Source organism: Roseibium sp. M-1, assembly GCF_054515675.1.
On record NZ_CM137257.1, the window covers coordinates 5222819 to 5279092 of the forward strand.

General features: G+C 62.2%; 56 protein-coding genes (2 of these 56 only partly in view). 33 read left to right on the plus strand and 23 right to left on the minus strand.

Translation table 11 applies throughout. The features are described 5' to 3' along the window. The 6 genes in view from ACX3M4_RS23665 to hypE are tightly spaced (at most 12 nt apart) and all read left to right on the plus strand, a layout consistent with a single transcriptional unit that may run on beyond the window. Positions 1-308, plus strand: the 3' portion of a protein-coding gene (locus tag ACX3M4_RS23665; protein WP_459355425.1) for a hydrogenase maturation protease. Its footprint begins 154 nt before the window's first position; only the last 308 of its 462 coding nucleotides appear in the window; its start codon lies beyond the left edge, outside the window; the stop codon is at positions 306-308. Beyond that, positions 301-642: a hydrogenase maturation nickel metallochaperone HypA gene (gene hypA, locus ACX3M4_RS23670; RefSeq protein WP_459355426.1), complete on the plus strand. Its 342-nt coding sequence runs from the start codon at positions 301-303 to the stop codon at positions 640-642. The genes ACX3M4_RS23665 and hypA overlap by 8 nt, the downstream gene beginning before the upstream one ends. Next, entirely contained in the window at positions 642-1451 is an 810-nt protein-coding gene (gene hypB / locus ACX3M4_RS23675) for a hydrogenase nickel incorporation protein HypB (RefSeq protein ID WP_459355427.1), read from the plus strand. Before hypA ends, hypB begins: the two co-directional genes overlap by 1 nt. Positions 1452-1463: 12 nt before the next feature. Continuing rightward, on the plus strand, positions 1464-1727 hold the full coding sequence (locus ACX3M4_RS23680; RefSeq protein ID WP_459355428.1) for a HypC/HybG/HupF family hydrogenase formation chaperone: 264 nt from the start codon (positions 1464-1466) through the stop codon (positions 1725-1727). After that, positions 1724-2875, plus strand: a complete 1152-nt coding sequence (hypD, locus tag ACX3M4_RS23685) for a hydrogenase formation protein HypD (protein WP_459355429.1) — start codon at positions 1724-1726, stop codon at positions 2873-2875. Before ACX3M4_RS23680 ends, hypD begins: the two co-directional genes overlap by 4 nt. A gap of 5 nt (positions 2876-2880) precedes the next feature. Further along, positions 2881-3909, plus strand: a complete 1029-nt coding sequence (gene hypE / locus ACX3M4_RS23690) for a hydrogenase expression/formation protein HypE (protein WP_459359494.1) — start codon at positions 2881-2883, stop codon at positions 3907-3909. A 30-nt stretch (positions 3910-3939) separates the two neighbouring features. On the opposite strand, the gene ACX3M4_RS23695 is transcribed toward hypE, so the two are convergent. Then, positions 3940-4809 (minus strand): MurR/RpiR family transcriptional regulator, encoded by an 870-nt coding sequence (locus ACX3M4_RS23695; RefSeq protein ID WP_459355430.1) that lies wholly within the window; start codon positions 4807-4809, stop codon positions 3940-3942. Between the two features lie 174 nt (positions 4810-4983). On the opposite strand from ACX3M4_RS23695, the gene ACX3M4_RS23700 reads away from it, so the two are divergent. The 7 genes from ACX3M4_RS23700 (at position 4984) to ACX3M4_RS23730 (ending at position 13411) form a co-directional block, all read left to right on the plus strand. Beyond that, positions 4984-5754: an N-formylglutamate amidohydrolase gene (locus ACX3M4_RS23700; RefSeq protein WP_459355431.1), complete on the plus strand. Its 771-nt coding sequence runs from the start codon at positions 4984-4986 to the stop codon at positions 5752-5754. Further along, complete coding sequence (locus ACX3M4_RS23705; protein WP_459355432.1) at positions 5747-6343, plus strand: TRAP transporter small permease subunit; 597 nt, start codon at positions 5747-5749, stop codon at positions 6341-6343. Before ACX3M4_RS23700 ends, ACX3M4_RS23705 begins: the two co-directional genes overlap by 8 nt. Continuing rightward, positions 6343-7683, plus strand: coding sequence for a TRAP transporter large permease (locus ACX3M4_RS23710; RefSeq protein ID WP_459355433.1), 1341 nt, complete (start codon positions 6343-6345; stop codon positions 7681-7683). The genes ACX3M4_RS23705 and ACX3M4_RS23710 overlap by 1 nt, the downstream gene beginning before the upstream one ends. 125 nt (positions 7684-7808) lie before the next feature. Then, positions 7809-8858 carry a TRAP transporter substrate-binding protein gene (locus ACX3M4_RS23715; protein ID WP_459355434.1) on the plus strand — a complete coding sequence of 350 codons (1050 nt, stop codon included), beginning with the start codon at positions 7809-7811 and terminating at the stop codon, positions 8856-8858. A 123-nt stretch (positions 8859-8981) separates the two neighbouring features. Beyond that, entirely contained in the window at positions 8982-10349 is a 1368-nt protein-coding gene (locus ACX3M4_RS23720; protein WP_459355435.1) for a glutamine synthetase family protein, read from the plus strand. A 217-nt stretch (positions 10350-10566) separates the two neighbouring features. Continuing rightward, complete coding sequence (locus ACX3M4_RS23725) at positions 10567-11955, plus strand: aldehyde dehydrogenase family protein (protein ID WP_459355436.1); 1389 nt, start codon at positions 10567-10569, stop codon at positions 11953-11955. A 292-nt stretch (positions 11956-12247) separates the two neighbouring features. Continuing rightward, a complete protein-coding gene (locus tag ACX3M4_RS23730; RefSeq protein WP_459355437.1) occupies positions 12248-13411 on the plus strand; it encodes an iron-containing alcohol dehydrogenase in 1164 nt (387 codons plus the stop codon). 263 nt (positions 13412-13674) lie between these two features. On the opposite strand, the gene ACX3M4_RS23735 is transcribed toward ACX3M4_RS23730, so the two are convergent. After that, positions 13675-14187 carry a hypothetical protein gene (locus ACX3M4_RS23735; RefSeq protein ID WP_459355438.1) on the minus strand — a complete coding sequence of 171 codons (513 nt, stop codon included), beginning with the start codon at positions 14185-14187 and terminating at the stop codon, positions 13675-13677. Between the two features lie 228 nt (positions 14188-14415). Here ACX3M4_RS23735 and ACX3M4_RS23740 point away from each other — a divergent pair, with 228 nt between their 5' ends. Both ACX3M4_RS23740 and ACX3M4_RS23745 read left to right on the plus strand, forming a co-directional pair. Further along, complete coding sequence (locus ACX3M4_RS23740) at positions 14416-15294, plus strand: PhzF family phenazine biosynthesis protein (protein ID WP_459355439.1); 879 nt, start codon at positions 14416-14418, stop codon at positions 15292-15294. A gap of 74 nt (positions 15295-15368) precedes the next feature. Beyond that, positions 15369-16421 carry a hypothetical protein gene (locus ACX3M4_RS23745; RefSeq protein ID WP_459355440.1) on the plus strand — a complete coding sequence of 351 codons (1053 nt, stop codon included), beginning with the start codon at positions 15369-15371 and terminating at the stop codon, positions 16419-16421. A 505-nt stretch (positions 16422-16926) separates the two neighbouring features. On the opposite strand, the gene ACX3M4_RS23750 is transcribed toward ACX3M4_RS23745, so the two are convergent. From ACX3M4_RS23750 to ACX3M4_RS23765, 4 genes are read right to left on the minus strand one after another with little or no spacing between them, the layout of a single operon-like run. Next, positions 16927-17403, minus strand: coding sequence for a DUF6505 family protein (locus tag ACX3M4_RS23750; RefSeq protein WP_459355441.1), 477 nt, complete (start codon positions 17401-17403; stop codon positions 16927-16929). A gap of 5 nt (positions 17404-17408) precedes the next feature. Further along, positions 17409-18110, minus strand: coding sequence for a biotin/lipoate--protein ligase family protein (locus ACX3M4_RS23755; protein ID WP_459355442.1), 702 nt, complete (start codon positions 18108-18110; stop codon positions 17409-17411). After that, complete coding sequence (locus tag ACX3M4_RS23760; protein WP_459355443.1) at positions 18107-19210, minus strand: Mrp/NBP35 family ATP-binding protein; 1104 nt, start codon at positions 19208-19210, stop codon at positions 18107-18109. The genes ACX3M4_RS23755 and ACX3M4_RS23760 overlap by 4 nt, the downstream gene beginning before the upstream one ends. A 1-nt stretch (position 19211) precedes the next feature. Beyond that, positions 19212-19406 carry a DUF6494 family protein gene (locus tag ACX3M4_RS23765; RefSeq protein WP_459355444.1) on the minus strand — a complete coding sequence of 65 codons (195 nt, stop codon included), beginning with the start codon at positions 19404-19406 and terminating at the stop codon, positions 19212-19214. Between the two features lie 93 nt (positions 19407-19499). On the opposite strand from ACX3M4_RS23765, the gene ACX3M4_RS23770 reads away from it, so the two are divergent. Next, positions 19500-20285 (plus strand): hypothetical protein, encoded by a 786-nt coding sequence (locus ACX3M4_RS23770; RefSeq protein ID WP_459355445.1) that lies wholly within the window; start codon positions 19500-19502, stop codon positions 20283-20285. 313 nt (positions 20286-20598) lie between these two features. Here the strand turns inward: ACX3M4_RS23770 and ACX3M4_RS23775 are convergent, their stop codons facing one another. Continuing rightward, on the minus strand, positions 20599-22563 hold the full coding sequence (locus ACX3M4_RS23775) for a 4Fe-4S binding protein (protein ID WP_459355446.1): 1965 nt from the start codon (positions 22561-22563) through the stop codon (positions 20599-20601). 200 nt (positions 22564-22763) lie between these two features. Between ACX3M4_RS23775 and ACX3M4_RS23780 the strand changes: the two genes are divergently transcribed. The 9 genes from ACX3M4_RS23780 (at position 22764) to ACX3M4_RS23820 (ending at position 31625) form a co-directional block, all read left to right on the plus strand. After that, positions 22764-23333, plus strand: a complete 570-nt coding sequence (locus ACX3M4_RS23780; protein ID WP_459355447.1) for a DUF3305 domain-containing protein — start codon at positions 22764-22766, stop codon at positions 23331-23333. Continuing rightward, positions 23330-24004: a DUF3306 domain-containing protein gene (locus ACX3M4_RS23785; RefSeq protein WP_459355448.1), complete on the plus strand. Its 675-nt coding sequence runs from the start codon at positions 23330-23332 to the stop codon at positions 24002-24004. The genes ACX3M4_RS23780 and ACX3M4_RS23785 overlap by 4 nt, the downstream gene beginning before the upstream one ends. 59 nt (positions 24005-24063) lie before the next feature. Continuing rightward, positions 24064-24672 carry a TorD/DmsD family molecular chaperone gene (locus ACX3M4_RS23790; RefSeq protein WP_459355449.1) on the plus strand — a complete coding sequence of 203 codons (609 nt, stop codon included), beginning with the start codon at positions 24064-24066 and terminating at the stop codon, positions 24670-24672. Between the two features lie 56 nt (positions 24673-24728). Next, positions 24729-24929: a twin-arginine translocation pathway signal protein gene (locus tag ACX3M4_RS23795; protein WP_459355450.1), complete on the plus strand. Its 201-nt coding sequence runs from the start codon at positions 24729-24731 to the stop codon at positions 24927-24929. Positions 24930-25032: 103 nt separating this feature from the next. Then, a complete protein-coding gene (locus ACX3M4_RS23800) occupies positions 25033-27936 on the plus strand; it encodes a formate dehydrogenase subunit alpha (protein ID WP_459355451.1) in 2904 nt (967 codons plus the stop codon). A 12-nt stretch (positions 27937-27948) separates the two neighbouring features. Beyond that, on the plus strand, positions 27949-28542 hold the full coding sequence (gene fdh3B / locus ACX3M4_RS23805; protein WP_006937368.1) for a formate dehydrogenase FDH3 subunit beta: 594 nt from the start codon (positions 27949-27951) through the stop codon (positions 28540-28542). Between the two features lie 135 nt (positions 28543-28677). Beyond that, positions 28678-29904, plus strand: coding sequence for a formate dehydrogenase subunit gamma (locus tag ACX3M4_RS23810; RefSeq protein WP_459355452.1), 1227 nt, complete (start codon positions 28678-28680; stop codon positions 29902-29904). 246 nt (positions 29905-30150) lie between these two features. Then, entirely contained in the window at positions 30151-31500 is a 1350-nt protein-coding gene (locus tag ACX3M4_RS23815) for a c-type cytochrome (RefSeq protein ID WP_459355453.1), read from the plus strand. Next, positions 31497-31625 carry a hypothetical protein gene (locus ACX3M4_RS23820; protein ID WP_459355454.1) on the plus strand — a complete coding sequence of 43 codons (129 nt, stop codon included), beginning with the start codon at positions 31497-31499 and terminating at the stop codon, positions 31623-31625. Before ACX3M4_RS23815 ends, ACX3M4_RS23820 begins: the two co-directional genes overlap by 4 nt. Positions 31626-31990: 365 nt before the next feature. Here ACX3M4_RS23820 and ACX3M4_RS23825 read toward each other — a convergent pair whose 3' ends face one another. From ACX3M4_RS23825 to ACX3M4_RS23835, 3 genes are read right to left on the minus strand one after another with little or no spacing between them, the layout of a single operon-like run. Continuing rightward, entirely contained in the window at positions 31991-32827 is an 837-nt protein-coding gene (locus tag ACX3M4_RS23825; RefSeq protein WP_459355455.1) for an ABC transporter substrate-binding protein, read from the minus strand. Continuing rightward, on the minus strand, positions 32824-33639 hold the full coding sequence (locus tag ACX3M4_RS23830) for an ATP-binding cassette domain-containing protein (RefSeq protein WP_459355456.1): 816 nt from the start codon (positions 33637-33639) through the stop codon (positions 32824-32826). Before ACX3M4_RS23830 ends, ACX3M4_RS23825 begins: the two co-directional genes overlap by 4 nt. Next, positions 33632-34339 (minus strand): ABC transporter permease, encoded by a 708-nt coding sequence (locus ACX3M4_RS23835; RefSeq protein ID WP_459355457.1) that lies wholly within the window; start codon positions 34337-34339, stop codon positions 33632-33634. The genes ACX3M4_RS23830 and ACX3M4_RS23835 overlap by 8 nt, the downstream gene beginning before the upstream one ends. A 173-nt stretch (positions 34340-34512) precedes the next feature. Between ACX3M4_RS23835 and ACX3M4_RS23840 the strand changes: the two genes are divergently transcribed. Both ACX3M4_RS23840 and ACX3M4_RS23845 read left to right on the plus strand, forming a co-directional pair. Next, entirely contained in the window at positions 34513-35133 is a 621-nt protein-coding gene (locus ACX3M4_RS23840; RefSeq protein ID WP_459359495.1) for a YdeI/OmpD-associated family protein, read from the plus strand. A 78-nt stretch (positions 35134-35211) separates the two neighbouring features. Continuing rightward, positions 35212-36468, plus strand: coding sequence for a glycoside hydrolase family 3 protein (locus tag ACX3M4_RS23845; RefSeq protein ID WP_459355458.1), 1257 nt, complete (start codon positions 35212-35214; stop codon positions 36466-36468). Here the strand turns inward: ACX3M4_RS23845 and ACX3M4_RS23850 are convergent. The 7 genes from ACX3M4_RS23850 to hutI all read right to left on the minus strand — a co-directional run bounded on the left by ACX3M4_RS23850 (position 36462) and on the right by hutI (position 45330). Further along, complete coding sequence (locus ACX3M4_RS23850; protein ID WP_459355459.1) at positions 36462-38012, minus strand: TRAP transporter large permease; 1551 nt, start codon at positions 38010-38012, stop codon at positions 36462-36464. The two genes, ACX3M4_RS23845 and ACX3M4_RS23850, sit on opposite strands and share 7 nt — an antisense overlap. After that, positions 38009-38512 carry a TRAP transporter small permease subunit gene (locus tag ACX3M4_RS23855; protein ID WP_459355460.1) on the minus strand — a complete coding sequence of 168 codons (504 nt, stop codon included), beginning with the start codon at positions 38510-38512 and terminating at the stop codon, positions 38009-38011. The genes ACX3M4_RS23850 and ACX3M4_RS23855 overlap by 4 nt, the downstream gene beginning before the upstream one ends. 418 nt (positions 38513-38930) lie before the next feature. Further along, the gene (locus ACX3M4_RS23860) at positions 38931-40028 is read right to left on the minus strand and encodes a TRAP transporter substrate-binding protein (RefSeq protein ID WP_459355461.1); all 1098 of its coding nucleotides are present in this window, start codon (positions 40026-40028) and stop codon (positions 38931-38933) included. Positions 40029-40079: 51 nt separating this feature from the next. Continuing rightward, a complete protein-coding gene (hutU, locus tag ACX3M4_RS23865; protein WP_459355462.1) occupies positions 40080-41753 on the minus strand; it encodes a urocanate hydratase in 1674 nt (557 codons plus the stop codon). 28 nt (positions 41754-41781) lie between these two features. Further along, complete coding sequence (gene hutG / locus ACX3M4_RS23870; protein ID WP_459355463.1) at positions 41782-42579, minus strand: N-formylglutamate deformylase; 798 nt, start codon at positions 42577-42579, stop codon at positions 41782-41784. Further along, entirely contained in the window at positions 42566-44122 is a 1557-nt protein-coding gene (gene hutH / locus ACX3M4_RS23875; RefSeq protein ID WP_459355464.1) for a histidine ammonia-lyase, read from the minus strand. Before hutH ends, hutG begins: the two co-directional genes overlap by 14 nt. Continuing rightward, on the minus strand, positions 44119-45330 hold the full coding sequence (hutI, locus tag ACX3M4_RS23880; RefSeq protein ID WP_459359496.1) for an imidazolonepropionase: 1212 nt from the start codon (positions 45328-45330) through the stop codon (positions 44119-44121). The genes hutH and hutI overlap by 4 nt, the downstream gene beginning before the upstream one ends. 74 nt (positions 45331-45404) lie before the next feature. Between hutI and ACX3M4_RS23885 the strand changes: the two genes are divergently transcribed. Then, the gene (locus ACX3M4_RS23885; protein WP_459355465.1) at positions 45405-46784 is read left to right on the plus strand and encodes a formimidoylglutamate deiminase; all 1380 of its coding nucleotides are present in this window, start codon (positions 45405-45407) and stop codon (positions 46782-46784) included. 29 nt (positions 46785-46813) lie between these two features. Continuing rightward, entirely contained in the window at positions 46814-47512 is a 699-nt protein-coding gene (locus tag ACX3M4_RS23890; protein ID WP_459355466.1) for a GntR family transcriptional regulator, read from the plus strand. A gap of 60 nt (positions 47513-47572) precedes the next feature. Here ACX3M4_RS23890 and ACX3M4_RS23895 read toward each other — a convergent pair whose 3' ends face one another. The 4 genes from ACX3M4_RS23895 to ACX3M4_RS23910 all read right to left on the minus strand — a co-directional run bounded on the left by ACX3M4_RS23895 (position 47573) and on the right by ACX3M4_RS23910 (position 50419). Then, a complete protein-coding gene (locus ACX3M4_RS23895; RefSeq protein WP_459355467.1) occupies positions 47573-48415 on the minus strand; it encodes a lytic murein transglycosylase in 843 nt (280 codons plus the stop codon). Positions 48416-48665: 250 nt separating this feature from the next. After that, the gene (locus tag ACX3M4_RS23900; protein WP_459355468.1) at positions 48666-48806 is read right to left on the minus strand and encodes a hypothetical protein; all 141 of its coding nucleotides are present in this window, start codon (positions 48804-48806) and stop codon (positions 48666-48668) included. Positions 48807-48884: 78 nt separating this feature from the next. After that, complete coding sequence (locus ACX3M4_RS23905; protein WP_459355469.1) at positions 48885-49205, minus strand: hypothetical protein; 321 nt, start codon at positions 49203-49205, stop codon at positions 48885-48887. A 425-nt stretch (positions 49206-49630) separates the two neighbouring features. Next, positions 49631-50419 carry a GntR family transcriptional regulator gene (locus tag ACX3M4_RS23910; RefSeq protein ID WP_459355470.1) on the minus strand — a complete coding sequence of 263 codons (789 nt, stop codon included), beginning with the start codon at positions 50417-50419 and terminating at the stop codon, positions 49631-49633. On the opposite strand from ACX3M4_RS23910, the gene dctP reads away from it, so the two are divergent. From dctP to ACX3M4_RS23930, 4 genes are all read left to right on the plus strand, one after another. Next, complete coding sequence (dctP, locus tag ACX3M4_RS23915) at positions 50418-51404, plus strand: TRAP transporter substrate-binding protein DctP (protein WP_459355471.1); 987 nt, start codon at positions 50418-50420, stop codon at positions 51402-51404. The two genes, ACX3M4_RS23910 and dctP, sit on opposite strands and share 2 nt — an antisense overlap. Positions 51405-51479: 75 nt before the next feature. After that, entirely contained in the window at positions 51480-52028 is a 549-nt protein-coding gene (locus ACX3M4_RS23920; RefSeq protein WP_459355472.1) for a TRAP transporter small permease subunit, read from the plus strand. Continuing rightward, positions 52028-53344 carry a TRAP transporter large permease gene (locus ACX3M4_RS23925; RefSeq protein ID WP_459355473.1) on the plus strand — a complete coding sequence of 439 codons (1317 nt, stop codon included), beginning with the start codon at positions 52028-52030 and terminating at the stop codon, positions 53342-53344. The genes ACX3M4_RS23920 and ACX3M4_RS23925 overlap by 1 nt, the downstream gene beginning before the upstream one ends. 34 nt (positions 53345-53378) lie before the next feature. After that, a complete protein-coding gene (locus ACX3M4_RS23930) occupies positions 53379-54164 on the plus strand; it encodes a maleate cis-trans isomerase family protein (RefSeq protein WP_459355474.1) in 786 nt (261 codons plus the stop codon). Between the two features lie 397 nt (positions 54165-54561). Here ACX3M4_RS23930 and ACX3M4_RS23935 read toward each other — a convergent pair whose 3' ends face one another. After that, a complete protein-coding gene (locus tag ACX3M4_RS23935; protein ID WP_459355475.1) occupies positions 54562-56103 on the minus strand; it encodes a tripartite tricarboxylate transporter permease in 1542 nt (513 codons plus the stop codon). A gap of 12 nt (positions 56104-56115) precedes the next feature. Beyond that, positions 56116-56274, minus strand: partial view of a tripartite tricarboxylate transporter TctB family protein gene (locus tag ACX3M4_RS23940; protein ID WP_459355476.1) — the 3' portion only. The gene runs 273 nt beyond the window's last position; 159 of the gene's 432 nt are visible here — the last part of the coding sequence; its start codon lies beyond the right edge, outside the window; it ends in the stop codon at positions 56116-56118.

Genomic DNA, 56274 nt, shown 5'->3' on the forward strand with positions numbered 1-56274 from the left:
ATCTGGTGATCTTCGCCGATGCGGAAATCGGCGGGAGCGAAGCCTATTCTTTCCGGGAAATCCAGCCGGGTGCGCCTGAAGTGCTCGGCAGCCACAGCCTGGTTCCGGAAACAGTGCTGGCGTTGTGCGAGACGCTCTACGGTTTACGGCCGAAGGCCTATGTGCTCGGGATTTCCGGATACGACTATGGTGAAGTGAAGGAGGGTCTGTCTGACCTGGCTGCCACAAATCTCTCCAAAGCCGAAGGCTTCTTTCTAGAATGGTTAGCCGGCGTATCTTCCTTAGCGTCGGAGGTCGCCGATGCATGAGATGTCGCTCTGCGAGAGCATCCTCGATATCCTGAAAGACCAGGCGAAGAAGGACAGTTTCAGCCGGGTGACCCGCGTTCTCGTCGATATCGGCCCGCTCTCCTGCGTCGAGCCGGAAGCGCTGCAGTTCGGGTTCGACGTGGTGATGAAAGGCTCGCTTGCCGAAGGCGCCGTGCTGGAGATCGCGCGGCCGCCCGCAGAAGCCCTGTGTCTTACCTGTTTCAAAACCGTCCCACTGAAGGACCGGTTCGATTGTTGTCCCAAATGCGGCTCGCAAGCCCTGCAGGTCGTCAGCGGCGAAGAGCTGAAAATCCGGGAACTGGAGGTGGTGTGATGTGTACGGTTTGCGGTTGCTCCCACGATCATGAACACGGGCCGGAGCATGAGCATGGACATGAGCACGGTCACGTGCATTTCGGCGAAGGCGAGGCGGGTGTTTCCGTTGCCGGCATGAGCCAGGCGCGGCTGATCAGGATCGAGGCGGATATTCTCGGCAAGAACAATGACTATGCCGCGCAGAACCGGGAGGTTTTTGCAAAGAAGGGCGTCACTGCTCTGAACCTCGTTTCCAGTCCGGGCTCCGGCAAGACGGCACTGCTGGTCGAGACCCTGAAGCAGCTCCGTGGCAAGGTTCCGGCAGCCGTCGTCGAGGGCGACCAGCAGACCTCGAACGATGCCGACCGGATCCGGGAGACCGGTGCGCCGGCGTTCCAGATCAACACCGGCAAGGGCTGTCATCTCGACGCGCACATGGTTGGTCATGCGCTGGAAAAGCTGCCGCTCGACGAAGGCTCGGTGCTCTTCATTGAAAATGTCGGCAATCTCGTCTGCCCGGCCGGGTTCGATCTCGGCGAAGCCCACAAGGTGGTCATCCTGTCGGTGACGGAAGGCGAGGACAAGCCGCTGAAATATCCGGATATATTTGCGAAGTCCGATCTCATGATCCTCAACAAGACCGATCTTCTGCCCCATCTTGATTTCTGCGTCGGCGCAGCAATCAAAAACGCCCGGCGGATCAATCCGAAGATCCAGGTGCTGCAGGTGTCCGCCCGCACAGGCGACGGCATGGAGAGCTGGCTTTCCTGGCTGGACGGGGCGATGAAAATGCAGGCGGCGGGCGCACGCGGCCTCGCTGCCGAATAGGAGAATTCAGCCATGTGTCTTGCCATCCCCGCAAGGGTCGTTTCCGTCGACGGTGACGACATGGCGACCGTCGCCCTGGAGGGCATTCGCAAGCCGGTCTCGACCGCGTTGCTGGATGAGGTCGCCGTCGGTGATTATGTGCTCGTCCATGTCGGCTATGCGCTGCACAAGCTGAGCGAAGAAGAGGCCGAACGGACCCTGCAGCTGATGGCCGAAGCCGGTGTGCTCGCCGAAGAGCTGGAGGAGATGGCCGGCACAGAGGGGGCGGGCGCATGAAGTATATCCGCGAATTCCGGGACGGCCGGCTGGCGCAGAAGCTAGCAACGGCCATTCGCCGCGAAGCCGATCCGAAGCGCCGCTATCACTTGATGGAATTCTGCGGCGGCCATACGCATGCGATCTTCCGCTATGGCGTCCAGGACATGGTGCCGGAGAACGTCGACTACGTGCACGGCCCCGGCTGTCCGGTCTGCGTCCTGCCGGTGCGGCGGCTGGACGATGCGGTCGAACTGGCACTGAAGCAGAACGTCATCCTCACCACCTATGGCGACATGATGCGGGTGCCGGGCACAAAGCAGAAAAGCCTCATCCGCGCGAAGGCCGAGGGCGCGGACATCCGCATGGTCTATTCCACCCAGGATGCGTTGAAGATCGCGCGGGGAAACCCGGACCGGCAGGTCGTCTTCTTCGCCATCGGCTTCGAGACCACGACACCGCCGACAGCAGTCGCAATCCTGCAGGCCAAGGCGGAGGGCCTGAAAAATTTCTCCGTCTTCTGCAATCACGTGCTGACGCCGCCGGCAATCGCCCATATCGTCAACGCACCTGCCGAACCGGGAGAAAAACCGGTCAAGATCGATGGCTTCCTGGGCCCCTCGCATGTCAGCTCGGTGATCGGCTGGGAACCTTATGAGCCCGCGGCAAGAGATTTCAGGAAACCTGTCGTCATTGCCGGCTTCGAACCCCTCGACGTGATGCAGTCGACCCTGATGCTGATCCGCCAGATCAACGAGGGCCGGCACGAGGTGGAGAACCAGTACACCCGCGTCGTGACCCGGGAAGGCAATCGCAAGGCTCAACGCCTCGTCGACGAGGTGCTGGAACTGCGCCGGACCTTCGAGTGGCGAGGGCTGGGATATGTGCCCGACAGCGCCCTGAAGATCCGCGCGACATTTTCCGAGTTCGATGCGGAGGAGCGCTTTGCGCTGACGCCGAAGGAATCGCGTGAGGTGAAGTCCTGCGAGTGCCCGGCCATCCTGCGCGGCGTCAAGAAGCCGACCGAGTGCAAGCTCTTCGGCACGGTCTGCACGCCGGAAAACCCGATGGGAGCCTGCATGGTCTCCTCGGAAGGAGCGTGCGCCGCCTACTGGACCTATGGCCGCAAGCGCGAAACGGTCGCCGCCGCCAAGGGAGCTGCCGCGTGACCAGCATGGATCCGCAAGCCAAATTCAGGACCGGCGCGGTCGACATGACCCATGGTGGTGGTGGCCGTGCCATGGCGGAGCTGATCGAGGACCTGTTTCACCGGCATCTGAAGAACCCGATTCTCGATCAGGGCCATGACGCCGCCGTGCTCGACGTGCCGCCGGGCCGGCTGGTGATGTCGACCGATGCCCATGTGATCTCTCCGCTGTTCTTTCCGGGCGGCGATATCGGCTCGCTTGCCGTCCATGGCACCCTGAACGACGTGGCGATGGCCGGTGCAAGGCCGGTCTCGCTCACGGCCAGTTTCATTCTGGAGGAGGGCTTTCCGCTCGCCGATCTGGAGCGGATCGTGATGTCCATGGCCCGCGCCGCGAGGGAGGCCGGTGTGCCGGTGGTCTCAGGCGACACCAAGGTGGTGGAAAAGGGCAAGGGCGATGGCGTCTTCATCACCACCAACGGCATCGGTGTGCTGCCGGAAGGCGTTGCGATTTCGCCCAAGGCCGCCAGACCGGGTCAGGCGGTGCTGCTCTCCGGGACTATCGGCGATCATGGTGTCGCCATCCTGTCGAAGCGGGAGAACCTGGAGTTCGAAACGGAAATCCGCTCAGACAGCGCTGCCCTGCACGGACTTGTCGCGGAGATGATCGATACCGTCCCGGGCATTGCGGTCCTGCGCGATCCGACGAGGGGTGGGCTGGCAACGGCGCTGAATGAGATTGCGCATGCCTCCGGTGTCGGTGTGATGCTGCAAGAGAGCGCGGTCCCCGTCAGCCCGGATGTGGAAGGGGCCTGCGAGCTGCTGGGGCTCGACCCGCTTTATGTCGCCAACGAAGGCAAGCTGATCTGCATCTGCGAGGCTTCGGATGCGGACAGGCTGCTGGAGGTGATGCGCGCGCATCCGCTTGGGAAACAGGCGGCTAAAATCGGCGAGATCGTCGAGGATGAAGACCGCATGGTCGTCATGCGGACAGGCTTCGGCGGCATGCGGGTGGTTGACTGGCTCTCGGGCGAGCAACTGCCGCGGATCTGCTGAAAGGACCGAACAGAACCTGCGCGATCAGTTTCAGATATCCGGTCCCATCGCCCGGCCTTCGGTGGTCGGGTCGATGTCGTTGCGGAGTTTTTCCAGCGCCCGCATGCGCTCCTGGGCCCGTTGCTGGTTCTCGCGGGTGACGCCGGCAATCAGCACTTCGGCGATAGCCATCAGGGCAAGTGAACTGTCCCAGGGCGAGGGCACGGCAACACGGGCCGGCAGGACAAAGCTGGCGATGCGGCCGACGGGCGACATCCAGCTGTCGGTGACGAGCGCCACCGTCGCGCCCTGGCGGGCGGCGGCTTCCGCGAACTGGATGATCTCCGCCTGGTAGCGGCGGATATCGAAGACGACGACGACGTCTTTGGAGCCGATGCCGATCAACTGGTCAAGCCAGTTGCCCTGCTGCCCGGCGACGTGATTGACGTTGGGCCGGACGATCCTCAGATGCGCCGCCATGTAACGGGCAAGACCATCGGTGAAGCGGCCGCCGATGAGGTGCACGGTCTTGCGTTCGTCCGAGAGCAGTTTGATCAGGCCGGTGAGCTCGCCCTTCGGCAGATGGGCAAACGTCTCGCGGACATTCTCCAGCAGCTGGCTGACATGCGGGTCGCCGACCGGGTCGCCCTCCATGTTGGCGCTGCGCGCCAGGGGCGAGTTCAACTGGCTTTCAAGCTCGCTGCGCAGTTTCCTCTGGAACTCCGCAAATCCGGGAAACCCGAGCCGTCCGATGAAGCGCAGGATGGTCGGCGAACTGACGCCGGCAGCTTCTGCAAACTGAGCAACGGTGCCAAGCCCCTGCATTGGGTAATTGGCCATCAGGGCATGGGCCGCTTTCTTTTCCGTCGCGGTGAATTCGTCCAGTCGGTCGCGGATGTCTTCCAGAAGAGGGCGTTCCATGGGCGTCGGCCTGTTTCCATTCGATGCCGCCGAATTTCATTTGACAGCGGTGGCATTCTGCGTATCAAATATTACAGAACTTAGTTAAGTCGGCAATCCTGTAATAAACATTACAAGAAACAGGGCCGATCTTTCAGGGAGTTGGGAATGGGAGCAGGTCCCCAGGCTGGAGGAATGACCCGGGCCGTCGCCGTAGAGAATGCGGAAGGCGCTGGTCCTTTCGTCTTTGTCTGCGACCACGCCTCGAATTTTCTTCCGCCCCCCTATGATACGTCCCTCGGCATCACCGAGGCGGACAAGAGCGCCCATATCGCGTGGGACCCGGGTGCGCTTGGCGTTGCCAGAGGGCTTTCCAAAAGCCTCGATGCGCCGCTTGTCTACACCACCGTTTCAAGGCTGATCATCGACTGCAACCGCGAGGAAGACCGCGCCGATCTGATCCCTTGCCTCAGCGAGGTGACCGAGATCGCCGGCAACCGCGACCTGAGCGCGGAGGAAAAGGCTTTCCGCATCGGTCTGGCCCACCGGCCGTTTCACGAAACGATCGACAGGCTGATCACGGAGCGCCTGGAAAAGGGCCTGCCGACAGCCGTGGTGTCGATCCATTCGTTCACACCGGTCTACAAGGGCCGGTCCCGGCCCTGGGAGATCGGCCTGATTTCGGACAGCGACCGGCGTCTGGCCGATCCGGTCCTTGCGGATCTGAAACGGCAGGGAGAACTGACCGTCGGCGACAACGAGCCCTATGCGCCGTCCGACGGCGTCTACTATACGATCCATCGTCACGGCGAGGACAGGCAGCTGCCCTGCCTGATGATCGAGATCCGCAACGACGAAGTGACGACGGCAGCCGAAGAAGACCGCTGGAGCGATCTGCTGGCGCCGATGCTGGCGCGGGCCGCGCAAGCGGCATCGAGCGCCCGTGCGGGAGGTGCCCGTGCTTAAGGTTGTCCGCGCCTATATCCATGTCGTCGACGGCTTCAACCGCGGTCTCGGCAAGATCATCATGTGGGGCGTCTTCGTCATGGCGGCGATCCTCTTGTGGTCGTCGATCTCCAAGTCGTTCTTCAATCCCTCTCTCTGGACGCTGGAAGTCGCCCAGTTCGCAATGGTCGCCTACTACATCCTCGGCGGGCCCTATTCGATCCAGATGGGGTCAAATGTGCGCATGGACCTTTTCTATGCGGAATGGAGCGCGAAGAAGAAGGCCTGGTTCGACGCCTTCACCGTGCTGCTGCTGATGTTCTATCTCGGCGTCCTGCTTTACGGGGCACTGAATTCCACCGCCTATTCCCTCGGCTATTTCGGCAAGGATTCCATCGGCTTCTGGTGGGATCTGCTGGTCACCTTCGTTACCGGCGGGCCGGAAGCCGCAAGCGAAAAACTCGGTTACATCGAGCGCAGTCCGACCGCCTGGCGGCCGTATCTGTGGCCGGTCAAGGTCATCATGATTTTTGGGTTCTTCCTGATGCTGCTGCAGGTCTTTTCAGAGTTTCTGAAAGATATCGCCCGGATCAAGGGAGTGACGCTCTGATGTCGTATGAGATGATCGCTCTCCTGATGTTCTCGTCGATGATGCTGATGCTCCTGACGGGGCAGCGCGTCTTCGGCGCCATCGGCGGTATTGCCGCGATCGCGGCGCTGTGCCTTTGGGGCACCGGCGGCGGCGACATTCCGTTCTCCGCCGCCATGAAACTCATGAAATGGTATCCGCTGCTGACGCTGCCGATGTTCATCTTCATGGGCTACATCCTGTCGGAGACCAAGATCGCCGACGATCTCTACCGGATGTTCCATGTCTGGATGGGGCCGGTGAATGGCGGCCTCGCTATCGGCACGATCCTGCTGATGGTGCTGATCTCGGCCATGAACGGCCTGTCGGTCGCCGGCATGGCCATCGGTGCCACCATCGCGCTGCCCGAACTCCTGAAGCGTAAATACGACAAGCGAATGGTGACCGGCGTGATCCAGGCCGGGTCGTCGCTCGGGATCCTCGTGCCGCCGTCGGTGGTGCTGGTCCTCTATGCCATGATCGCCCGCGCACCGGTCGGCCAGCTCTGGCTGGCGGGTATCGTCCCGGGCCTGATGATGGCCGGCATGTTCGTCGTCTACATCTATATCCGCTGCAAGGCGAACCCCGAGCTCGGCCCAGCCCTCAGCGCGGAAGAGCGCGCGGCGTCAGCGGATGAAAAGTACCATCTGCTGCTGGCGGGCATCCTGCCTCTTGTGATCTTCGCGGCCATGATGGTGCCCTTCGTCATGGGCTATACCAGCCTGGTCGAAGCCTCCGCCATCGGGGCGCTGACTGCGCTGCTCGCGGCCATCTTCCGCCGCCGGCTGACGATGGACATCCTGATCCTCTGCCTGAAGAACACGCTCGGCATCTCGTGCATGTTCATGTGGATCATCCTGGCGGCCCTCGGCTTCGGGGCGGTGTTCGACGGGTTGGGCGCGGTCAAGGCGATCGAGAACCTCTTCACCGAACAGCTCGGCCTGTCTCCCTGGATGATCCTGATCCTGATGCAGCTCTCGTTCCTGGTGATGGGCACGTTCCTCGACGACACCGCCATGCTGGTGATCGTGGCACCGCTCTATGTGCCGCTGGTGGCGACGCTCGACCTCGGCATGCCGGCGGGCGAGGTGCTGATCTGGTACGGCGTGCTTTATACGATCACCACCCAGATCGCCTATATGACGCCGCCCTTTGGCTACAACCTCTTTTTGATGCGGGCTATGGCGCCCAAGGAAGTCACCATGCGCGACATCTACGGCTCGATCACGCCGTTTGTCGGTGTGATGATCCTGGCGCTGGCGCTCGTGATGACTTTCCCGCAAATCGCGCTGTGGCTGCCGGACCTGGTGTACGGCAGATAGCGGAGGAAACGGGACAACAAGAACAACGTCCGGAGGAAACGGAGTTGGACTGCGGAACCACGAGAGCCGGAAAACGGCCCAACCGCTGACGCTGAAGCTGAAACTGAAACTTAGGGGAACTTGAGATGACCAACAGACGTGAGTTTCTGAAAAAAGCCGGTCTTGGCACTGCTGCCGCTGCCGGTGCAACCACCCTTGCGGCTCCGGCCGTGCATGGCCAGACGCAGATCAAGTGGCGCTTGCAGACTTATGCCGGTCCGGCGCTTGCCGAGCATGTGATCAAGCCGCATATCGATGCCTTCAACAAGGCCGCCAACGGCGAGATGGTGATCGAGCTCTACACCGCCGACCAGCTGGTGCCGACGGGCGAGCTTTTCCGTGCCATGCAGCAGGGCACCATCGATGCCGTGCAGTCCGACGACGACTCAATGGCGTCTCCGACGGAAGTCACCGTCTTCGGTGGCTACTTCCCGTTCGCCTCCCGCTATTCCCTCGACGTGCCGGTGCTGTTCAACCAGTATGGCCTGAAGGAAATCTGGGAAGAGGAATATGCCAAGGTCGGCGTGAAGCATATCTCCGCCGGTGCCTGGGATCCGTGCCACTTTGCCACCAAGGATCCGATCCGCTCGCTGAAAGACCTTGAAGGCAAGCGCGTCTTCACCTTCCCGACCGCCGGCCGCTTCATGGCCCAGTTCGGTGTCGTGCCGGTCACCCTGCCGTGGGAAGACATCGAAGTCGCCGTGCAGACCGGCGAACTCGACGGCATTGCCTGGTCGGGCATCACCGAGGATTACACCGTCGGCTGGGCGGATGTGACCAACTACTTCCTGACCAACAACATCTCCGGTGCCTGGGCAGGGTCCTTCTTTGCCAACCAGGAACGCTGGAACGAGCTGCCGGATCACCTGAAGGCTATGCTGCAGTTGGCCATGGACGCCTCCCATTACTATCGCCAGTGGTGGTACTGGGGCGGTGAGGCGAACCTGCGCGTCAATGGCACCAAGATGGAGCTGACCTCGATTCCGGATGCCGAATGGGCGACGGTGGAAGAAGCTGCGATGGCCTTCTGGGACGAGATTGCTGCTGAAAGCCCGACCAAGGCCAAGGTCGTCGAGATCTTCAAGAAATACAATCAGGACATGAAGAAGGCCGGCCGGCCTTACCGCTACTCCTGATAGAGGCCCGGCCGCGCCATCCTTAGGCAGGCGCGGCCATGACTACCGGTCCGGAGCGAACCCTCCGGACCGGGATTTTCGGACCAAGACAAACGATCCGCCTAACCTGGGAACACTCGCAAAATGCCTGGCAACCTGTCCTTCGATGCGCTGAAATCTCTCGTCTCTTCCGGAGAGATCGACACGGTGCTGACCTGCATTGTCGACATGCAGGGGCGTCTCATGGGAAAGCGTTTCCACGCCCAGCATTTTGTCGACAGCGCCTATCATGAGACCCATTGCTGCAACTACCTGCTGGCGACGGATCTCGAAATGTACACGGTCGAAGGCTATGCCTCGACCAGCTGGGCCGGCGGCTATGGCGACTATGTCATGAAGCCGGATCTGTCGTCGCTTCGCACCGTGCCGTGGCTGGAAGGCACCGCCATGGTGATGTGCGACGTGCTCGACCATCACACCCACAAGGACGTGCCGCATTCGCCGCGCGCCATGCTGAAGAAGCAGGTCGCAAGGCTGGCTGAACTCGGCCTGACGCCGATCATGGCGACCGAACTGGAGTTCTTCCTGTTCGAGAAGAGCTATGACGAGATGCGCAAGAGCGGTTTCCGCGACCTGGAGCCGATTTCCGGCTACAACGAGGATTACCACATCCTGCAGACCACCAAGGAAGAGGATGTCATGCGCCCGGTGCGCAACCACCTCTATGCCGCGGGCATTCCGGTGGAGAACACCAAGGGCGAGGCCGAGGCCGGCCAGGAAGAGCTCAACATCAAATATGCGCCGGCGATGGACACAGCCGAATATCATTCCATCGCCAAGCACGCGGTGAAGGAAATCGCCTGGGCGAAGGGCCGTTCCGCGTCGTTCCTGGCCAAGTGGCACCACACCCGCGTCGGCTCGTCCTCGCATGTGCACCAGTCGCTTTTCGACAAGGACGGCAACAACGTCTTCGTCGATCCCAAGGCCGAGCACGGCATGTCGGAGACGATGCGCCACTATGTGGCCGGGCTGATCAAATATGCGCCCGACTACACCTATTTCCTGGCGCCCTACATCAACAGCTACAAGCGCTTCCAGAAGGGCACCTTCGCGCCGACCAAGACCGTCTGGTCCATCGACAACCGCACCGCCGGTTTCCGGCTCTGCGGCGAGGGCACCAAAGGGCTCCGGATCGAGTGCCGCATCGGCGGTTCCGACCTCAACCCCTATCTGGCCCTTGCCGTGCAGATCGCGGCGGGCCTCAAGGGCATGGAAGAAAAGCTGGAGCTTGATCCGCCAACGACCGGCGACATCTACGATGCCCGCAAGGCCAAGGTGATTCCGCAGACCCTGCGCGATGCCCGCGAGACCATGCGCAAGTCGAAGTTCCTGCGCGATGCGTTTTCCGACCAGGTGATCGACCACTATGCCCGTGCTGCCGAATGGGAGCTGGAAGAGTTCGACAAGGTCGTCACCGATTACGAGATTGCCCGCGGCTTCGAGCGGGCGTAAGAGGCGATGAAGATGACAGCCAACACACCTCATCCTGAGGAGGACCTCTAGGTCCGTCTCGAAGGATGGCCGCTTGCTCCCGAGTTTGCCGCCCATCCTTCGAGACAGCGCTGCCGCGCTTCCTCAGGATGAGGTGTTGGTTTGAAACGCATTCAGAAACAACAGAGCCAACCACTTTCAAAAAAGCCGTCCGCAGAGGCGGTCTGAGAGGTTCAAAATGTCAGATGTGATCAAGCTGATTTCCCCGATCGACGGATCGGTCTATGCCGAACGCCCGGCGCTGGACGACGCAGGCGTTGACAAGGTGATGTCCACTGCCCGCACCGCGCAGCCGGGCTGGGCCGCGCTGCCGGTCGCCGAGCGCGTCGCCTATTGCCTGAAGGCGCTGGAAGCGCTGAAGGCGATGAATGCCGACGTCGTGCCGGAACTCGCCTGGCAGATGGGCCGGCCGGTCCGCTTCGGCGGCGAAATGGGCGGCACCATCGAACGCACGGAATACTGCGCCAAGATTGCCGCGGACGCCCTTGCCGATATCGAGCGCACCGACAAGGCGGGCTTCAAGCGGTACCTGCGCCGCGTGCCGCTCGGCATCGTCATGGTCATCGCGCCGTGGAACTACCCGTTCATGACGGCAATCAACACCATCATGCCGGCACTGATGGCCGGCAACGTGATCGTTCTGAAACATGCCGCCCAGACGCTGCTGGTCGGCGAGCGCCTTGCCAAGGCCTTCGAGATCGCAGGCCTGCCGAAGGGCGTCTTCCAGAATATCGTGCTGACCCACCAGGGCACTGAAAAGCTGCTCGGGTCTGGTCTCGTCGACCATGTCAACTTCACCGGTTCCGTTGCCGGTGGCCGCGCCATCGAAAAGGCTCTGGCAGGCACGTTTGCATCTCTCGGGCTGGAACTTGGCGGCAAGGACCCGGCCTATGTGCGCGCCGATGCAGACCTCAACTATGCGGTCGAGAACCTGGTTGACGGCGCTTTCTACAATGCCGGCCAGTGCTGCTGCGGCATCGAACGCGTCTATGTGCATGAAAGCCTCTTCGACCGCTTCGTCGATGGCTTCGTCGACCTGACGAGCCAGTACAAGCTCGGCAATCCGCTGGACGAGGCTACCACGCTCGGCCCGATGGCCCAGGCCCGTTTCGCAGCGTGGGTACGCGAGCAGACGCAGGAGGCTCTGCGCAAGGGTGCCAAGGCCCATATCGACACCTCGAAATTCGAGGCCGACAAGGACGGCACGCCGTACCTGGCGCCGCAGGTGCTGACCGACGTCAATCACCAGATGTCGGTGATGCGCGAGGAAAGCTTCGGCCCGGTCGTCGGCATCATGAAGGTGAAGGACGACGAGGAAGCGCTGCAGTTCATGAACGACAGCCCCTACGGCCTCACCGCCTCGATCTGGACCGAGGACGCGCAGGCCGCTGCCGAGATCGGCGACCGGATCGAAACCGGCACTGTCTTCATGAACCGCTGCGACTACCTCGACCCGGCCCTCGTCTGGACCGGCGTCAAGGACACCGGCAAGGGCGCGGCCCTTTCCGAAATCGGCTTCCACAACCTCACCCGGCCGAAGTCCTTCCACTTCCGCCTGGAGCATTGAGGCCGAACTGACGAATGATCGAGCAAGCCCAGCCCTCTGAACTCCAATCGGAAACCAGAGACCTGGACTTGCTCCCCTCTCCCCCCTTGCGGGGGAGATGTCTCCGCAAGGAGACAGAGGGGGGTGCCAGCCCCTCGGAAAATTCGGCACTGGAATAAGCGCAGAGCCTGGTCACCCCCCTCTGTCAGCTTCGCTGACATCTCCCCCGCAAGGGGCGATGCCGAAGTTAGACGCCTGCCTCAGCTAGTGTGGCGACCTTAAAGAACCCGAGTTTCAAGACAACGAGACACCCATGAGCTCACTTCCTTCCGTCAACTGGTCCTACCCGACCTCCGTCCGTTTCGGAGCCGGCCGCATCAAGGAACTGCCGAAGGCCGTTCGCACCGCCGGCATGGCCAATCCGCTGCTCGTCACCGATCCGGGCCTTGCCGGCCTGCCGATGGTGGCCGAAGCCATCGCGAGCCTGAAGGCAGATGGCCTCAACGCCGCCGTCTTCTCCGACGTCAAGCCGAACCCGGTCGACAGCAACATCACCGCGGGTGTCGCCGCCTACAAGGCCGGCGGCCATGACGGCGTCATCGCCTTCGGTGGCGGCTCGGGCCTCGATGCGGGCAAGCTGATTGCCTTCATGTCCGGCCAGACCCGGCCTATCTGGGATTTCGAGGATATCGGCGACTGGTTTACCCGCGCCGATCCCGCCGGCATCGCACCGATTGTTGCCGTGCCGACAACGGCAGGCACCGGCTCCGAAGTCGGCCGTGCAGGTGTCGTAACCAACGAAGCGACCCACACCAAGAAGGTGATCTTCCATCCGAAGATGCTGCCGGCCGTTGTCATCTGCGACCCGGAGCTGACCGTCGGCATGCCGCGCTTCATCACCGTCGGCACCGGCATGGATGCGCTGGCACACTGCCTGGAGGCATACTCCGCGCCGATGTATCACCCCATGTCCGAAGGCATCGCGCTGGAAGGCATGCGGCTGGTCTTTGAAAACCTGCCGAAGGTCGTCGCCGACGGGGCTGACCTCGAAGCCCGCGGCCACCTGATGAGCGCTGCCGCCATGGGCGCGGTCGCCTTCCAGAAGGGCCTCGGCGCCATCCACTCGCTGTCCCACCCGGTCGGCGCGCTCTACGACACCCACCACGGCATGACCAACGCTGTCTTCATGCCCTATGTGCTGCAGTTCAACAAACCAGCCATCGAGCAGAAGTTCGAGCGTCTCGCCGGCTTCCTCGGTATTTCCGGCGGCTACCAGGGCGTCCTCGACGCCATCCTGAAGCTGCGCGAGGACCTCGGCGTGCCGCACACGCTGGCCGGCCTCAATGTCGACGACAGCAAGCGCGACCTCATCGCCGAAATGGCCATCGTCGATCCGACGGCCGGCGGCAACCCGGTGGAACTCACCAGGGACGGCGCGCTGGAAATTTTCGACAAGGCGCAGAGCGGGACTGTCTGAGGCTTCCGGATTTGAATAAGGAAGGCGCGCCGGGACCCGGCGCGCCTTTTTTGTTCCCCATATTCAACTTCTCCCTCGTCCTCCCGGCCAAGCGAAGCGCGAGCCGGGACCGGGGAGGCACATGCCTTTGCGTGTTACGAGCTTAAGTCGCCTGTCCCAGGCACCCCGGTCCCGGATCTCCGCTACGCTGCGTCCGGGATGACGATGGATGGGGGAGGCCATCTGGCGGCTTTCACTCCCTCAAATAAACTAGTTTTATCTCCTCAAGCCGCCCGCCTCATGCCGATCCACTGCAGTACCGCCACCATGACGATTCCGTAGAGCACATGGCCGACAAGGGCGACCCAGGTGATGCCGGTGAAGTTCAGGAAGAGGGGCAGGCCGGCAATGGCGGTAATGCCGCCGATGGCAAAGACCCAGAGGCCGAAGCCGTAGACCGCCGACGGCAGGAACCAGTGGGTGTTGCCAAAAATGCGCTGCCAGATGGGCGCGAAGATGAAGAGCCAGCCGACGGGATAGCCGATCAGGCCGACCGCATAGAAATGCACGAAATAACCGGCGAAATCGCCGTTCGGCAGTCCGAGGCTGCCAAGCAGGCTCTTGGCAAGCCCGTGCGGGGAGAGGGTTGCGAAGCCGAGCGCAGGGCTGATGAGCTGACCCCAGAGGTCGAAGGCGTTGGTGGCAAAGAAGCCTGAGATGAACATCAGGCCAAGGGTATTGAAGGAAATCGCGGGCAGGGCGCCGTTGGTCCGGCTGCCGGAAGTAATCGTATTCATGACGGTGTCATTAGCCTCACAAGGATATTGTTGCAGCGAATACGTGGTCCCGCTGCCGATAACATGGAAGTAAATTGGCGGGCAGTCATCGTGACGAATTTGTGAGGGGAAAGTGACCGGTTCTTCGATGGCCTGCAAGCCTTCCCCTGGAAAACGCAAACCCATGGTTGCTCCACCTTCCGTTGCATGATCGGATGCCCGTCCCGGATTCATGACTACGAGACCAACATGGAAACACTTCCCGTCCGCCTCTATGCCGCCTTTGCCGCCGACGAGCGGGGCGGGAATATCGGCGGGGTGGTCTACGAGGACGCGCCGCTGTGGCCGGAAGCCCGGCAGCGGATCGCGGCCGATCTCGGAGCGCCGACGACGGGGTTTGTCAGGCAGATTTCAGAAAACAGGATCCAGACCCGGTTTCATTCCACCCGCTCCGAGATGGACATGTGCGGCCATGTGACCGTCGCGGTCTTTGCCGCCCTGCTCAAGGACGGGCGCATCGGCCCGGGGTCCTTCGTGCAGGAGACGTCAGCCGGCGAAATAGGCGTCGACGTCGCCGCGGACGGGGCCATTACCATGCATCAGCCGCTGCCGAAATTCGGGCTGAACGATGCGAGCGCAGGTGAGATTGCGCCGCTGCTCGGTATGGAAGCGAGCGCCGTGCTCGGCGTCACGGCCGCTTCGACAGGCCTCCGCCATGTTTTCGTGCAGCTTGCCGGGCTGGACGCGCTGGCCGGTATCCGGCCAGACGACGAGGGCCTGCGCCGCTTCAGCCACGAGCGGTCCATCGATACGATCGGCGTCTGGTGCCAGACGGCTTCCGCCCTCGGCAAGGCCAAGGTGCGCCTGCGCGATCTCTGCCACGGCGTCGGCGATCCGGAGGAGGCCGCCAGCGGCACCACCAACGGTGCGCTGGCCTCGGCACTGTTCCGGTCGGGAAAGCTCCAGGCCGGAGGTGGTGGACAGGCGGTGCTAGTGGCCGAGCAGGGCGTCGAGATGGGCCGGCCGAGCATCATCCGCACTGTGCTGGCAACGTCCGGCAAGGACGTCACCGGCGTTTCAGTCGGCGGCTATGCGTCGCTGCGGCTGGTGGGGGAGGTGGTGCTTTGAGGGACCGGGGAGACGTCCCGAACGACCTTTCGGTGGCATACCGTCTTAGAATGCTCGTCTGTCGGTATCCTGAATTGGCGTCCTTTCTTAAACGTCCTGAAACAGTCGCTCTGATTCAGCGGCAGGTGCAGAAAGACCGTCTCACGCTGAAGAATATAGAGGAAAAGCAGCGGCAAGGCAGGCTCGACAGGAGAGATGTCGCCAAGTTGAAGCAGTTGAGTTTCGCCGATGCTGAAGGAAAGCTGGGCCGTGAGATCCGCAAGGCAGAGCAGGAAATTAAGGCACGTCCACCTGTTGTCGTTGAAACGGGAAAAGCCAAAACAATAGAAAACGAAAGTCTGCGATTTTTTCTGGCATTTCATGCCGTGGCAGAACCAAACAGAGTCTCGTTTCCTACTTTCCCGAGCCGTTTTGGTTTCTATTCAAGTCTATCCGAATTTCTTGAAGCCCCTTCCGCCTGGCTGGCAGAGCTTCTCCCGCTCTTTTCGATTTCGAAACATCGGTACGTTTCTCTGTCAAGCAGCGTGCGGTTCGAAGAATACGAAACGGAAGATTACGTTCACCGGGTCGGTAGCGGTGAAACTGGTCTTAATGCCAGTCTGTTGTTGCATCCTGAACTTTACTACCAACTTGAGAAAACGGTCGCGGAGCTCTTTGAAACCCAATACCTGCAAGCGACTTTTGACCGAAACAGGAAGCATTTGATAGTCCTTTCCGCCGAATGCGATCCATTCGTTGCTCCTGAGAAGCGGAAAATCGAGCCTGATCGACTGATCCCCGATGCGTTCAGTCACGAGATCACATTCACGAGCCTCACCTTCGATCATTTTCATCTTGATGCTGAAGAAACAGGAAAAGACACAGGCACGTTTATTCAGTGGGAGCGCAAACTTTACCGGAAAGTTCATCAGTGGGGCGCAGTGGAGTCCAGGCCAGAGCCGTCGAGTAGGTCCGTCCCAGCGCGACATGCATTTGGATTGAGAAAACCCGAAGCCGCAAATGTGCCGGCACACCTTAAACCGGTTAGAGAGATCAGCCCGGCGGCAGATTTTCTGGCGAAGGCGGGCCTTATAGTAATCGCCCTATCGCTCCTCATGCTGCTGTACCTGAAGATTTTTGAAAACTAGGTTTTGTTTACGTTCAGGATTCCCTTTTGGGTATTGTTCTTATTCAAGCTGACAGCTGGATGGAGGACATCATGGATGTATCGTCAGAAACTAAGTGAAGCGATGTGGGAGCGGATAGCCCCGCATTTGCTTGCAAGGCGACGGACCCGGGGCGCGCCGGGCGCGACAACCAGCTGTTGTGGGCGCGATACTGGGCTGGCGCGAACAGGGGTGCGCTGGCGCGTTCTGCCCAAGGAGTTCGGTCGGCGGCTATGCGTCGCTGCGGCTCATGGGGGAGGTGGTGCTTTGAGGGATCGGGGAGGAGCACTGTCACGCAATGTCCTCGCCTCTCTTACGACCTCATCCTGAGGAGGACCCGCGGGTCCGTCTCGAAGGATTGGCGGCAAACTCCCGGACAAGTGGCATATCCTTCGAAACAGCGCGGACGCGCTTCCTCAGGATGAGGTCGTGGGGGATGAAACTTCCGCGCACAAATTGGCGCCCGTGTTCGGAAGCTATCCGCCCCTTAGTGCGTATCCCCATGCACCGCGACCATGTCGAGCTTCGCCTCCGGCGCTGCAATCGTGCGGAAGCTTTCCTTTACACCGTCTTCCGACAACTCCCGCTGGACAGCGATGAGGGTGTTTTCCGGATGCTCCTCGCAAAGGTCTGCCATATAGGCGAGTTCTTCCATCGCAACGCCGCGGGCGGCCTCGACGGAGGGTGCACCGTAGAGATCGACGAAATGCCGGGCCAGCCGGTCTTCGAGGGCGGCATATTCGCTTTCGCTGACGGGGGTGATGGCGACAAAGGTCACCCGGCCGAAGGTTTCCAGCCCCAGCCAGCCATTGGCAAAGGCCTGGCGGGCCTTGCCGGTGAGATCGTCTTCCGTCCAGTCGGAAAACTCGAAACCGCCGGAGAGGCACCATTCGCCGGTGCGGGCGGGAGAGAAGAAGACGTTGCGGTCGCTGTCGTCCAGGTGGATGGCGCGGGCGAGTTTCATCAAGGTCACCTTTCCAGACGGCTCGAAAGCGGGATCAGCACCGTGTCGTTGCCATCCCTGAGCAGCATACCAAAATTCTCGTCGACGCCGACAAAGGTGCCGCTCCGGCCGTCGATCTCGACGTGCTCGCCAAGGCTCGGCACCAGGGCGCGCCAGTCGGCGTGAACGGAGCGCGGGCCGTCGTCCAGCCAGCGGTTGATCCAGTAGAGCGCGTGCCGCGTCCAGCATTCCAGCAGTTGCTCGGGCCCGATCTCGCCACAGCCTTCCTCCGACAGCCAGGTCCGGTCCGGATCTCGCCCGGGAGCACTCGAGCTGTTCGCCATGTCGAGTTCGAGCCCCAGCACAAGCCAGTCGGGTTGCACGAGGGGATCGGTGGTCGCGGCCTTGACGTGCATGCGGCCGCAGACGGCGCCGTTGACGCGGATACGGCCGTCCCATTCCAGATGCACGGCAACTTCCGGCGGGGCGAGGGTGCCGAGGGCCGCCTGGAAGCCGAGGCCGCAGACGGGCAGGATCGCCATCGCTTCTTCCAGGGGCACTTCCGGTGCAAAGACGATGCCGGCCCTGAGGCGGCCGCCGCCGAAATTGTAGACGACAATACCCGGATCGCTGCCGGTAATGGCAAGGGCGAGCGCACGTTCGACCGGGTCAGCCCCGCCTGAAAGCGCCTCACCCCTGAAAAGGGGCGGGAATTGAAGCTCGCTCATGCCTTGCCCTCCGCGATCAGCCGCCCGGCAAGCTGCCGGAAGACGGTGGCTTCGGGGGCGTCCGGCGTTTTGACCGCGATCGGAGCGCCGCCGTCGCCGGCAAGGCGAATGTTGAGATGCAGAGGCACTTCCGCCAGCAGCGGCACGCCAAGTTTTTCCGCCTCGGCCGCGACACCGCCATGGCCGAAGACATGTTCCTCATGGCCGCAGTTGGAGCAGATATGGGTCGACATGTTCTCGATCATGCCGAGGAGCGGCACCTGCATCTGCTGGAACATGCTGATGCCCTTGCGTGCGTCGAGCAGGGCGACATCCTGCGGCGTCGACACGATGATGGCACCGTCCACCAGGAATTTCTGGCAGAGCGTCATCTGCACATCGCCGGTGCCGGGGGGCAGGTCGACGATCAGGACATCGAGCGCGCCCCATTGCACCTGGGTCATCATCTGCTGCAACGCGCCCATCAGCATCGGCCCGCGCCACGCAACGGCCTCGTCGCCGGAGGTCATCAGCCCGATGGACATCAGCGTGACGCCGTGATTGCGCAGGGGCAGGATCATCTGGCCGTCCGGCGAGGTCGGCCGGCCGGAAATGCCCAGCATCTTCGGTTGCGACGGGCCATAGACATCGGCATCCAGAAGGCCGACCTTGCGGCCTTCGGCGGCCAGGGCGCAGGCAAGGTTCGCCGCGACGGTGGACTTGCCGACGCCGCCCTTGCCGGAGGCGACCGCGAGCACGCTTGCGATGCCGGGCACCTTTTGCGGGCCGGCGGTGCCGGGCTGCGCCGGCCGGGGGCGGATCGGCTGCGGCTCGGAAGGCGGCGGTGCCGCAGCCTGCTGCGGTGCAGGCTGATCGGCATGCGAGGTCATGACAATCTGGACGCTCTCGCAGCCTTCCAGGCTTTTCAGCCTGGCCTCTGCCTCAAGCTTCAGGGCCTCCATCTCGGCGATGCGGCCCGGATCGATTTCGAGAACGAATCGGATATTGCCGTCCGCCACCTTCAGCGCCCGCACCATGCCGGAGGCGGCGAGGTCCTCGTCCGTCGCGGGGTCGCGCACGGATTTCAGCGTCTTCAGAACGGTTTCGCGCGTCAGCGGCACGTCAGTCCTGCCCCTCGATCTCGCCGGTCACCACATGCTCCAGCCCAAGTTCCTCGATGGTGACGACGGCTTTGACAGTGAAGGTTTTTCCCGCGGAAGGACCTGCCTCGCGCACGGCCTTTTCGATCGCCTGCTGCGAGGTCACACCGACCTGCTTCAGGAACTTTCGCATGGACATGTTGAAATCGTCGCTCATCTTCTTTTCCCGTTGTTGGCTGTGTTGCATTGACGGTACGGCCCTTCGGCACCTAACCTAGCGGCACTGGTCAGCACCGTGAGGGAGGAGCGCGTGGGCTGCCGCCTTATCCTTGCGCTTGCCGCCTGGCTGATTGCAGGCCTGCTTGCGCCCGATCCGGGGACTGCGCAATCGAAGTCCTTCCGCTTAAGCGCGCCCGACGCGGTTGCCGAGACCGGTTTCCTGAAATTTCTGCTGCCGCGCTTTTCGCTGAAGACCGGCATTCGCATCGAACTCGTCGGCGAAAGAGATGCGGCCGATGTCATTCTCCTGGCTGCAAAAGACGGGCTCTCGGCCGCAAATGACGGAGCGCCGGTTTTTTCCGGTCTCGACGAGACCTGGTTTCTGATCGTTCTCGCCAAGGACAACGACCACGCGGTTCGCTTTCGCAAATGGCTGACGGGCGATATCGGGCGGCGAACTGTCGATGACTTCGAAGAGAACGGCAAGCAGCTTTTCACTGCATCTCTCGCCAAGGAAAAGGATGTGGGGCCGGTCATTCTCTCGGGCGATGCCACGGAAGGCGAAAAGCTGGCTGTGCTCCATTGCGGCCGCTGCCACCGCGTGAACGAGGCAACGCGGCACTCGGGCATCGGCTCGACGCCCTCGTTTTCCGTGATGCGCAGCTTCACCGACTGGCAACGGCGTTTCGAAGCGTTCTTCTCGCTCAATCCCCATCCGTCCTTCACCATGATAGACGGCGTCACCGAACCCTTCGACATCACAAGGCCGCCGCCGATCGCGCCGCTGGAGCTAACGCTCGACGACCTGGAAGCCATCCTCGCCTTCGTTTCGCGCATCGAACCGGCGGATCTCGGGGCGCCGATCCAGTACCAGTGAGTTGTGGGTGTCTTTATAGATAACTCTGAACGAGGTCCGCCACTCCGCAAATTCAACGTGAACGAAGCTATCGGCTGGCTCCCCTCTCCCCCCTTGCGGGGGAGATGTCTCCGAGAGGAGACAGAGGGGGGTGTCGGCCTGTCGGCACCATTCGGCTTTTCCGGCGCTAGCGGAGAGCGGGCACCCCCCTCTGTCCGGTTCCCGGACATCTCCCCCGCAAGGGGGGAGAGGGGAGCAAGGGGCTTGGCTCGGGTTCCCGACGGGTCTGTCGCTGAGCTGGATTTCAGCACAAAGGGCGTGTTCGTTGCCTCGCTCAATGGTCGCGCCGCTTGCTGATGTAGTCGTCGGTGGTGCGCACGCGGGGGCGCTCTCCGCCGGCAAACGGGTTGTTTTCCGAATGGTAGACCGCGTTCACCCGGCAGTCGTCGCACATCTGGATAAGCTGGATCGCCTTGCCGTCCTGGAACATGGAATGCTTGCCGGCGAGCTTTTCCGTCAGCCGCATCACCGTGGAGCGCACGCCGAAGGGTTTGCCGCATTCAACGCAGTTGAAGGGTTCTTCTTCCTTCAGCACGAGGGGCCGAAGGGCATCGTCCGAAAGATTCAGGCGCGGGTCGAGGGTGAGGGCTTTTTCCGGGCAGATATTGATGCAGATACCGCATTGCAGGCAGGCGTCTTCCTGGAAACGGAGTTGCGGGCTGTCCGGGTTTTCCTTCAAGGCGCCGGAGGGACACAGCGACACGCAGGACAGGCATAGGGTGCAGGCATCCTCGTTCAGGGCGACAGCGCCATAGGGCGCTCCCGCAGGCAGGCCAATCAGGCGGTCCGGTTCGTTGAGCGCCTTTGCTGCAAGCCGTGTGATCTGGCGGCGGGAGCCGATCGGCAGGATTGGCTGAGACGCGGGTGCCGGCTCGGGATCGCGGTAGAGGATCTCCTCAAGCTTGTCCGGATCTGTAGGGTCGATCAGGGCCACACGGGAGCCTGCGGCAAGTGTGTTCGCCAGCTCGGCCTGGAAGGGCAGGCCTTCCTTTTCGGTTTCGGGCGAGAGAAGTACGGTGACATCGGCAAAGCCGCAGGCGAGCGCTGCCAGCATCTCCGTGTGGCCGAAGGCGGCGGGCGCCTCCAGCTCCATCGGGATCACGTCCGCCGGAAGACCCTTGCCGTAGCGGGCTGCAAGGCGGATCAGTTCGGCGCCGTGGCCAGCATTGTGCACCAGCAGCCGCGGCGGTTCGGCAGAAAGCTTGCGCCAGGTGCCAGCCAGTGTCTGTACGCGCTTGAAGATGTGGCCGACGGGCGGCGCGTCATAGGAGATCGCACCGGAGGGACAGGCGGCCGAACAACTGCCGCAACCTGCACAGACCATGGTGTCAACGGCAACATGATCGCCGTTCGGCGTTATTGCGCCCGTCGGGCAGAGATCGAGACAGCGGGTGCAGCCGGTTTTCCTGGCCCTTGAATGGGCACAAAGCCCTTCGTCGAGGCGGACATAAAGCGGTTTTTCGAAGGTGCCGATCAGCTGGGAGGCATCCAGCAGCACTTTGGTGAAAGCCGCGGCGTGACCGGGGTCGGCGCGCAGATACCCCTCACGCTTGCCATGTGCCGGGAAGAGAGGCGCGTCTTTTCTGAGATCGATCAAGACGTCGCAACCGGTGCGGGCGCCATTTTTAGGCGTTGTCCAGGAAAACGCGCCTCGACCGCCCGGAATGCGCTCCTGAAGGGCGTCGAACGAGAGCTGAAAACCGCCAAGTGCGCCCGTTGCGGTCCTGATCCGGCCGCGGACGATGTCGAAGCGGCGGTCGTCGCCTAGCGGCAGCTCGGCGGCCGGATCGAGCAGGACCGTGACGCTGAGGATTTCGCACAGATGGGCGGCGGCAGCGAGCGCAGCCTCGGGGTCTCCCATTATCAGACAGGTGCCTTCGGAGGTGACATCGACCACCTTTGCACCGGGGACCGGCAGCAGGGCGTCGGCGGCAAGGGCTGCCATCTTGGGGGCGGTGCTGCGGCTGTCGGCTGTCCAACCGGCCCGGTCGCGAAGATCGAGGAAAAGCGGATCTTCTGCGCCGAGTTCCGCGGCAAGATCCTCAAAGGTCTGCCGTTCCTGGCCGCAGGCAACAACCACGTTCCCCAGGCCGATCGCCTCGGCAGCGAGTGCGGCTTCACGTCCGCACAGCTCGGTATGGATCTTCGAGCAGCTGAGACCGGTGGCCTTCCCGATCTGCTCCGCGTCGATCACCTGGCTCTTTAGGCAGTCGCAAAGCAGCAGCTTCGGTTCTGTCATCGCTTGGCGTCCTCTCCCCGGAAAGTCCCCGGCCGATTCCTGTCAGCCTGTCGGACAATCCGACCCCATAACAAGGGGCGGGACCGGTGCGCGTCAAGTTCGACTTCAGCGGGGGTTGAAATTTCTCCGGCTTGCGACAGCATTTAGGTAGCAAGAAAAGATACCCGGAGGAAACCGGGAGGCTGGGAGGACGGTCGCCTGTGAATATCGAACGAACGCGAGCGATGCCGGTCGGTGTCGTCGTGCGCAGACTGCCCGGAGTGACCCGCTGGCAGAAATGGACGTTTCTTCCTGTCGCGCTCTTGCCTGGTGCCGGGGCGGCGGCGTGGAAGGTGCTGCGCGAGGAGGGTGATGCGGTCGAATATCATGCGGCAACGCTCAGCCTGGAACTGCATCACACCCAGACGGAAGCTTACCTGATCGCGCTCTCCGACAAGGTGCCATCGGTCTATGTGGTGATGCGCGCCGCGCCGGAACTGGCCCCAGGAATCCCGCTGGAACTCCTGCACATGACCGCTTCGGCACACGAGGGTCTGGACTATGCGGATTCCAGCGAGGTGATTGTCGAGAAGGTGCCGATGCCGCCGGGTCTGATCGCCTGGGTTCAAGACTTCATCGACATGAATCACGAAGAGGAGACCTTCTACAAACGGCAGCGCGATCCCACCCGGGTGGACATGGAGGAAGACGGCGTCGGCGATCCGCGTATCCGCCAGATGAGCGACGTCTACCGGGCGCCTGGCGTCCGCAAGAAGGACACCTTGCAATGAGTTCGGACGACGGCAAACCCGGAGACTTCTGGTCACGGCGCAAGGCCGCCGTACGCAAGGCCGAGGAAGAGGAGGCCAGGCGCGAACAGGCGGCCGTGGAGGCTGAAAAACAGGTGGCGCTCGAAGAAAAGAGCGACGAGGAGATCCTTCAGGAACTCGGCCTGCCCGATCCCGACACGCTCGGCAAGGATGATGACTTCACCGTCTTCCTGGCGAAGACCGTGCCGGAACGCCTGCGCCGGCGCGCGCTGCGCAAGCTCTGGGTTTCCAATCCGGTGCTGGCCAATCTCGACGGCCTGAACGACTATGAGGATGACTTCACGGACGCGGCGACGGCCGGGCAGGTTGTAAGGACCGCCTATGAAGTCGGGCGGGGTTTTCTGAAGAAGCTGTCCGACGAAGAGCCGGCCGGAAAGTCTGAGACCTCTGACGAGACGGCAGAAGATTTGCTTTCCGGTCAGAATGATTCTGCTGCATTGCAGCAAGAAAATTCTGCTGCGTTGCAAAACATTTATGACCAAAATGGAAAAACATCTATTCAATTGACGCAAAGTGACGATGAGGTGCAGAGTAGTGACATTGGAAGTATTGACTCTGACGAAACTGCACTAGTTGATCCTTTAGAAGAGCGCCTGCCGAAAAGGCGCCGGATGCGGTTCGACTACGAATAATACTAAAGTCTAAGTCCTGATTTACGCCGGACTGCATTCGTGGGGAGGAGCATTCTCGAATGTCCGCAGTGGCGAGGGAATACATCATCGATCCTGAGGACCAGGCCCGGTCCGAACTCTATGACTTTCTCGGCCTGGTGCTGGCCCGGCCCGCCGATGCGGCCCTGCTCGGCCAGATTGCAGCCCTGAAGGGAGACGGAACACCGCTCGGCGAAGCGCTTGCCATGCTGGCGAAAATCGCGGCAGTCACGACACCCCAGACGGCCGAGCGCGAGTTCAACGCGCTCTTCATCGGCCTCGGCCGCGGCGAACTGCTGCCCTATGCCAGCTATTACCTGACAGGATTCCTGAATGAAAAGCCTCTGGCAAAACTCCGCCAGGACATGGCGGAGCGCGGTATCGAGCGCGCCGGCGGCAAGCACGAGCCGGAAGACAACATTGCCTCGCTGATGGAAATGATGGCCGGCATGATCCTCGGCCGTTTCGGCAAGGTGACGTCCGTCGCCGGCCAGAAAGAATTCTTCAACGCCCATATCGACCCGTGGGCGGTTCACTTCTTCACCGATCTGGAAACGTCGGGAACCTCCGTGTTCTACGGCGCCGTCGGATCGCTGGGGCGCCGGTTCATGGAGATCGAGGCCGAAGGCTTCGCGATGCTTTCGAACTGACGTGACGTTTGCAATTGGGGCGGCCCGCCGCCCGCTTGGAGAGGAGGATTGCGACGATGAAAAAACCCGAAACGGCGCGCCCTGAAGAGGGGACAGGCCGCCGGGACTTCCTGAAGCTGGCGGCGATATCCGCCCCGGTTGCAGTGACTGCGGTGACCGCCGGTACGGTTGCGGACGCGGCCGAGCCCGACCTGGCATCCAACAAGATGCAGGACACGGCGCATACCCGCGCCTATTTCGACAGCGCCCGGTTCTGACTGGACCCTGTGATACCCCGGCCAAGGTTGCGTGACGCCCGAACGCCGGTTCACTGACATAACCCAGCCGCATCAGGCTCTGATGCAAGCAAGGTAGGGCAACATGCTTAGGAAAAAGACCAATGGGGTTGCGCGACGCCCCCAAGGTGCAAGTATCCTGAAAGACGCTGCACATAAATCGGTTGACCGCCGCACCTTCCTGAAAGGTTCCGGTCTTGCCGCAGGCGGCCTCGCCGCCATCACCGCGACCGGGGGATCGGTCACCAAAGCCCAGGCACAATCCGCAAGCGATAGCGTGAAGGCAGTCAAGTCGATCTGCACCCACTGTTCCGTGGGCTGCACCGTGATCGCCGAAGTCGCCAACGGGGTCTGGATCGGGCAGGAGCCGGGCTGGGACAGCCCGTTCAACCTCGGGGCCCATTGCGCCAAGGGAGCCTCCGTCCGCGAACACGCCCATGGCGAACGCCGCCTGAAATATCCGATGAAAAAGGAAGGCGGCGAGTGGAAGCGGATCAGCTGGGAAGAGGCCATCAACGAGATCGGCGACCAGATGCTGCAGATCCGCGAAGAAAGCGGCCCGGACAGCGTCTACTGGCTCGGATCGGCCAAGCACAGCAACGAACAGGCCTATCTCTTCCGCAAGTTCGCGGCCTATTGGGGGACGAACAACGTCGACCACCAGGCCCGTATCTGCCATTCGACGACGGTTGCCGGTGTGGCCAACACATGGGGCTACGGCGCCATGACCAACAGCTACAACGACATCCATAATTCCCAGGCGATTTTCATCATCGGCGGCAATCCGGCGGAAGCTCATCCCGTCTCGCTGCTGCATGTGCTGCGCGCCAAGGAACAGAACAACGCCCCGCTGATCGTCTGCGATCCGCGCTTCACCCGTACCGCTGCCCATGCCGACGAATATGTCCGTTTCCGTCCGGGCACGGACGTGGCGCTGATCTGGGGCATTCTCTGGCACATCTTCGACAACGGCTGGGAGGACAAGGAGTTCATCCGCACCCGTGTGTGGGGCATGGACCAGATCCGCGAGGAAGTTTCCAAGTGGACGCCGGACGAGGTGGAACGGGTGACCGGCACGCCGGAAAGCCAGCTGAAGCGTGTTGCGCGGACGCTTGCCAACAACCGTCCGGGCACCGTGATCTGGTGCATGGGCGGCACCCAGCACACCAACGGCAACAACAACACCCGCGCCTACTGCATCCTGCAGCTGGCCCTCGGCAACATGGGTACCGCCGGCGGCGGCACCAACATCTTCCGTGGCCATGACAACGTTCAGGGCGCAACCGACCTCGGCGTTCTCGCCGACACGCTGCCGGGCTATTACGGCCTGACGGCCGGCTCCTGGGCGCACTGGGCCCGGGTGTGGGAAGAGGACCTCGACTGGCTGAAAGGCCGCTTCGGCACCATCAAGGGCGCCGACGGCAAGGACAAGGACATGATGAACCTGACCGGCATTCCGGTCAGCCGCTGGATCGACGGTGTCCTGGAAGCCAAGGAAAACCTGGAACAGCCGGACAACACACGGGCCATGGTGCTGTGGGGCCATGCCCCGAACTCCCAGACCCGTCTGCCGGAAATGAAACAGGCGATGGAGAAGCTCGACCTTCTGGTCGTGGTCGATCCCTATCCGACGGTTTCCGCGATCCTGCACGACCGGACCGACGGCTGCTACCTGCTGCCGGCCTCGACCCAGTTCGAGACCCGCGGCTCGGTGACGGCGTCGAACCGTTCGCTGCAGTGGCGTGACGAGGTGGTGGCTCCGCTGTTCGAATCCAAGCCCGACCACACCATCATGGCCATGTTCGCCAAGAAGTTCGGTTTCGACGACCGCATCTTCCGCAACATCGCCATGGACGGCGACGAGCCGAATGTCGAGGACCTCACCCGCGAGTTCAATCGCGGCATGTGGACCGTCGGCTATACCGGCCAGTCGCCGGAGCGCATCAAGTCGCACATGGCCAACCAGCACACGTTCGACCGCACCACGCTGCGTGCCGTCGGCGGGCCGAACGACGGCGAGTTCTACGGCATGCCGTGGCCGTGCTGGGGCACTCCGGAAATGAAACATCCGGGGACGGCCAATCTCTACGACATGTCGATGCCTGTCGCCGAGGGTGGCCTCTGCTTCCGTGCCCGTTACGGGGTGGAACGGGACGGCCAGAACCTTCTGGCGGAAGGCGTTTCCAACCCGGGTGCCGAAATTCAGGACGGCTATCCCGAGTTCACCATGCAGATGCTGATGGATCTGGGCTGGGACGGCGACCTGAGTGCGGAAGAACGGCAGTCGATCGAGACTGTTGCCGGAGGCGCTGAAAATATCGGCACCGTCAACTGGAAGACCGACCTTTCGGGCGGCATCCAGAGGGTGGCGATCGCTCATGGCTGCGCGCCCTTCGGCAATGCGAAGGCCCGCGCCGTGGTCTGGACCTTCCCGGATCCGGTGCCACTCCACCGCGAGCCGCTCTACACCAACCGGCGGGACCTCGTGGCGGACTATCCGACCTACGCGGACAAGTCGTTCTGGCGCGTTCCGACCCTCTACGAGTCGATCCAGAAGAACGACTTCTCCAAGGACTTCCCGATCATCCTCACTTCCGGCCGCCTGGTCGAATATGAGGGCGGTGGGGATGAAACCCGGTCCAACCCCTGGCTGGCCGAACTCCAGCAGAACATGTTCGTCGAAATCAATCCGCGGGATGCCAACAATCTCGGGGTGCGGGACGGCGCTCAGGTCTGGCTGGAAGGCCCGGAAGGCGGCAAGGTCAAGGTCATGGCAATGGTGACGGAGCGTGTCGGCGAAGGCGTTGCCTTCATGCCGTTCCACTTCGGCGGTCATTTCCAGGGCGAAGACCTCAGGTCCAAGTATCCGAAAGGAGCCGACCCCTATGTGCTCGGGGAAAGCTCCAACACCGCGCAGACCTACGGGTATGACTCGGTGACCCAGATGCAGGAGACCAAGGCCACCCTCTGCAGGATCTCGGCAGCGTAAGGAGGATATGCAATGGCTAGATCAAAGTTCCTTTGTGACGCCGAACGCTGCATTGAGTGCAATGCCTGCGTGACGGCCTGCAAGAACGAGCATGAAGTGCCCTGGGGCATCAACCGCCGCCGGGTGGTGACCATCAATGATGGCAAACCCGGTGAACGGTCGATCTCCGTCGCCTGCATGCACTGCTCGGACGCACCCTGCATGGCGGTGTGCCCGGTCGACTGCTTCTACCAGACCGAAGAAGGCGTGGTGCTTCATTCGAAGGACCTGTGCATTGGCTGCGGCTACTGCTTCTACGCCTGTCCGTTCGGCGCACCGCAATTCCCGCAGGCGGGCAATTTCGGATCGCGCGGCAAGATGGACAAGTGCACCTTCTGCGCCGGCGGTCCGGAAGAAAACAACTCGACCGCGGAATTCGCGAAATACGGCCGCAACCGTATCGCGGAAGGCAAGTTGCCGCTCTGCGCCGAAATGTGCTCCACCAAGGCCCTCCTGGCGGGGGATGGCGACGTCGTGTCGGCCATCTACCGCGAGCGCGTGGTCGCCCGCGGCTTCGGCTCGGGCGCCTGGGGCTGGGGCACAGCCTACGGCCAGAAGGGCGGCTGACCTTTGAGGGACGAGAGGCGGCCTGGCCAACCGGGCCGCTCTCCCCGTCTCTGATGAGGGTCAGGCAACACAGGCGGAGCGGCCGAACGGCCGCTTCGCCCGTCTCCGGTTAAAACGACGAAGGGGTGCCCGGTCATGAAACGCGCGGCTTTGACTTTGCTTGTCCTGCTGGCCTTGCTGGGGCTGACACCAGGGCAAGGCTTCGCGCAGGACAGTGCCGCCGACCGCTCGGCGACAGGCGGCGCCCAGACGCTTGAAGACATCATGAAGCGCCAGCGCGGCGAGAAGGTCGACTACGACTTCCGCAGCAGCAACACTGGCGATCCGGACAGCGCGGCGGCGATTTCCTCGCAGCTCGGCACGCTTGGCGGCGTCTCCGATCCCGAACTCTGGCGTTCGCTCCGCTACGGTTCCGCCGATATCACCGTTTCCTCAGGCGGCAAGGCCGCGACCGTGCTGATGCAGGATGGCGGCATGCGCTGGCTGGCATGGCGCAGCGGCCCGCTCGCGACCTACGGGGCATGGCTGCTCGGCGCGACAATCCTTCTGCTCGCGCTCTTTTTCCTCATCCGAGGCCGCATCCGCATCGACGGCGAAAAGACCGGCCGGACAATCACCCGCTTCAAGGCCGTCGAGCGTTTCGGGCACTGGCTGCTGGCAGGCTCGTTCATCCTCCTGGGGATCACCGGTCTTCTGACCCTCTTCGGCCGTTTCGCGATCATTCCGCTCATTGGCAAGGATGCCTTCGCGCCGGTCGCCTACGCCTCGAAGTGGATCCACAACAACGTCGCCTGGGCCTTCATGCTGGGGCTCATCATGGTGTTCGTGATGTGGGTCGCCCACAACATTCCGAACAAGACCGATCTCAAATGGATCGCCGTCGGCGGCGGTCTTCTGAAGAAAGGCGTGCATCCGCCGGCAAGGAAATTCAACTTCGGCCAGAAGCTGGTCTTCTGGGGGGTGATCCTGCTCGGAGCGTCGATTTCCGTCTCCGGCCTGTCGCTGCTGTTCCCGTTCCAGATGCCGATGTTCGCCGGCACCTTCGAGATGCTCAACGCAACCGGCCTGCCGCAGCTTGCCGGTCTCGGAACGCTGCCGACGCATTTGGCACCGCATGAGGAAATGCAGTTTGCCCAGCTCTGGCATGCCATCGTCGCCTTCGTGATGATGGCGCTGATCCTGGCGCATATCTATATCGGCTCCATCGGCATGGAAGGCGCCTATGCCGCCATGGGCTCCGGCGAGGTCGAGCTGCAATGGGCGAAGGAGCACCACGGCCTCTGGGTGAAGGAAGTCCAGGAAGCCGAAGCGAAAGCCGCTCGCTCCGGAACCGGGAGCGAGACCGCGGTTCCGGCTGAATAGGCCAAGCCAGAGATGATCGGTTCGGTCAGCGGAAAAATGCTGTCGGTGCTAACCGGCAACCGGTTGTTCTGCGGTGCCAATTGCGGGGCGTTTGGTGAAGATCCAAGCGTTCTAGCGCAAAGGCTGTCATCCCCGCGAATGCGGGGGGGCAGGCCCCAGCATCGTCTGCCTTCTTCCAATACGCCTTCCCGGGAGTCCTGGGTCCCGGCTCGCGCTGCGCCTGGCCGGGATGACAGGTGGTGCGGATTGGCAAGCGCTTCGCGCCGCATCAGCTTTTTGATTGTCGCGCTGGTCGTCTCGGTCGTCCTTTCAGCACCTGCCTCCTCCGCCGATTTCCAGACCCTGAAAGGCCACGGCGGACCGGTGATGGGCATCGCCGTTTCGGCCGACACGGGGCAGGTGGCAACCGCCAGCTTCGACAATTCCGTCGGTCTCTGGACCGGCCGCTCGCCGCGCTGGCTGGAGGGGCACGAGGCGGCGGTGAAGACGGTCCTTTTCGTCGATGAAACACAAGCCGTCTCCGGAGGCGACGACAACGACCTGATCCTCTGGGATCTTGCCACGGGCGGTCACACGGTTCTTGAAGGCCATACCGCCAAGATCGCGGGGCTTGCCATCTCGCCGGACAGACGCCTCATCGCCAGCGCGAGTTGGGATGCGCGCGTCGGGTTGTGGCCGGTGGGCGGCAGTGACGCGGTCTACCTGGAAGGACACGCGGCCGGTGTCAACGATGTGGCCTTTTCGCGTGACGGCAAACGCCTTTATTCCGCCTCGGTGGACGGCTCGATCAAACTCTGGGACATTTCAACCCGAAGCGAGATCCGCCTCATCGACCGCAACGGCTTCGGCATCAACGTGATCGCTGTCGGCGGGGAGGGGAACCGGGAAAGCTGGATCGCCTATGGCAGCCAGGACGGGATCACACGGATCGTCGATATCGAGACCGGGGAGCGCCTGCACGAATTCGAATTCGAGCGGCGGCCCATCCTGGCGCTGACGATCAGCCCGGACGGCGCAAAACTCGCGACCGGCGACGGCCATGGCTTCATTACCGTCTTCGATACGGCGAGCTGGGCCATCGAGACAGATTTTCGTGCGGCTCTCAAGGGGCCGATCTGGGCGCTGGCCTTTTCGAAGGACGGCTCGGTGCTGCATGCGGGCGGCATCGAGAACATCGTCTATTCGTGGCCGCTGGCCGATCTTGCCAGCTACGACCCAATGGCGACCGAGACGCCGCAATTTCTCAAGAACCCGGAGGAGATGAGTAACGGCGAGCGCCAGTTTGCACGAAAATGCTCCATCTGCCACGCGCTCTCCGCAGATGGCGGCCGCAAGGCCGGGCCGACGCTCTTCGGTGTCTTCGGCCGGCGCGCCGGTACGCTTGCCGGCTATCCCTATTCGGAGACCCTGACCGGATCTGATATCATATGGTCGGAGGACACCATCGACCGGCTCTTTCTGGACGGTCCCGACCACTACATTCCCGGCTCCAAAATGCCGATGCAGCGGATCGTGGAACAAAAGGACCGGGATGACCTGGTCGACTATCTGAAATCGGCGACGGCCTCGGCCCCGCCGCAAGGAGGCCCCCAATGAAAGCGATGCTCATCGCCTTTGCCGCCATCATCGTCATCGCGATCGGCGCCAACAAGGCCCTCACCCACATGGGCTTCTCCAGCGCTGACCAGACGGTGAGTTCATCGGTGCGGTTGGGAGAGTAACGGCGCGATTGATTCTGACGAGAGCTGAGATTTACCCCCACCCCTAGCCCCTCCCCACAAGGGGGAGCACGCGTGGTATGGTTTCTCAATACACAAATGCTGCCGGCCGCGGACAGGCAACAAGTCTATCGGGGTGGCACTACCTGTTCCCTTCCCCCTTGTGGGGAAGGGTTAGGGATGGGGGTATACGGCGAAGCCGTATCCGTTTAGGGTAACTCGTAGCGTCACGCCAATGGCGTGAACCCGCCAACCGGAGCCGGGAAACAAAATCCCCCTTCTCGCGGGAGAAGGGGGAAGGATCGAGCGAGGCGACACAGATGCCCGTTGGTCCGCTCACTCGGAAATTTTATCCCAATCGGCGGGGCTCAGCTCGAGCCCTTGTCGGCGTTCGGGAAAAACAGCTGCTGGCCGTCGATCTTGTAGTCGGCGATGGCCTGCTGACCTTCCTTCGACAGGATCCAGTCGATGAACTCTTGGCCGAGATCCGCCTTCACATGTTCATGCACCTTCGGATTCACCAGGATGACACCGTACTGGTTGAAGAGGATCGGATCACCTTCCACTGCGATCCGGTAATCCCCCTTGTTGCCGAAGGAGATCCAGGTGGCGCGGTCGGTCATGACATAGGCGCCCATGCCGGTGCCGGTGTTGAGAGTCGCGCCCATGCCGGAGCCGGTCTCCCGGTACCAGTCGCCGGACCCCGCGGCAGGGTCGATGCCTGCGGCCTTCCACAGACGCTGCTCGGCCTTGTGAGTGCCGCTGTCGTCACCACGGGAGGCAAAGGGGGCCTTGGCGTCGGCAATCTTCTTGAGGGCATCGACGACATCCTTGGAACCGGCAACACCGGCCGGATCACCCGCCGGGCCGACAATGACAAAGTCGTTGTACATCACGTCAGAGCGCGACACGCCGAGACCGTCGGCGACGAATTTTTCCTCTGACGGTTTGGAGTGCACAAAAAGCACGTCCCCGTCGCCATTGGCCGCATTCTTGATGGCCTGGCCGGTGCCGACGGCAACCACGCGGACCTCGATACCGGTCTTGTCCTTGAAGGCCGGCAGCAGATGGTCGAAGAGGCCCGAATTCTGGGTCGAGGTGGTGGACTGGACGATGATGAACTTGTCTTCGGCCAAGCCCGGCTGTCCGGCGAGGACGGCAGCGACAAAGGTGGCGGCGAGCGCCAGGAAAGCTCTTCTGATCAATTTTTCCTCCCGTTGAAATCTTTCAAGGATTTTGTGTTGGGGCCGAGATAGAGACGGCCATCCCGCCAGGCGCGGACGGGTTCGCTTTTCGGATGGGTCAGGACCTGATCGACCGGCCCGGTTTCCACGACCGTGCCGTCCTGCAAAAAGACGAGATCCTCGCCAAGGCGGCGGGCCTGGCCCGCATCGTGGGTGACCAGGACGATAGTGACGCCTCGGGCATTGGCCTCCAGCACCATGCTTTCGATCGCCGCTGTCGACGCCGGGTCGAGATTGGCTGTCGGCTCGTCCAGAAACAGGAGATCCGGGTCGCAGGCGAGCGCACGCACAAGCGACAGCCGCTGCTGTTCGCCCCCGGAGAGAACCCGGGCGGGACGGCGTGCCAGATGATCGAGACCACCGGCGGCAAGGGCGTCTTGGATCTTGCGGGCTCTTTCGCCGCCGCGCAGCCCGCGCACGCCAAGCGCAAACTTGAGGTTCGCCAGGACCGAGCGGCGCAGCAGCACGGGCCGCTGGAACACCATGGCCTGGGATTGGCGGGAACGGGCGTCCATCCGTCCGCCCTGCCAGAGGATCGCACCTTCGTCCGGGTCAATGAGGCCGTGCATCAGCCGCAGCAGCAGGCTCTTGCCCGCGCCGTTGGGGCCCATCAGGAGTGTGCGAGACCCGCGCCGGACCTTGAGATCGATACCGGAAAGCAGTTTCTCGCCGCCGACGGAAAAGCCGAGGCTGCGGACTTCGAGCAGCGGCACGGCATCCTCCTGACGTGCGGCGCGCGCGCTGGCAGCGGAATGGAAGGCGACGTCACGCATAGGCGGCCCTCACGGCGGACGCACGCAGCGTCATGACGAGCGCATTCACGGCAAAGGCGATCAGGAGCAGGATGACGCCGAGCGCCAGCGCCAGCTGCAGGTTGCCCTTGGAAGTTTCAAGCGCGATCGTCGTCGTCATAACCCGTGTGACGTGATTGATGTTGCCGCCGACGATGATCACGGCGCCGACCTCGGCGACAGCCCGGCCGAAGCCTGCCAGTGCAACGGTCAGAAGGCTGTAGCGGGCATCCCAGAGGAGTGCAGCAAGCCGGTCGAGGGGCCCGACGCCGAGCGAGGCGAATTGTTCCGCATACTCCCGGTTCAGGTCTTCGATCACCTGCCGCGTCAGAGCCGCGACAATCGGCGTGACCAGCACCAACTGCGCAATGATCATTGCCGTCGGCGTATAGAGCAGGCGAAGCGGGCCGAGCGGACCGGAGGCGGAGAGGAGAAGATAAACCAGCAAGCCGACGACGACGGGCGGCAGGCCCATCAGCGCGTTAAGGACGATTGTTGCAAAGGTCCGGCCGGGAAAGCGGAACGTACCAACGGCGGCCCCAAGCGGCAGGCCGATCAGGCAGGCAATCAGGACAGCCGTCAGCGTGACCCTTAGGGACAGGCCGATGATTTCCATGAGATCCGGATCCAGCGCAAAAATAAGACCGATGGCCCCTGCAAATGCGCTCCAGAAACTGTCCATTTCTGTCGCTCCTCCCGCGATACCGGAAAAAATAACGCAAAATACATGAAAATCAAACTGCCGGACGACATAACCCGGCCAAAAAACGCCCCAGGCAAGGCCTTGACACGGCAGAGCGAAGCATCGATGGCTGTGGTGAGGCGAAATGCAGTCAGGGAGTGCAGGTCATGGCCATGATCACCGAGGTCGAGGACTTCTTTTCGAAAGGCTGTGGCCGCTGTTCGCGTTTCGACACGCCTGACTGCGCGACGCGGCACTGGGCGGAAGGGCTGGCAGTGCTCCGGGATCTCTGCCGGGAGGCCGGGCTTGAGGAAACGGTGAAGTGGGCCCATCCCTGCTATGTTCATGACGGCCGCAACATCGCTCTCATTGCCGCCTTCCGCGATGATATCCGGCTGACCTTCTTCAATGCCTCGCTGATGAAAGATCCGGAAGGCGTGCTTGAAAAGAACGGCCCGAACACGCAGCATCCGGGCATTCTCCGTTTTACGGACAACCGGGAGGTCGCCCGGAATGCTCCCCTGATCCAGGCCTATCTTGCCGAAGCGAAGGGCTATGCGGTGGCCGGGATCAAACCGCAGAAAGTCCAGGCCGAGTTCGACCTGCCGGAAGAGCTGATCGATGCTCTTGACGGAGATCCGGAACTCGCGGAAGCCTTTCACGACCTGACGCCGGGAAGGCAGCGCAGTTACGTGATCAACCTCAACGGCGCAAAGACGCCGGCGACCCGGGTGAACCGCATCGGCAAGTTCCGAGAGAAGATCCTGGCGGGCAAGGGGGCGACGGAACGCTGACGGGGCCGATGTGACGGGACAACGCACGCAGACGCGTTATCTATGTGTGCGACAGTTGGTCGAAAGCCCGGAGCCAGCATGCGCTTCATTGTCCGCTTCAGTGCCGTCTTTCTTTTTGCCTTGCAGGCCGTCCTGCTAGGGCCTTGCACGTCGCACGCCGAAACGCCTTCACCGGATGCGGCAAATGCGAAGGCCCAGTCAGAGGTGTCAGCCGGTCTCAGGGAAAAAATAGGCCAGATGATCCTGGTCGGTTTTCTGGGAAATACGCCCGGTCATGGCGGCTTCGAGCGGGTGCGTGCGCAGATGCAAGCCGGTGAAATCGGCGGTGTGCTCTATCTCGGGAGAAACCTGAAGAACAGGAACACGGTGCGCCGGATGAATACCGGTCTGATGGCGGCTGCCCCCGGCCACTTGCCCCCGCTGATCGCGGTGGATCAGGAAGGCGGCGTCGTGCAGCGGCTGAAACGGCACCACGGCTTTCCTCAGACCGTCTCCGCAAAACGCATGGCCCGTCAGGTCAGTCCGGCCGGAGCGGCGAGGGCCTACGGCGCGCTTGCCGAAGGGCTCGCCGACTGGGGCTTTACGCTCAATTTGGGGCCTGTGGTGGATGTCGATGTCTACCCGCGCAACCCGATCATCGGCCGGCTGGGGCGCTCCTATTCAGCCGATCCGAAGCGGGTGGCGGAATACGGATCGGCGTTTGTCGAGGCGCACCGGCAGTTGGGTGTCCTGACGACGCTCAAGCATTTTCCGGGGCACGGCTCGAGCCGGCGGGACAGCCACAAGGGCGTGGTCAATGTTTCCAGAACCTGGACGGAGAAGGAGCTGGAACCGTTTCGCCAGATGATCTCCGAGGGCAGGGTCGATCTGATCATGACCGCCCATGTCATCAACCGGGTGCCGCCGATCGAGAGTGGCGACGCTCCCGTTTCGCTTTCCAGGCAAGCGCTCACCGATGTCCTGCGCGGTGATCTCGGCTTTGCCGGAGTGATCATCTCCGACGATCTGCAGATGGATGCCATCCGCCGGAATTTCTCCCTGGAAGAGGCCGTGGTGCGTGCGGTGAATGCCGGGACGGACATTCTCCTCTTTGCCAACGACAAGCGGCCGGACCCGGCGATCCCCGGCAAGGTGGCCGATATCCTGGTCCGCGCAGCGGCAGAAGACGCCGCGCTCGCCCTGAGGATCGATGCCGCCTATGGCCGGATCCTCGCGCTCAAGCGCCGTCTGCTGCCAGAGGCTTATCCGGCCATGCTCTCAAAAGGCACGCTCGCGCAGTGGCTCGCGGCAACAGTGCCGGACCCGGAACGCTGTTCCTTGCCGCCGGCTCAATAAAGCCAGCGCGGCAGGAACGTTGCGAAGACCGGGAAGATCCAGAGGATTGCGACGGCGACGATCTGCAGGAGGATGAAGGGCACGACGCCGCGATAGATCTGCCCCGTGGTGATTTCCTTGGGCGCCGCGCCGCGCAGGTAGAATAGCGAAAAGCCGAAGGGCGGTGTCAGGAAAGAGGTCTGCAGGTTGATGGCGATCAGCACCGTCAGCCAGATCGGGTCGATGCCCATCAGGATCAGCGGCGGGATCAGAACGGGCAGGAGGATGACCGAGATCTCGACGAAATCCAGGAAGAAGCCGAGCACGAAGACGAACAGCATCGCGAAGATCAGCGCGCCGGTCGGTCCGCCCGGCATTTCCTGCAGGATGTCCTTCACCCTGTCCTCGCCGCCGAGGCCCACAAAGACCAGTGAGAAGAAGCTCGCCATCAGGATGGTGGCGAAGATCATCGAGATGACGGTCAGGGTCGAGAGCAGCGAGGCTTTCAGGAGACCGTCCGAGAAGGCGGCTTTCAGGATGCGCAGCACGACGGCAAAGGCAAAGAGGGCAAGACCCGCATAGACGGCGGCGAGCATATAGCCGCCCGCGGTAATGTCCGAACGCTGCAGACGCACGGGCAGGAGCGAGGCGGCAACGGCAAGCACCAGCAGCGCGGCTGTCGCCAGCACGATCAGCTTTGTCGAGACGCCCAGGCGGCGCCCGGCCAGCAGGATGGCACCGATTGCACCGACCGAGGCGGCCTCGTTCGGCGAGGCGATGCCGCCGAGAATGGAGCCGAGCACGGCGACGATCAGCAGGATCGGCGGCACGATGGCGGCGGCGATCTCCCTGGCCGAAGGCTTGTCGACATGTTCCGACATGGCAGGCGCATCGTTCGGGAAGAGAAAGGCACGGCCGACGATATAGGCGCAGTAGACGACGACCAGCAGCAGGCCCGGGATCATGGCGGCGGCGAAGGTCTGGCCGACCGAAATCGTCTCGATGGTGAACTTGCCTTGCGCATATTGCGCCTGCTGGAAGGCGTTGGACATGACGTCCGCCAGGATGATCAGAAGTGTCGAGGGCGGGATGATCTGGCCGAGCGTGCCTGCCGTGCAGACCATGCCCGACGCAAGCTTCGGATCGTAGCCGTTGCGCAGCATGGTCGGCAGGGCGATGAGACCCATCGCGACGACCGTGGCGCCGACAATGCCGGTGGAGGCGGCCAGCAGCGCGCCGACCAGCATCACCGAGACGCCGAGACCGCCATTCATGCGACCGAAGAGCCGGCCCATCGTCTCCAGCAGGTCCTCGGCAATGCGGCTCTTTTCCAGGATCACGCCCATCAGCACGAAGAGCGGAATGGCCGTCAGCACGGGGTTGATGAGCACGCCAAAGAAGCGCTGGCCCATGGCCCCCATGAGCTGGATGTTGAATTCGCCGGTCATCCAGCCAAGCAAGGCAAAGCCCGTGGCAACACCCGCGATGGTGAAGGCAACCGGATAGCCGAGCAGGATGAAGGCGATCAGCGCGCCGAACATGATGAGATCGAGAGGCAGGCTCATGCGCTGACGCCTTTCAGCTTCTGAACATCGCGGATAAAGGTGGCCACACCCTGGATCAGCAGCAGCACGCAATAGGCGGGAATGAGGGATTTCAGGAGGAAGGAGGCCGGAATGCCGCCGACGGAGATCGGTCCCTCCAGAATGGCCCAGCTGCCGCGCACATAGGGCCACGAGAACCAGATCAGCACGATCAGAGCCGGGGTCAGCAGGAAAAGATGACCGAAGAGATCGATCCAGGCCTGGGCCCGTTCGCTGGCCTTGGCGTAGAAGATATCGACGCGCACATGCGCATTGACGAGGAAGGTGTAACCGGCCCCGAGCATGAACAGCGCCGCGTGAAAATAGAGCACGCCTTCGTCAAGGAAGATGAAGCTGTAGCCGAACACATAGCGCAGCAGGACGATGGCGAACTGCAGCAGCAGCATGAGCAGTGCCGCCCAGCACAGGACGTTGCCGATCCAATAATTGACGCGCTCCAGCGCCCCCGCCAGTCCATCCATCGCGATCTGTCCCTGCCCCTCTTTGAAGCCTAAACTCACTTGCCATCTATTTGTTGCCGGCAGCCATTCCCAGCTCCCATTTGAGACCCGAGAATCTCCGCTTGTACCCCTCTCCCCCCTTGCGGGGGAGATGTCCGTGAAACGGACAGAGGGGGGTGAACCCTCACCGGGAATTCGGACATGCCGGATTGAGCCGAGAGGCTGTCACCCCCCTCTGTCTCCTGTCGGAGACATCTCCCCCGCAAGGGGGGAGAGGGGAACAAGCGGTTAAGCTGATTTCCACATATTACAAAATCCCCACAACCCTCATCCTGAGACGGACCTTGCGGTCCTCCTCAGGATGAGGCCGGTGGCGGTGAAGAATTGCCGCGCCGGGGAAGACTGCCTGGCTTCCCCAACCCGCATTTCAGACACCCGGTCAGTCGTACTTGTAATCCAGCAGACGGGCGTTCATTTGGCCGTTGTCGGCATAGGGCATGTACTCGCGCATCAGCTTGCGGTAGGCGAGGAAGCTTTCCGTGATGCGCACAACCAGTTCGTCGCTGTCGGCACGCAGTTCCGCGATGACTTCACCGGCGGCATTGCCCATGGCGACGATGACGTCGTCCGGAAGCTTGCGCACCATCACGCCGTGGTCGTTGACGAGCTGCGTCAGCGCCTGGGCATGCTTGGTGTTGTATTCCGTCAGGACATCGTTGTAGAGGCTGGCGCAGGCGCGGCTGACGGCTTCCTTCAGGTCGTCCGGCAGGGCGTTGTAGGCTTCCAGGTTCACCGCGCATTCTTCCGCGGAAGACGGCTCGCCCACACCCGGCCAATAGTAGTTCTTGGCGATCTGGTAATAGCCGAGGGCGCTGTCGGTCCAGGGGCCGATGAACTCGCCGGCATCCAGCGCACCGGACTGCAGAGCCTGGAACATCGCCGGGCCGCTCATGGCCTGAACCGCCATGCCGAGCTTGGTGCACATTTCGGAGGCGAGACCGGTGGAGCGGAACTTCAGGCCCTTCAGGTCGTCGACGCTGTTGATCTCGTTGCGGAACCAGCCGGCCCACTGCGGACCGGAATTGCCGCACAGGAACGGCTTCAGGTTGAAGCGGGCGTAGATCTCGTCATAAAGCGCCTGGCCGCCGCCATGGATCATCCAGCCAGCCTGTTCCGGTGCCGTCAGGCCGAAGGGCTGGGAGCCGAACAGCAGGATGCCCTTGGACTTCGAACCCCAGTAGGCCGGAACGGCATGATAGAGCTCGGCCGTGCCCTGGCCGACGGCATCGAAGACGCCGTTGCCCGGAACGATTTCACCGGCCGCGAACAGCTGCACCTCGATGCGGCCGCCGGAAAGGGCGGTGATGCGATCCGCCAGCATCTGGGCGGCAACACCCGGGCCGGGCAGGTTCTTCGGCCACGCGGTGACCATGCGCCACTGGATCTTGTCCTGTGCGATGGCAGGAGCCGCCAGCGCGGAAGCGGCAACGGCAGCCGTGCCGGTGGCACCGGCTTTCAGGAAATCACGTCTCTTCATGTCAGTTCCCCTCAGTCAGGTTTTGGATATGGAGCGTCCTGCCGTGCGTTTTCATTTCCCCAGAATGGCCGGCAGGTTAAGCCCCTGTTCTTTCGCGCAATCGAGCGCGATCTCGTAGCCGGCATCGGCGTGACGCATCACGCCGGTGGCCGGATCGTTCCACAGCACCCGGCCGATACGCCGGTCGGCATCTTCCGTGCCGTCGCAGCAGATCACCATGCCGGAATGCTGGGAGAAGCCCATGCCGACGCCGCCGCCATGGTGGAGCGACACCCAGGTCGCGCCGGAAGCAGTGTTGAGCAGGGCATTCAGAAGCGGCCAGTCGGAGACGGCATCCGAACCGTCCTTCATGGCCTCGGTCTCGCGGTTCGGCGAAGCGACCGAGCCTGAATCCAGATGATCGCGGCCAATGACGATCGGTGCTTTCAGCTCGCCGTTGCGAACCATTTCGTTGAAGGCAAGGCCGAGGCGATGGCGCTGGCCGAGGCCGACCCAGCAGATACGCGCCGGCAGTCCCTGGAAGGAGATGCGCTCGCGGGCCATGTCCAGCCAGTTGTGCAGGTGCTCGTCGTCCGGGATCAGTTCCTTCACCTTGGCATCGGTCTTGTAGATGTCCTCCGGGTCGCCGGAGAGGGCGCACCAGCGGAACGGGCCGATGCCGCGGCAGAAGAGCGGTCGGATATAGGCCGGAACGAAGCCGGGGAAGGCAAAGGCGTTTTCAAGGCCTTCTTCTTTTGCCACCTGGCGGATGTTGTTGCCGTAATCGAGCGTCGGCACGCCGGCATTCCAGAAGTCGACCATGGCGGCGACATGCACCTTCATCGAGGCGCGGGCAGCTTTTTCGACGACTTTCGGTTCGGTCTCGGCCCTGGCGCGCCATTCGGCGACGGTCCAGCCCTGCGGCAGGTAGCCGTTGACCGGATCGTGGGCGGAGGTCTGGTCGGTGACGATGTCCGGCTTGATGCCGCGCTTGAAGATTTCCGGGAAAATGTCGGCGGCATTGCCGATGAGCGCCACAGACTTGGCTTCGCCCGCCTTCGTCCAGCGGTCGATCATTTCCATGGCTTCGTCGAGGGAATGGGTCTTCTCATCGACATAACGGGTGCGCAGGCGGAAGTCGGCGCTCTTCTCGTCGCATTCGACTGCCAGGCAGCAGGCGCCTGCCATGACGGCTGCCAGCGGCTGGGCGCCGCCCATGCCGCCGAGGCCGCCGGTCAGGATCCAGCGGCCCTTGAGATTGCCGTTATAGTGCTGGCGGCCAGCTTCCATGAAGGTCTCGTAGGTGCCCTGCACGATGCCCTGGGTGCCGATATAGATCCAGGATCCCGCGGTCATCTGGCCGTACATGGCCAGGCCCTTCTTATCCAGTTCGTGGAAATGGTCCCAGTTGGCCCAGTTGGGCACCAGGTTGGAATTGGCGATCAGGACACGCGGCGCATCCTTGTGGGTCCTGAAGACACCGACGGGCTTGCCGGACTGGACCAGCAGCGTCTCGTCTTCTTCCAGGGTCTTGAGGCTGGCGACGATCCGGTCGAAATCGTCCCAGGTGCGGGCGGCGCGGCCGATACCGCCATAGACGACCAGTTCGTGCGGGTTTTCCGCAACATCCGGATGAAGGTTGTTCATCAGCATGCGCAAGGGGGCTTCGGTCAGCCAGGACTTGGTGTTCAGCTCGGTGCCGGTCGGCGGGAAGACGTCACGTGCGTTGTGGCGGGGATTTGTCATGATGGGCTCCCTGGGTGTCTTCGTGATCTTAAATGAGGGAAGGCGCGAGATTTTCCAGCGCGCTCAGGATGTCTTTGAGATGAAGGCGAAGCTGCTCCGCCCTGGCCTCGTCATAGGCAAAGGGCGTGTCTTCGCTGGCAAGGTGGGTCTTCTGCGCCAGTTCCATCTGGATGGCGTGAAAACCTTCCGATGGGCGGCCATAGTGCCGTGTCGTCCAGCCGCCTTTGAAGCGGCCGTTCAGGACCGACGTATAGCCTTCTGCAGCCGCCGTCCGGCTGACGACGGCAGCTTCGATTTCGGCTGCGCAGGTGGTGCCGTTGTTGGTGCCGGTGTTGAAGTCGGGCAGGGTGCCCTCGAACAGGAACGGCACGATCGATCGGATCGAGTGGCAGTCATAAAGGATGGCGACGCCGTGCCTGGCGCGGACCCGCTCCAGCTCGACCGCAAGGGCCGCATGATAGGGCGCATGCCAGGCAAGGCGCCGGGCTTCGATTTCGGCAGCATCCGGTTCTTTGCCGGAGTGGTAGATGGGGCGTCCGTCGAAATCGGTGGTCGGGCAAAGTGTTGTCGTGTTCTGGCCCGGATAGAGCGAGACCCCTTCCGGGTCCCGGTTGGCGTCGATCACATAGCGATGGAAATTGGCTTTCACCATGGTCGCGCCGGGGATGAGGCCGGCATAAAGCCGGTCGACATGCCAGTCGGTATCGGCAAGTTTCAGGCCTGTCTCGTTGAGACGAGCGTGAATATCCTCCGGCACGAAGGTCCCGGCATGGGGAACGCCGAGAACCACCGGGCCATCGCCGCGAAAGACCTCAACCGGCTGCATGTGGGTCTCCCAGCGTGATCATGTGCGCGGCCGAGACTGCCGAAACCAGCGTGCGGCCGCGGACCAGACCGGCGGCTGTTTCCAGATCCGGAGCCATGTAGCGGTCCTTTTCCAGGGACGGCACGACCTCGCGCAGGTTCTTCATCACGGTCTGCAGGGCGTCGCTCGTCTTCAGCGGTGCGCGATGTTCGATGCCTTCGGCGGCGCAGAGAAGCTCCACACCGAGGATCTGGCTGAGGTTCGCGTTCATGCGGGCAAGACGGCGGGCGCCATGGGCGGCCATGGAGACATGGTCTTCCTGGTTGGCACTGGTCGGGGTCGAATCCGTCGAGCACGGATTGGCGAGATGCTTGTTCTCGCTCATCAACGCGGCAGTGGTGACTTCCGCGATCATCATGCCCGAGTTCAGTCCCGGGTCCTTGGCAAGGAACGGCGGCAGGTCGAAGGAGAGCGTTGGGTCGACCATCAGTGCCACGCGGCGCTGGGAAATTGCCCCGAGTTCGGCAATCGCCAGCGCGATCTGGTCGGCGGCAAAGGCGACGGGCTCGGCGTGGAAGTTGCCGCCGGAAACGATGCGGTCGGCATCGATCAGCACCAGCGGGTTGTCGGTCGCCGCATTCGCCTCGATCTCGAGCGTGCGGCCCGCCATGCGCAGCAGGTCGATGCAGGCCCCGGCCACCTGAGGCTGGCAGCGGATGCAGTAGGGATCCTGAACGCGGGTGTCGCCTTCGCGGTGGCTTTCGCGAATTTCGGATCCGTCCATGATCATGCGCATCGCCCGCGCGACTTCGATCTGACCGCGATGACCGCGCAGCTCATGGATTTCCGGCAGCAGCGGCGCAGTCGAGCCCATGATAGCGTCGGTGGAAAGGCTTGCGGTGACCAGCGTTGCCTCCGCCAGTCGCCAGGCATCGAAGAGGCCGGTGAGGGCGGCCGCGGTGGAAAATTGCGTGCCGTTGATGAGGCCGAGGCCTTCCTTGGGACCGAGCACGACCGGGCTGAGGCCCGCCATTGCGAGGGCGTCGCCACCGGGCATGCGGGCGCCGCCGAATTCAGCCTCGCCTTCGCCGATCAGAACGGCTGTCATATGGGCAAGCGGCGCAAGGTCGCCGGAAGCGCCAACGGAGCCCTGTGACGGGATCACCGGGGTCACGCCTTTTTCAAGGCAATCCTCGATCAGCTTCAGCACCTCGAAGCGTACGCCGGACGCGCCGCGGCCGAGGGACAGCAGCTTCAGCACCATCATCAGGCGGGTGGTGGTCCGGTCGAGCGGCTCGCCGACGCCGCAGCAATGGGAGAGGATCAGGTTCCGCTGCAGCGTCGCCGTATCCTTCGGCGCGATCTTGACGCTCGCCAGTTTACCGAACCCGGTGTTGACTCCATAGACGGCTTCCGTGCCGCTGGCCGCCTTTGCAACGCGTTCGGCGGCAAGGTTGATCGCGGCTTCCGCGGACCGGTCGACGCGAACGGCCAGTTCTTCCCGGTAGATGCGTTCCAGATCGGCCAGGGTGACAGACCCCGGCGTCAGGGTAAGGGTGCTCATTCAGAGCCTCCGAAGATGCGTTTGTGAAGAGAGTTGAAGCCGATCCGGTAGGAGAGTTCCGCCGGATGGCTGACATTCCAGATGGCAAGGTCTGCCCTGTTGCCGCGCGCGAGCGTGCCGCGATCCTCCAGGGCAAGGGCCTTGGCAGCTTCGCGGGTGACGCCCGCAAGCGCCTCTTCCGGCGTCATGCGGAACAGCGTGCAGCCCATGTTCATGGTGAGCAGCAGCGAGGCGAGCGGCGAGGAGCCCGGATTGCAGTCGGTTGCAAGGGCGACCGGGACCTTGTGCTTGCGCAGGAGATCGAGCGGCGGCTGCTTGGTTTCGCGCAGCGTGTAGAAAGCACCGGGCAGCAGCACGGCGACCGTGTCGCTCTCCGCCATCGCCTTGACGCCGGCCTCGTCCAGATATTCCAGATGGTCGGCCGAAAGAGCGCCATAGGAGGCGGCGAGTGCGGCGCCGTTCAGATTAGAAAGCTGCTCGGCATGGAGCTTCACCGGCAGGCCGAGATCCTTGGCCTTGTCGAAGACGCGTCCGATCTGCTCCGGCGAGAAGGCAATGCCTTCGCAGAAACCGTCGACCGCATCGACAAGTCCTTCGGCGTTGGCGGCTTCCAGTGCCGGCAGGCAGACCTTTTCCAGATAGCTGTCGGCCTTGTCCTTGTATTCCGGCGGAATGGCGTGGGCGCCGAGAAAGCTGGTTTTTACGATGATGGGGCGCAGCTTGGCGATCTTGCGGGCGGTGCGCAGCATGCGCAGCTCGGTTTCCTTGTCGAGGCCATAACCGGACTTGATCTCGATGGCGGTAACACCCTCGGCGATCAGCGCATCGACACGGGGGAGGGCGGCTTCCAGGAGCTGCTTCTCGCTGGCCGAGCGGGTGGCTTTCACCGTGGAGACGATGCCGCCGCCGGCGCGGGCCACTTCCTCGTAGCTCGCCCCTTCCAGCCGCATCTCGAATTCCCGCGCCCGGTCGCCGCCGAAAACCACGTGGGTGTGGCAGTCGATCAGGCCCGGCGTCACCAGCCGGCTGCCAAGGTCGTTCGCAGGCAGGGAGGCATAATGGGACGGCAGGTCAGCCGCCTTGCCCACCCAGGCAATGCGCGAGCCTTCGATCACCAGGGCGCCGTCCGCGATCAAGCCGTAGGGCTCGCCCGTCTCTGTGAGCGTTGCCAGCCTGGCATTTGTGAGGAGGCGTTTGGACACGGCCATCTCCGGCTTGATTAGATTGCGATATAAGATAATATGCATGCACATATTAAGGTGTCAACGAGGGAATAGCGGATATGTCGACAGTTTCTGCCGGGACGGTTTTTGCGGAGAAAGCACTCCTGGCCGGCGGCTGGGCAGAGAACGTGGCCGTAACCATCGGGGCGGATGGAACCATTGATGGCGTAAAGACCGGTGCTGAGCCGCAGGGCACCCGCGTCGGCATTCTGCTGCCCGCACCGGTGAACCTGCACAGCCACGCCTTCCAGCGCGCCATGGCCGGGATGAGCGAGCGGCGCGGGCTTGAAAGCCGCGACACGTTCTGGACCTGGCGCCAGATCATGTTCCGTTTCCTCGATGCCCTGACGCCGGAAGACGTCGAGGTGATTGCCGCCTTCGTGCAAATGGAAATGCTGGAGGCGGGTTATGCCGGGGTGGGCGAATTCCACTACCTGCACCACCAGCCGGGCGGCGCGCCTTACGCCAATCTCGCCGAGATGTCGGAGCGCATCATGGCCGCGGCTTCCGATACCGGTATCGGCCTTACGCATCTGCCCGTCCATTACCAGTATGGCGGTTGCGACAAGCGCCCGCTTGCAAACGGCCAGATCCGCTTCGGCAACGATTTAGAGCGTTTCGCGAAGCTGCATGAGCTGGCAGGCGAAGCCCTGAAGTCGCTGCCAGATGATGCCGTCATCGGCGTTGCACCGCATTCCTTGCGTGCGGTCGACGAGGAAAGCCTGACGGCAGCCGTCGCTCTTGCCGGCGCAAATCCACTGCACATGCATCTGGCTGAACAGATCCCGGAAGTGGACGAAGTGCTGGCAGCGCGTGGCAAGCGGCCGGTGGAGTGGCTGCTCGCCAACCATGCCGTTTCCGAAAACTGGTGCCTGATCCACTGCACCCAGATGACGCCGGCAGAAACCAGGGGCCTTGCCGCTACCGGTGCCATCGCAGGTCTCTGCCCGATCACCGAATCCAGCCTTGGCGACGGCATCTTCGACGGAGTTCACTATCTGTCGGAAGGGGGCCGCTTCGGTGTGGGGTCGGATTCCAACATCCGCATCGCCCTGTCGGAAGAGCTGCGCACGCTGGAATATTCCCAGCGCCTGCGCGACACCTGCCGCGCCTCCGTCGCGACGAAGGAGAAGTCCACCGGCCGCGTGCTCTTTGATGGTGCGGTTGCAGGCGGAGCTCAGGCCGCGGGACGCAACTCGGGCAGGATTGCTGCAGGCAACCTCGCCGATCTCGTGGCGCTCGACAGTGGCGCCATTGATCTGGAGGGCCGGGACGGGGATGAAATTCTCGATGCCTGGATCTTTGCCGGGGACGACCGCATGGTCTCGGAAGTCTGGTCCGCAGGCCGGCATGTTGTTTCCGGTGGAATCCATGTAAAAGGCGAGGCCATCCGCGCGAAATACCGGGCAACCATGGCTTCCCTGCGCGACAGACTTTAAACGACGACTTGGACGGGTAAGACGACTTGGTGCTGACCGACACAAACTCCTGGACCGGGATCCGCGAAGAACTTCTTCGCCGGATCCACGACCGGGTCTGGCAACCGGGGGAGCAGATCCCCCACGAAGCCGACCTGGCGGAGGAGTTCGGCTGCGCCCGCACGACCGTCAACCGGGCTCTCAGGGATCTGGCGGAAAGCGGCCTCGTCGTGCGCAAGCGCCGGGCGGGAACGCGCGTTGCGCTCAATCCGCCGCAGCGGGCGACGCTGACGATCCCGATCCTGCGCAAGGAGGTCGAAGCCCTCGGCCGGCCCTACCGCCATACCCTTCTGGAACGGGACACGCGCCCGCTGCCGCCGATGCTGCATGGTGCGTTCAAGATCTCTCTCGGCACGGACGTACTTTACCTGAAGACGCTGCATTTCGCCGATGACCGGCCCTATGCCTTCGAGGAGCGCTACATCAACCTGGAAGCCGCGCCGCAAGCCCGCGACATGGCCTTCGACGATGTCAGCCCCAACGAGTGGCTGGTGCACAACGCCCCCTACAGCCACGGCGATATTTCCTTTTTCGCCCTAAGTGCCGACGAAACCCTGTCTAAGAAGCTCGACGCCGCCATCGGCACCGCGCTCTTCGCGACGGAACGCATCACCTTCTCCGGCTCCCTGCCGATCACTCACGTCCGCCTGATCTTCGCACCGGGCTACAGGATGCGGACGGAGATCTGAAGGGGAACGTTGCTTCCAGGTCGCCTCTCAGAGCTGCGTGCGTACCGCCAAGGGCTTCGCCTACTGCTGGATCAATTCGGCAGCGTAAGCGATTGCGCGCTGATAATTACCGCTGTCGTTCCATGTCGACAGGACACGGAAATTGGCTGACCCATCACTGAACGAACGTCCCGACTGCCACCCGTTGCGGCGCAGCATGTTTGCGGCCGTCGCAAGCGCATCGGCTGCATTGTTCGGGTCAGCACGGCCGTCGCCATTGCCATCCACGGCAAACCGGACCCAGTTGCCGGCCAAAAACTGCATGTGCCCAAGTTCGCCTGATGGTCCGCCCCGGCTGTTGTCTGAAAGAAGTCCCTGGTCGACAAGTTGAAGAGCTGCGATGGCATCGTCTTCAAAGCGCGGCGAACGACGGCAATAGGATGCCAGGGTCACCGCGCCGCTTACGACAGGCGTTTTCCCCGTGTATCCGCCCCAGCCGGTCTCATAGCCCCAGATTGCCACCAGGACGGAGCCCGGCACGCCGTAGCGCTTTTCAATGGACCGGAACAGTCTTGCGTTCTGGTTGAGCCGATGCCTGGCCCCCGAGACGAATGAATCCACGCTTGCAAACCGGCTTTTCAGGAACTGTTCAGGACTGCGATGGCGCATGCTGGATTGTGAAGCCGGATTTGATTCAAACTTCCACGTGATGCCGGAAAGCTTGGCCTGCTGCAGCGCTTGCAGACCGCGCTGGCCAACACCGGAGGAAGCAGCTTGTTGCGCCAGTTGTTGCTTGTAGGCTTGGAACTGCCCTTTGCTGGTTATGCAGGAGGCGGCCAGGGCTGGTGTTGTTGCCAGAAGCACGCCGGTAACGACCGCGACCAGTCGCAGCGTGGTCCGTCTTGGTGTCAAATCAATCTCCATCAACCCAGAAGCCCAAAGGTTAAACTGACTAGTACTTGCAATTCATGTCCATATCTTCGTCAACTTAAATTAGGATCAATCCCGGCGAAGACCAGGTGTTTTTCTGTGCAAAACGGCCGGGCGGACGGTCCGGAACGGAGGCCGGTCTGGCGCAGAGTGACAAGGCTGTTTCGCAAGACGTTCGACCTGGCGCGCCGCGCCTTCGGGACATAGGGTCCCGAGCTTTCGGCGAAGGCGTTTGCTTCTCCACTTACGTTCGTGTCGAGCAGCCGAAGAGCGTGTCCTTCTCGTTCTTGGTGATGCAGCGCTTGCGGGCATTCAGGATCTTGCCGAAGGCGATATGCAGGAAGCTGGAAGAGGGACGGCCGCTGCCGGGTGAAAATTGCTCCAATCAGGGGGAGATTGCCCAGGGTTCCATGGCCGGTGAGGTCAGTTACCGCTTTTGATATCCAGGCAGATCCGGGGTTGCTCATGAACGTGCGATTTGCACGATCGACGACTGACCGTTCCCTCGTTCGCGCGTGTATCGCATCCGGTCTCCGCAGTGCTCGATGATCTCACAATCGAGGTCGAGGAACTCCCCATCCAGCTCAGCGGTTCTGCAGAAATAGCCGTCCTCCCAGTACCAGCTTCCGGAGAGTGGACGGCCGTCGACATCGCCGGCGATCCTGCCGTCCTCGTGAATGATGAACCGAAGCCCTTCACTCGTGAGGGGGACTTCCGTGAATATCGCGACGAATTCCTCGCGTGTCGTCAACCTTTTCCAGGCCTGTTTCCCGGATGCGGGCATTGGACACCTCTTTGTCGCTTCGGTTGGCCACCTCGATGATAGAGCTTGCTGACGAGACTAGTGGTTCGATTCTGACATTTGCATCCCCTTGCTGCTAGCGCTGGAGCAAATGTCAGAATCATAAGAACCACTAGATAAATATATGGTTCTAGTGGAGCTTTTGAATTTGACATTTGAGCATCAGCCTAGCCGCGAGCGGGACTCAAATGTCAAATTCGCTCCACTAGCATTGAAATTTCCGTCAGTGAAATTGCGGGCGCAATGCGGATATCAATTACCGCCCTATGCTGCGCTGTCTAAATGGCCGCCGACTTTGCCGGCACGCTTCTCGATTTCGCACATTTGTTCGGGAATAGGTGATTTGAGGGTAATCTGTTCGGCACGAGTTCCGTGGATGACATTGGATGAGCAGGTGACAAGCGAGTTCAGCGGTTTTGCTCCCCAAGACCTTGCAACAAGATTGGCAGTCGTTGGCCTTGAAGCATCATGTGATCCCTCATGAGTTCGTCGGCGTGATCGCCTTCGCCGGCAAGGATGGAGTCCAGGATGGCTCTATGCTCCTCGACGGATTGTGCGAGGCGGCCACGAAGCTTGTACGGCATTGAGCGATAGGGATTTACGTGGGCTTCGATTTGCTCGAGTTGTTCCACGAGTCTCGAGTTTCCCGATGCTGTGTGAATGGCCAGGTGGAATTGCAAGTTTGCAAGCCCATATGCCTCGGTGTCCTCAGCTTCCGACGCCGCGACGCAAGCTTGAAACCCTGCCTGGATCCGCGACGCAGATTGAGCGGTACATCTTTTGGCAGCAAGCCTGCAGGCCATCCCCTCCAGTTCCGCAGCCACCTCGAAAAGATCCATCAACTCCTTAGCCGACAGGATCCTTACGAATGCGCCTTTGCGTGACCTCGTCTCCAGAAGTCCGCTTTCGACCAGAGATCTTACAGCTTCGCGAACGGGCGTACGGGATACGCCGAACCTTTCAGCCAATGCTGATTCCTCGAGCTGGTCGCCAGGGCGAAGAATTCCCTGGTGGATCTCGGTTTTCAGTTTTTCGATCAGTTGATCAGCTACACGCGCCATTTTCGGTCCTGTGGTCTGGGGCCCAAAATAGTCAGTGCAGGTTGGCATGTCGATGCCGAAAATTTCTATTTGCATTTTTATATTTTTTATATGTATACAGATAAACGTTAAATGGACGCACAGGGAGGAACTCATGCGACCTGATATGAAATCAATCGGGATCACCCTGGCAGCTTTGCTTGCTGTCAGTCCGGCATATGCCACCGAACTGCGCCTGTCGCATCAATGGTCCACCGGCGACGTCCGCCACAAGGTGGCGCAGATTGTTGCCGACGAAGTTGCTGCGGCCAATGTCGATCTCGACATCAAGATCTTTCCTTCGGAGTCGCTGCTGAAGGCGCGCGAGCAGTACAAGCCGCTCTCGCGCGGTCTGCTCGACATGACGGTCCTGCCGCTCAGCTATGCCGGCGGTCAGCAGCCCGCCTATAACCTGACCCTGATGCCGGGCCTCGTTAAGAACCACGACCACGCCGCCCGCATGAACGACAGTCCCTTCATGGAAGCCATCGAGGAGATCATGGCCGGGGACGACGTGATGGTGCTGGTGCATGGCTATCTTGCGGGCGGTTTCGCGGCCACCAAGACCTGCATCACCAAGCCGGAAGACATGCAGGGCCTGCAGACCCGCGCGGCCGGCAAATCCTTCGAGCAGATGCTTGCCGGGGCAGGGGCCTCCATCGCCTCGATGGCGTCTTCCGAGGTCTACAACGCCATGCAGTCCGGCGTCCTGGATGCCGTCAACACCTCCTCGTCGTCCTTCGTCAGCTTCCGCATCTACGAGCAGGTGTCCTGCTATACGCCCGCCGGCGAATATGCGCTCTGGTTCATGTACCAGCCGCTCCTGATGAGCAAATCCAAGTTCGAGAGCCTGAGCGAGGACCAGCAGAAGGCCTTGCTTGCCGCAGCCGAAAAGGCTGAAGCCTTCTATCTGGAGGAAGCCAAGAAGGAAGACGCGACCTCGGCGGACGTCTTCAAGGAAAACGGCGTCGAGATTGCGGCGATGACGGCGGCCGACTTCGAGGCCTGGCGGACGCTCGCCAAGGAAACCTCCTACAAGGCCTTTGTGGAGGAAACTCCGAACGGTCAGCAGCTTCTCGACCTGGCGCTTGCCGTCGAGTGACGCTTCGCTGTTTCGGGGCGGCCTGAACGGCGCCGCCCCGGAAACAACCTGATCCTTTCATTCAAGGAGTGACCCATGGCGGGCCACAGTACGGCTGCGATCGCGCATGCCGGCAACAATCCCTTTCTGCGCATCGTTGCCATGATATCGACCCTTGCCGGCTGGTGTTCGGCAACCATGGTCGTCGCGGCGGTCCTGATCACCTGCCAGATGATCTTCGTGCGCCTCGTGCTCAACGCGTCCACGGTCTGGCAGACCGAAGCCGTCATCTATCTGGTCATCGCGGCAACACTCGTCGGCCTTCCCTACGTCCAGCGTCTGCGGGGCCACGTGAATGTCGACCTGTTCCCCCTGTCGCTCGCGCCGCGGCCCCGGTACCTGATGGCCTGCCTGACGCTGTCCCTTTCGATCCTGATCGTGGCGATGCTGCTCTTCTACGGATCCGAGTTCTGGTACATCGCCTGGTCGCGCGGCTGGACCTCCGACACGGTCTGGGGCGTCAAGCTCTGGATCCCCTATCTCGCAATCCCCGTCGGCTTCGGCCTGTTCCTGCTGCAGCTGGTGGCCGACCTTGTCGCGGTCGTCACCGGCGTAGACAAGCCCTTCGGTCTGGAGGACAAATAATGGATCCGCTGCTGCTTGGCCTGCTGGTGGCGCTTGCCACGATCGTCGTCCTCTTTTCAGGCGTCTCCGTCGCAATCGGCCTCCTGATCGTTTCCGCCGGTTTCCTGGTGATCTTCGACGGTGCCCGGTCGCTGGAACTGATGCCGGAGATCCTCTTCGGCAAACTCGACAATTTCGCGCTGCTCTCCATCCCGATGTTCATCATCATGGGCGCGTCGATCGCTTCGACGCGGGCTGGCGCCGATCTTTACGAGGCGCTGGAGCGCTGGCTCACCCGGGTGCCCGGCGGCCTTGTCGTCTCCAACCTCGGCGCCTGCGCGCTCTTTGCCGCCATGTCCGGTTCGTCCCCGGCCACCTGCGCCGCCATCGGCAAGATGGGCATTCCGGAAATGCGCAAGCGCGGGTATCCGGACGGCGTCGCCGCCGGGTCGATCGCCGCGGGCGGCACGCTCGGCATCCTGATCCCGCCCTCGGTCACCATGATCGTCTACGGCATCTCCACGGAGACCTCGATCGGCCGCCTGTTCCTGGCCGGTGTCATTCCGGGGTTGATGCTGATGGGGCTCTTCATGGTCTGGTCGCTCTATTCGACCTGGCGCAGCGGCGACACCCGGGTTCTCAGTGCAGGGTCCTATTCCTGGGCGGAGAAGTTCGAGATCCTGCCGCGGGTCCTGCCGTTCCTCGCGATCATTCTCGGCGTGCTCTACGCCATGTATGGCGGCATCGCCACACCGTCGGAAACCGCTGCGGTCGGCGCGCTGCTCTGCCTGCTGATCGCCGTCATCATCTACAAGCTCTGGAACCCGGCATCGCTCTGGGTCGTGCTCCGCGACAGCACCCGCGAAAGCGTGATGATCCTCTTCATCATCGCCGCCGCCGGTGTCTTCTCCTACATGCTCTCCTCGCTCTTCATCACCCAGGCCATCGCCGAATGGATCGGCACGCTGGATGTGAACCGCTGGGTGCTGATGGCGGCCGTCAACGTGTTCCTGCTGATTGCAGGCTTCTTCCTGCCGCCGGTCGCGGTCATCCTGATGGCGGCGCCGATCCTGCTGCCGATCATCACGTCCGCCGGCTTCGATCCGATCTGGTTCGCCGTCGTCCTGACGATCAACATGGAGATCGGCCTGATCTCGCCGCCGGTCGGCCTCAACCTCTACGTGATCAACGGTATCGCACCGGACATTTCCCTGAAGACCATCCTGACCGGCTCCATGCCCTATGTCGCCTGCATGGTGCTCGGGATCGTCATCCTCTGCCTCTTTCCGGAAATCGCCACTTGGCTGCCGGATCTCGTGATGGACGCCGGGCAATGAACGGAATTTTTCCTCTAGTGAGAAGGAACAAACGATGACTTTCCGAACAAATTACCGTCGTGTCGGCCTGATTGTGCCGAGTTCAAACGTTACGATGGAAACAGAGATCCCTGCGTTGTTGAAAGCTCGGGAAAGCATTCTTCCGGACCGGTTTACCTTCCATTCGTCCCGCATGCGGATGAAGTCCGTCGTGAAGGAGGAGCTTGAGGCGATGGACGCCGACAGCGTTCGTTGTGCGGTCGAACTTTCCGATGCTGCGGTGGAAGTTCAAGCTTATGCTTGTCTTGTTGCCATTATGTCCATGGGGCTCGGCTATCACCGCAAATCCTCAGACAAGCTGCATCAGGCAACGGTTACAAATCTTTGTCCGACACCGGTTCTGAATTCGGCAGGTGCCTTGATAGATGGAATGAAGGCCATTGGCGCGCGCAAGGTCTCGATCATCTGTCCCTACATGAAACCTCTGACAAGATTGGTGGTTGATTACATTGAAAACGAAGGCATCGAGGTTCAGGACTTCCTTGCGCTCGAAATCCCGGACAACCTCGACGTTTCTCGCCAGGACCCAACGGCACCGGCTGAGTTGTGGCGCAAACTGGACCTGAATGGGGTAGATGCCATCGTTGCCTCGGCTTGCGTGCAGATGCCGTCTCTCCCGGCAATTGACATGATCGAACGCGCTTCCGGATTGCCGACTGTTTCGGCTGCTGTGGCAACGACCCGACAGATCTTGCAGAATCTCGGGCTAACCGAAGTCGCGCCGGGAGGCGGCGCACTGCTGTCTGGAGGATTGCTGTCGCAAGTTCCGCGGGTTGCCTGACCGGATTTTGTCGAGAGTTCAACGAGTTGGGAACCGGCCGTCTTTTGCGCAATCAATTGAGGAGAAATCCGTTGAGTTTGCAGGCCGGCTTCGGCAGCACAGAAGTGCAAAAGGCGACAGAGGTCCATGTGCTCGCGAAGGGGAGGCATGGGTACCTACACGATGAATCGAGGGCAGTGAGGTCTGGGTCTTATGACGATGCTGCGGCAATTCTGCTGTGAACTGCCCCAAGATGACGGGCGACAAATTCGCCCGCCAGACTTTCATCTTGGGATTGTACGAAATGCCGGTTCAGGTGATCAGTCGGCATGGCCTCGCCGGTGCTTTGCCGGCTCAAACAAAAAAACGCCCCCTCCAGCGGGAGAGGGCGTTTCGCGTTTGACGGGACGGCACGGGATCAGTCGACGAGCGCGCCTTCTTCGTCCTTGGCCATGCGGCGCATGCGGGCCTTCAGGATCTTGCCGAAAAGGATCGGCAGGATGAAGCCGATGATGGCGAGACTCCAGAGCCCGATGGAGAGCGGGCTGTCGGCCAGAACGATCCAATCACCGTTGCCGATAGTGAGTGCCCGGCGCATGTTGTTTTCCATGGCGTTGCCCAAGAGGGTGCCGAGAATGATCGGCACCAGAGGCACGTCGAGCTTCCGGAGTACCCAGCCGAGCACGCCGAAGCCGACCATGACCATCAGGTCGAAGGACGAGCCGGAAATGCCGTAGATGCCGACGAAGCTGACCATGGCGACGATGGGCATCAGGATGCGCGGCGGGATCAGCAGCACGCGGGTGAAGAGGCCGATCATCGGGATGTTCATGGCCAGCAGCATGAAGTTGGCGATGAAGAGCGCCGCGATCAGGCCCCAGACAACGTCCGGCTGCTGGGTGAAGAGCAGCGGGCCAGGGGTGATGTTGAGCGCCAGCAGAACGGCAAGCAGGACCGCGGTGGTGCCGGAGCCGGGAACCCCGAGCGCCAGCATCGGCACCAGGGCACCGCCGGCGGCGGCATTGTTGCCGGCTTCCGGAGCTGCGACGCCGCGCGGGTCGCCCTTGCCGAATGTGCCTTCCTTGTCGACCAGCTTTTTCTCGAACGTATAGGAGATGAAGGAGCCGAGGGAGGCGCCGGCACCCGGCAGCACGCCGGCGAGGAAGCCGAGGAAGCTGGTGCGCAGCATGGTCGGCGTGCACGATTTCAGGAGCGCGAAGCTGGGGATCAGACGGCCGATGGTGATCTTGCTGCTGTCGGCATCGGCCTTGCCGTGGCGGTGTTCCAGGAAAAGGAACACTTCGGAGAGGGCAAAGAGGCCGACGATGGCGACCAGGAAGTCGATGCCGTCGTAAAGATGCACTTCGCCGAAGGTAAACCGCGGCACGCCCGTCTGGGTGTCGACGCCGACGGTCGCAAGTCCGATGCCGAGCGCGGCGGCAAAGGCGGTCTTGGCCTGGTTGGTCGAGGCGACGCCGCCAAGCGTTGCAAAGGCCAGGGTAAAGAGGGCGAAATATTCCGCCGGACCGAACAGCAGCGCGATCTTGACGAGCTGCGGTGCCAGCAGGATCAGGCCCCAGGTGGCCAGGAACGAGCCGACGAAGGAGGCGACGCCCGACAGGGACAGCGCTTCGCCCGCACGGCCCTTCTGGGCCATCGGATAGCCGTCAAGGCAGGTCATCATCGCCGGTTCGTCGCCGGGAATGTTCAAGAGGATCGACGAGATGCGGCCACCATACATGGCGCCGTAATAGACCGACGTCAGAAGGATCAGCGCGGGTGTTGCACCGAGGCCAAGGGTGAAGGCCAGCGGGATGAGGATGGCGACGCCGTTCGACGGGCCGAGGCCCGGCAGGGCACCCATGATGGTGCCGAGAAAGCAGCCGAGCAGCGCCAGAAGCAGGTTCTGCCAGGTGAGCGCGATCACGAAGCCGTCGGCCAGAGAAGACAAGGTTTCCATGGGAAAGCTCCGTTAAAAGCCGAAAGGACCCTTGGCCAGCGACAGGCCAAGAACGAGGTGGAACACGGCATAGATGCCGAGCGAGGTCGCGCAGCCGGAGACCACGGAAGAGATCGGGCCGGAGCCGAGACGCCAGGTGAGATAGGTGGCGGCAAACGCGGTCGCGATGAT

Coding starts and splice junctions, on each gene's coding strand:
- hypA (WP_459355426.1), top strand. CDS start 301: ATGCATGAGATGTCGCTCTGCGAGAGCATCCTCGATATCCTGAAAGAC.
- hypB (WP_459355427.1), top strand. CDS start 642: ATGTGTACGGTTTGCGGTTGCTCCCACGATCATGAACACGGGCCGGAG.
- ACX3M4_RS23680 (WP_459355428.1), top strand. CDS start 1,464: ATGTGTCTTGCCATCCCCGCAAGGGTCGTTTCCGTCGACGGTGACGAC.
- hypD (WP_459355429.1), top strand. CDS start 1,724: ATGAAGTATATCCGCGAATTCCGGGACGGCCGGCTGGCGCAGAAGCTA.
- hypE (WP_459359494.1), top strand. CDS start 2,881: ATGGATCCGCAAGCCAAATTCAGGACCGGCGCGGTCGACATGACCCAT.
- ACX3M4_RS23695 (WP_459355430.1), bottom strand. CDS start 4,809: ATGGAACGCCCTCTTCTGGAAGACATCCGCGACCGACTGGACGAATTC.
- ACX3M4_RS23700 (WP_459355431.1), top strand. CDS start 4,984: ATGACCCGGGCCGTCGCCGTAGAGAATGCGGAAGGCGCTGGTCCTTTC.
- ACX3M4_RS23710 (WP_459355433.1), top strand. CDS start 6,343: ATGTCGTATGAGATGATCGCTCTCCTGATGTTCTCGTCGATGATGCTG.
- ACX3M4_RS23715 (WP_459355434.1), top strand. CDS start 7,809: ATGACCAACAGACGTGAGTTTCTGAAAAAAGCCGGTCTTGGCACTGCT.
- ACX3M4_RS23720 (WP_459355435.1), top strand. CDS start 8,982: ATGCCTGGCAACCTGTCCTTCGATGCGCTGAAATCTCTCGTCTCTTCC.
- ACX3M4_RS23725 (WP_459355436.1), top strand. CDS start 10,567: ATGTCAGATGTGATCAAGCTGATTTCCCCGATCGACGGATCGGTCTAT.
- ACX3M4_RS23730 (WP_459355437.1), top strand. CDS start 12,248: ATGAGCTCACTTCCTTCCGTCAACTGGTCCTACCCGACCTCCGTCCGT.
- ACX3M4_RS23735 (WP_459355438.1), bottom strand. CDS start 14,187: ATGAATACGATTACTTCCGGCAGCCGGACCAACGGCGCCCTGCCCGCG.
- ACX3M4_RS23740 (WP_459355439.1), top strand. CDS start 14,416: ATGGAAACACTTCCCGTCCGCCTCTATGCCGCCTTTGCCGCCGACGAG.
- ACX3M4_RS23750 (WP_459355441.1), bottom strand. CDS start 17,403: ATGAAACTCGCCCGCGCCATCCACCTGGACGACAGCGACCGCAACGTC.
- ACX3M4_RS23755 (WP_459355442.1), bottom strand. CDS start 18,110: ATGAGCGAGCTTCAATTCCCGCCCCTTTTCAGGGGTGAGGCGCTTTCA.
- ACX3M4_RS23765 (WP_459355444.1), bottom strand. CDS start 19,406: ATGAGCGACGATTTCAACATGTCCATGCGAAAGTTCCTGAAGCAGGTC.
- ACX3M4_RS23775 (WP_459355446.1), bottom strand. CDS start 22,563: ATGACAGAACCGAAGCTGCTGCTTTGCGACTGCCTAAAGAGCCAGGTG.
- ACX3M4_RS23785 (WP_459355448.1), top strand. CDS start 23,330: ATGAGTTCGGACGACGGCAAACCCGGAGACTTCTGGTCACGGCGCAAG.
- ACX3M4_RS23790 (WP_459355449.1), top strand. CDS start 24,064: ATGTCCGCAGTGGCGAGGGAATACATCATCGATCCTGAGGACCAGGCC.
- ACX3M4_RS23795 (WP_459355450.1), top strand. CDS start 24,729: ATGAAAAAACCCGAAACGGCGCGCCCTGAAGAGGGGACAGGCCGCCGG.
- ACX3M4_RS23800 (WP_459355451.1), top strand. CDS start 25,033: ATGCTTAGGAAAAAGACCAATGGGGTTGCGCGACGCCCCCAAGGTGCA.
- fdh3B (WP_006937368.1), top strand. CDS start 27,949: ATGGCTAGATCAAAGTTCCTTTGTGACGCCGAACGCTGCATTGAGTGC.
- ACX3M4_RS23810 (WP_459355452.1), top strand. CDS start 28,678: ATGAAACGCGCGGCTTTGACTTTGCTTGTCCTGCTGGCCTTGCTGGGG.
- ACX3M4_RS23820 (WP_459355454.1), top strand. CDS start 31,497: ATGAAAGCGATGCTCATCGCCTTTGCCGCCATCATCGTCATCGCGATC.
- ACX3M4_RS23830 (WP_459355456.1), bottom strand. CDS start 33,639: ATGCGTGACGTCGCCTTCCATTCCGCTGCCAGCGCGCGCGCCGCACGT.
- ACX3M4_RS23835 (WP_459355457.1), bottom strand. CDS start 34,339: ATGGACAGTTTCTGGAGCGCATTTGCAGGGGCCATCGGTCTTATTTTT.
- ACX3M4_RS23840 (WP_459359495.1), top strand. CDS start 34,513: ATGATCACCGAGGTCGAGGACTTCTTTTCGAAAGGCTGTGGCCGCTGT.
- ACX3M4_RS23845 (WP_459355458.1), top strand. CDS start 35,212: ATGCGCTTCATTGTCCGCTTCAGTGCCGTCTTTCTTTTTGCCTTGCAG.
- ACX3M4_RS23850 (WP_459355459.1), bottom strand. CDS start 38,012: ATGAGCCTGCCTCTCGATCTCATCATGTTCGGCGCGCTGATCGCCTTC.
- ACX3M4_RS23855 (WP_459355460.1), bottom strand. CDS start 38,512: ATGGATGGACTGGCGGGGGCGCTGGAGCGCGTCAATTATTGGATCGGC.
- ACX3M4_RS23860 (WP_459355461.1), bottom strand. CDS start 40,028: ATGAAGAGACGTGATTTCCTGAAAGCCGGTGCCACCGGCACGGCTGCC.
- hutU (WP_459355462.1), bottom strand. CDS start 41,753: ATGACAAATCCCCGCCACAACGCACGTGACGTCTTCCCGCCGACCGGC.
- hutG (WP_459355463.1), bottom strand. CDS start 42,579: ATGCAGCCGGTTGAGGTCTTTCGCGGCGATGGCCCGGTGGTTCTCGGC.
- hutH (WP_459355464.1), bottom strand. CDS start 44,122: ATGAGCACCCTTACCCTGACGCCGGGGTCTGTCACCCTGGCCGATCTG.
- hutI (WP_459359496.1), bottom strand. CDS start 45,330: ATGGCCGTGTCCAAACGCCTCCTCACAAATGCCAGGCTGGCAACGCTC.
- ACX3M4_RS23885 (WP_459355465.1), top strand. CDS start 45,405: ATGTCGACAGTTTCTGCCGGGACGGTTTTTGCGGAGAAAGCACTCCTG.
- ACX3M4_RS23895 (WP_459355467.1), bottom strand. CDS start 48,415: ATGGAGATTGATTTGACACCAAGACGGACCACGCTGCGACTGGTCGCG.
- ACX3M4_RS23905 (WP_459355469.1), bottom strand. CDS start 49,205: ATGCCCGCATCCGGGAAACAGGCCTGGAAAAGGTTGACGACACGCGAG.
- dctP (WP_459355471.1), top strand. CDS start 50,418: ATGCGACCTGATATGAAATCAATCGGGATCACCCTGGCAGCTTTGCTT.
- ACX3M4_RS23910 (WP_459355470.1), bottom strand. CDS start 50,419: ATGAGTTCCTCCCTGTGCGTCCATTTAACGTTTATCTGTATACATATA.
- ACX3M4_RS23920 (WP_459355472.1), top strand. CDS start 51,480: ATGGCGGGCCACAGTACGGCTGCGATCGCGCATGCCGGCAACAATCCC.
- ACX3M4_RS23925 (WP_459355473.1), top strand. CDS start 52,028: ATGGATCCGCTGCTGCTTGGCCTGCTGGTGGCGCTTGCCACGATCGTC.
- ACX3M4_RS23930 (WP_459355474.1), top strand. CDS start 53,379: ATGACTTTCCGAACAAATTACCGTCGTGTCGGCCTGATTGTGCCGAGT.
- ACX3M4_RS23935 (WP_459355475.1), bottom strand. CDS start 56,103: ATGGAAACCTTGTCTTCTCTGGCCGACGGCTTCGTGATCGCGCTCACC.